Origin of the sequence: Nonomuraea sp. NPDC048882 (assembly GCF_040649755.1) — a bacterium.
GTDB classification, from domain to species: domain Bacteria; phylum Actinomycetota; class Actinomycetes; order Streptosporangiales; family Streptosporangiaceae; genus Nonomuraea; species Nonomuraea maheshkhaliensis.
The window spans coordinates 1,091,694-1,149,364 of the sequence record NZ_JBEZGB010000001.1; the positions used below are offsets into that span (position 1 = coordinate 1,091,694).

The 57,671-nt window shown below is 71.1% G+C and carries 49 protein-coding genes (2 of these 49 cut by a window edge); 32 read left to right on the forward strand and 17 right to left on the reverse strand.

Annotated features, from left to right (window positions below):
- Positions 1 to 149, forward strand: partial view of a MerR family transcriptional regulator gene (locus AB0C27_RS04740; protein ID WP_357837794.1) — the final stretch only. 472 nt of this gene lie to the left of the window's left edge; only the last 149 of its 621 coding nucleotides appear in the window; its start codon lies off the left edge, out of view; its stop codon occupies positions 147 to 149.
- Between the two features lie 87 nt (positions 150 to 236).
- Here AB0C27_RS04740 and AB0C27_RS04745 read toward each other — a convergent pair whose 3' ends face one another.
- Positions 237 to 1,124 (reverse strand): hypothetical protein, encoded by an 888-nt coding sequence (locus AB0C27_RS04745; protein ID WP_357837796.1) that lies wholly within the window; start codon positions 1,122 to 1,124, stop codon positions 237 to 239.
- A gap of 64 nt (positions 1,125 to 1,188) precedes the next feature.
- Here AB0C27_RS04745 and AB0C27_RS04750 point away from each other — a divergent pair, with 64 nt between their 5' ends.
- A complete protein-coding gene (locus tag AB0C27_RS04750) occupies positions 1,189 to 1,611 on the forward strand; it encodes a TIGR03668 family PPOX class F420-dependent oxidoreductase (protein ID WP_357837799.1) in 423 nt (140 codons plus the stop codon).
- Here AB0C27_RS04750 and AB0C27_RS04755 read toward each other — a convergent pair.
- Entirely contained in the window at positions 1,601 to 2,275 is a 675-nt protein-coding gene (locus tag AB0C27_RS04755; RefSeq protein ID WP_357837802.1) for a ThuA domain-containing protein, read from the reverse strand. The two genes, AB0C27_RS04750 and AB0C27_RS04755, sit on opposite strands and share 11 nt — an antisense overlap.
- Before the next feature lie 107 nt (positions 2,276 to 2,382).
- On the opposite strand from AB0C27_RS04755, the gene AB0C27_RS04760 reads away from it, so the two are divergent.
- Entirely contained in the window at positions 2,383 to 3,144 is a 762-nt protein-coding gene (locus tag AB0C27_RS04760) for an SDR family oxidoreductase (protein ID WP_346104288.1), read from the forward strand.
- A gap of 11 nt (positions 3,145 to 3,155) precedes the next feature.
- On the opposite strand, the gene AB0C27_RS04765 is transcribed toward AB0C27_RS04760, so the two are convergent.
- A complete protein-coding gene (locus tag AB0C27_RS04765; RefSeq protein WP_357837806.1) occupies positions 3,156 to 3,725 on the reverse strand; it encodes a helix-turn-helix domain-containing protein in 570 nt (189 codons plus the stop codon).
- Positions 3,726 to 3,812: 87 nt separating this feature from the next.
- Here AB0C27_RS04765 and AB0C27_RS04770 point away from each other — a divergent pair, with 87 nt between their 5' ends.
- From AB0C27_RS04770 to AB0C27_RS04815, 10 genes are all read left to right on the forward strand, one after another.
- Entirely contained in the window at positions 3,813 to 5,462 is a 1,650-nt protein-coding gene (locus AB0C27_RS04770; protein ID WP_357837809.1) for an FAD-dependent oxidoreductase, read from the forward strand.
- The gene (locus tag AB0C27_RS04775) at positions 5,459 to 6,952 is read left to right on the forward strand and encodes an ATP-binding protein (RefSeq protein WP_357837812.1); all 1,494 of its coding nucleotides are present in this window, start codon (positions 5,459 to 5,461) and stop codon (positions 6,950 to 6,952) included. Before AB0C27_RS04770 ends, AB0C27_RS04775 begins: the two co-directional genes overlap by 4 nt.
- 76 nt (positions 6,953 to 7,028) lie before the next feature.
- A complete protein-coding gene (locus AB0C27_RS04780; RefSeq protein ID WP_357837815.1) occupies positions 7,029 to 8,576 on the forward strand; it encodes an AbgT family transporter in 1,548 nt (515 codons plus the stop codon).
- Between the two features lie 19 nt (positions 8,577 to 8,595).
- On the forward strand, positions 8,596 to 9,729 hold the full coding sequence (locus tag AB0C27_RS04785) for a M20 family metallopeptidase (protein WP_357837818.1): 1,134 nt from the start codon (positions 8,596 to 8,598) through the stop codon (positions 9,727 to 9,729).
- A gap of 150 nt (positions 9,730 to 9,879) precedes the next feature.
- Positions 9,880 to 11,292 (forward strand): DUF3696 domain-containing protein, encoded by a 1,413-nt coding sequence (locus tag AB0C27_RS04790; protein WP_357837821.1) that lies wholly within the window; start codon positions 9,880 to 9,882, stop codon positions 11,290 to 11,292.
- Positions 11,289 to 11,783, forward strand: a complete 495-nt coding sequence (locus AB0C27_RS04795) for a hypothetical protein (RefSeq protein WP_357837824.1) — start codon at positions 11,289 to 11,291, stop codon at positions 11,781 to 11,783. The genes AB0C27_RS04790 and AB0C27_RS04795 overlap by 4 nt, the downstream gene beginning before the upstream one ends.
- 180 nt (positions 11,784 to 11,963) lie before the next feature.
- Complete coding sequence (locus tag AB0C27_RS04800) at positions 11,964 to 12,983, forward strand: hypothetical protein (RefSeq protein WP_357837828.1); 1,020 nt, start codon at positions 11,964 to 11,966, stop codon at positions 12,981 to 12,983.
- A gap of 60 nt (positions 12,984 to 13,043) precedes the next feature.
- A complete protein-coding gene (gene cpt, locus AB0C27_RS04805) occupies positions 13,044 to 13,577 on the forward strand; it encodes a chloramphenicol phosphotransferase CPT (RefSeq protein WP_357837831.1) in 534 nt (177 codons plus the stop codon).
- A gap of 138 nt (positions 13,578 to 13,715) precedes the next feature.
- Positions 13,716 to 14,777, forward strand: coding sequence for an LLM class flavin-dependent oxidoreductase (locus tag AB0C27_RS04810; protein WP_357837834.1), 1,062 nt, complete (start codon positions 13,716 to 13,718; stop codon positions 14,775 to 14,777).
- Complete coding sequence (locus AB0C27_RS04815) at positions 14,774 to 16,276, forward strand: AMP-binding protein (protein WP_357837837.1); 1,503 nt, start codon at positions 14,774 to 14,776, stop codon at positions 16,274 to 16,276. Before AB0C27_RS04810 ends, AB0C27_RS04815 begins: the two co-directional genes overlap by 4 nt.
- A 30-nt stretch (positions 16,277 to 16,306) precedes the next feature.
- Here AB0C27_RS04815 and AB0C27_RS04820 read toward each other — a convergent pair whose 3' ends face one another.
- Both AB0C27_RS04820 and AB0C27_RS04825 read right to left on the reverse strand, forming a co-directional pair.
- Positions 16,307 to 16,900, reverse strand: a complete 594-nt coding sequence (locus tag AB0C27_RS04820) for a TetR family transcriptional regulator (protein WP_357837840.1) — start codon at positions 16,898 to 16,900, stop codon at positions 16,307 to 16,309.
- A 50-nt stretch (positions 16,901 to 16,950) separates the two neighbouring features.
- Entirely contained in the window at positions 16,951 to 17,859 is a 909-nt protein-coding gene (locus AB0C27_RS04825) for a cyclase family protein (RefSeq protein ID WP_357837843.1), read from the reverse strand.
- Between the two features lie 29 nt (positions 17,860 to 17,888).
- Here AB0C27_RS04825 and AB0C27_RS04830 point away from each other — a divergent pair, with 29 nt between their 5' ends.
- Positions 17,889 to 19,160 carry a serine hydrolase domain-containing protein gene (locus tag AB0C27_RS04830; protein ID WP_357837846.1) on the forward strand — a complete coding sequence of 424 codons (1,272 nt, stop codon included), beginning with the start codon at positions 17,889 to 17,891 and terminating at the stop codon, positions 19,158 to 19,160.
- A gap of 24 nt (positions 19,161 to 19,184) precedes the next feature.
- Here the strand turns inward: AB0C27_RS04830 and AB0C27_RS04835 are convergent, their stop codons facing one another.
- Positions 19,185 to 19,922 (reverse strand): SDR family NAD(P)-dependent oxidoreductase, encoded by a 738-nt coding sequence (locus AB0C27_RS04835; RefSeq protein WP_357838022.1) that lies wholly within the window; start codon positions 19,920 to 19,922, stop codon positions 19,185 to 19,187.
- Positions 19,922 to 20,512: an isochorismatase family cysteine hydrolase gene (locus AB0C27_RS04840; protein ID WP_357837849.1), complete on the reverse strand. Its 591-nt coding sequence runs from the start codon at positions 20,510 to 20,512 to the stop codon at positions 19,922 to 19,924. The genes AB0C27_RS04835 and AB0C27_RS04840 overlap by 1 nt, the downstream gene beginning before the upstream one ends.
- Before the next feature lie 162 nt (positions 20,513 to 20,674).
- Here AB0C27_RS04840 and AB0C27_RS04845 point away from each other — a divergent pair, with 162 nt between their 5' ends.
- The 7 genes from AB0C27_RS04845 to AB0C27_RS04875 all read left to right on the forward strand — a co-directional run bounded on the left by AB0C27_RS04845 (position 20,675) and on the right by AB0C27_RS04875 (position 30,507).
- On the forward strand, positions 20,675 to 22,561 hold the full coding sequence (locus AB0C27_RS04845; protein WP_357837852.1) for a protein kinase: 1,887 nt from the start codon (positions 20,675 to 20,677) through the stop codon (positions 22,559 to 22,561).
- Between the two features lie 55 nt (positions 22,562 to 22,616).
- Positions 22,617 to 22,979 carry an OB-fold domain-containing protein gene (locus tag AB0C27_RS04850; RefSeq protein ID WP_346104313.1) on the forward strand — a complete coding sequence of 121 codons (363 nt, stop codon included), beginning with the start codon at positions 22,617 to 22,619 and terminating at the stop codon, positions 22,977 to 22,979.
- The gene (locus AB0C27_RS04855; RefSeq protein ID WP_357837856.1) at positions 22,976 to 23,299 is read left to right on the forward strand and encodes a VOC family protein; all 324 of its coding nucleotides are present in this window, start codon (positions 22,976 to 22,978) and stop codon (positions 23,297 to 23,299) included. Before AB0C27_RS04850 ends, AB0C27_RS04855 begins: the two co-directional genes overlap by 4 nt.
- A 16-nt stretch (positions 23,300 to 23,315) precedes the next feature.
- Positions 23,316 to 24,824, forward strand: coding sequence for a class I adenylate-forming enzyme family protein (locus AB0C27_RS04860; protein WP_357837859.1), 1,509 nt, complete (start codon positions 23,316 to 23,318; stop codon positions 24,822 to 24,824).
- Positions 24,821 to 27,013: an acetate--CoA ligase family protein gene (locus tag AB0C27_RS04865; RefSeq protein WP_357837862.1), complete on the forward strand. Its 2,193-nt coding sequence runs from the start codon at positions 24,821 to 24,823 to the stop codon at positions 27,011 to 27,013. Before AB0C27_RS04860 ends, AB0C27_RS04865 begins: the two co-directional genes overlap by 4 nt.
- Positions 27,000 to 27,749, forward strand: a complete 750-nt coding sequence (locus AB0C27_RS04870; RefSeq protein ID WP_357837865.1) for a glucose 1-dehydrogenase — start codon at positions 27,000 to 27,002, stop codon at positions 27,747 to 27,749. The genes AB0C27_RS04865 and AB0C27_RS04870 overlap by 14 nt, the downstream gene beginning before the upstream one ends.
- Before the next feature lie 262 nt (positions 27,750 to 28,011).
- Positions 28,012 to 30,507, forward strand: a complete 2,496-nt coding sequence (locus tag AB0C27_RS04875) for a CHAP domain-containing protein (protein WP_357837868.1) — start codon at positions 28,012 to 28,014, stop codon at positions 30,505 to 30,507.
- 154 nt (positions 30,508 to 30,661) lie between these two features.
- On the opposite strand, the gene AB0C27_RS04880 is transcribed toward AB0C27_RS04875, so the two are convergent.
- Genes AB0C27_RS04880 through AB0C27_RS04890 form a run of 3 tightly spaced genes read right to left on the reverse strand, consistent with a single transcriptional unit; the run spans position 30,662 to position 33,638 of the window.
- Positions 30,662 to 31,489: a TIGR03619 family F420-dependent LLM class oxidoreductase gene (locus tag AB0C27_RS04880; protein ID WP_357837871.1), complete on the reverse strand. Its 828-nt coding sequence runs from the start codon at positions 31,487 to 31,489 to the stop codon at positions 30,662 to 30,664.
- On the reverse strand, positions 31,486 to 32,544 hold the full coding sequence (locus AB0C27_RS04885) for an acyl-CoA dehydrogenase family protein (protein ID WP_357837874.1): 1,059 nt from the start codon (positions 32,542 to 32,544) through the stop codon (positions 31,486 to 31,488). The genes AB0C27_RS04880 and AB0C27_RS04885 overlap by 4 nt, the downstream gene beginning before the upstream one ends.
- Positions 32,541 to 33,638 carry an acyl-CoA dehydrogenase family protein gene (locus tag AB0C27_RS04890; RefSeq protein WP_357837877.1) on the reverse strand — a complete coding sequence of 366 codons (1,098 nt, stop codon included), beginning with the start codon at positions 33,636 to 33,638 and terminating at the stop codon, positions 32,541 to 32,543. Before AB0C27_RS04890 ends, AB0C27_RS04885 begins: the two co-directional genes overlap by 4 nt.
- A 442-nt stretch (positions 33,639 to 34,080) precedes the next feature.
- Here AB0C27_RS04890 and AB0C27_RS04895 point away from each other — a divergent pair, with 442 nt between their 5' ends.
- The 4 genes from AB0C27_RS04895 (at position 34,081) to fxsT (ending at position 42,448) form a co-directional block, all read left to right on the forward strand.
- Positions 34,081 to 36,228 carry an FxsB family cyclophane-forming radical SAM/SPASM peptide maturase gene (locus tag AB0C27_RS04895; protein ID WP_357837880.1) on the forward strand — a complete coding sequence of 716 codons (2,148 nt, stop codon included), beginning with the start codon at positions 34,081 to 34,083 and terminating at the stop codon, positions 36,226 to 36,228.
- Between the two features lie 12 nt (positions 36,229 to 36,240).
- Positions 36,241 to 37,170, forward strand: a complete 930-nt coding sequence (locus AB0C27_RS04900; RefSeq protein ID WP_357837883.1) for an AAC(3) family N-acetyltransferase — start codon at positions 36,241 to 36,243, stop codon at positions 37,168 to 37,170.
- 72 nt (positions 37,171 to 37,242) lie between these two features.
- The gene (locus AB0C27_RS04905) at positions 37,243 to 38,532 is read left to right on the forward strand and encodes a TIR-like protein FxsC (protein WP_357837886.1); all 1,290 of its coding nucleotides are present in this window, start codon (positions 37,243 to 37,245) and stop codon (positions 38,530 to 38,532) included.
- Entirely contained in the window at positions 38,516 to 42,448 is a 3,933-nt protein-coding gene (fxsT, locus tag AB0C27_RS04910; RefSeq protein ID WP_357837889.1) for an FxSxx-COOH system tetratricopeptide repeat protein, read from the forward strand. The genes AB0C27_RS04905 and fxsT overlap by 17 nt, the downstream gene beginning before the upstream one ends.
- A 48-nt stretch (positions 42,449 to 42,496) precedes the next feature.
- On the opposite strand, the gene AB0C27_RS04915 is transcribed toward fxsT, so the two are convergent.
- Genes AB0C27_RS04915 through AB0C27_RS04935 form a run of 5 tightly spaced genes read right to left on the reverse strand, consistent with a single transcriptional unit; the run spans position 42,497 to position 49,256 of the window.
- On the reverse strand, positions 42,497 to 43,483 hold the full coding sequence (locus AB0C27_RS04915; RefSeq protein ID WP_357837892.1) for an alpha/beta hydrolase: 987 nt from the start codon (positions 43,481 to 43,483) through the stop codon (positions 42,497 to 42,499).
- Between the two features lie 24 nt (positions 43,484 to 43,507).
- Positions 43,508 to 44,473, reverse strand: a complete 966-nt coding sequence (locus AB0C27_RS04920; RefSeq protein ID WP_357837895.1) for an alpha/beta hydrolase — start codon at positions 44,471 to 44,473, stop codon at positions 43,508 to 43,510.
- A 54-nt stretch (positions 44,474 to 44,527) separates the two neighbouring features.
- Complete coding sequence (locus AB0C27_RS04925; protein ID WP_357837898.1) at positions 44,528 to 45,301, reverse strand: ABC transporter ATP-binding protein; 774 nt, start codon at positions 45,299 to 45,301, stop codon at positions 44,528 to 44,530.
- Positions 45,298 to 48,009 carry an ATP-binding cassette domain-containing protein gene (locus tag AB0C27_RS04930; protein WP_357837901.1) on the reverse strand — a complete coding sequence of 904 codons (2,712 nt, stop codon included), beginning with the start codon at positions 48,007 to 48,009 and terminating at the stop codon, positions 45,298 to 45,300. The genes AB0C27_RS04925 and AB0C27_RS04930 overlap by 4 nt, the downstream gene beginning before the upstream one ends.
- A complete protein-coding gene (locus AB0C27_RS04935) occupies positions 48,006 to 49,256 on the reverse strand; it encodes an ABC transporter substrate-binding protein (RefSeq protein WP_357837904.1) in 1,251 nt (416 codons plus the stop codon). The genes AB0C27_RS04930 and AB0C27_RS04935 overlap by 4 nt, the downstream gene beginning before the upstream one ends.
- Positions 49,257 to 49,415: 159 nt before the next feature.
- On the opposite strand from AB0C27_RS04935, the gene AB0C27_RS04940 reads away from it, so the two are divergent.
- The 4 genes from AB0C27_RS04940 (at position 49,416) to AB0C27_RS04955 (ending at position 52,109) form a co-directional block, all read left to right on the forward strand.
- Positions 49,416 to 50,504 (forward strand): alcohol dehydrogenase catalytic domain-containing protein, encoded by a 1,089-nt coding sequence (locus AB0C27_RS04940; protein ID WP_357837907.1) that lies wholly within the window; start codon positions 49,416 to 49,418, stop codon positions 50,502 to 50,504.
- A 71-nt stretch (positions 50,505 to 50,575) separates the two neighbouring features.
- Positions 50,576 to 51,070, forward strand: a complete 495-nt coding sequence (locus tag AB0C27_RS04945) for a cupin domain-containing protein (protein ID WP_357837909.1) — start codon at positions 50,576 to 50,578, stop codon at positions 51,068 to 51,070.
- Positions 51,071 to 51,078: 8 nt separating this feature from the next.
- Complete coding sequence (locus tag AB0C27_RS04950) at positions 51,079 to 51,726, forward strand: metalloregulator ArsR/SmtB family transcription factor (protein ID WP_357837912.1); 648 nt, start codon at positions 51,079 to 51,081, stop codon at positions 51,724 to 51,726.
- 62 nt (positions 51,727 to 51,788) lie between these two features.
- A complete protein-coding gene (locus AB0C27_RS04955) occupies positions 51,789 to 52,109 on the forward strand; it encodes a hypothetical protein (protein ID WP_357837915.1) in 321 nt (106 codons plus the stop codon).
- Positions 52,110 to 52,146: 37 nt separating this feature from the next.
- Here the strand turns inward: AB0C27_RS04955 and AB0C27_RS04960 are convergent, their stop codons facing one another.
- Positions 52,147 to 54,381 carry an MMPL family transporter gene (locus AB0C27_RS04960; RefSeq protein ID WP_357837918.1) on the reverse strand — a complete coding sequence of 745 codons (2,235 nt, stop codon included), beginning with the start codon at positions 54,379 to 54,381 and terminating at the stop codon, positions 52,147 to 52,149.
- A 98-nt stretch (positions 54,382 to 54,479) separates the two neighbouring features.
- On the opposite strand from AB0C27_RS04960, the gene AB0C27_RS04965 reads away from it, so the two are divergent.
- Together AB0C27_RS04965 and AB0C27_RS04970 are read left to right on the forward strand one after the other, a co-directional pair.
- A complete protein-coding gene (locus AB0C27_RS04965) occupies positions 54,480 to 55,004 on the forward strand; it encodes a helix-turn-helix domain-containing protein (protein ID WP_357837921.1) in 525 nt (174 codons plus the stop codon).
- Between the two features lie 148 nt (positions 55,005 to 55,152).
- Positions 55,153 to 55,557: a hypothetical protein gene (locus AB0C27_RS04970; protein ID WP_357837924.1), complete on the forward strand. Its 405-nt coding sequence runs from the start codon at positions 55,153 to 55,155 to the stop codon at positions 55,555 to 55,557.
- Positions 55,558 to 55,606: 49 nt separating this feature from the next.
- Here AB0C27_RS04970 and AB0C27_RS04975 read toward each other — a convergent pair whose 3' ends face one another.
- Positions 55,607 to 56,704 (reverse strand): ROK family transcriptional regulator, encoded by a 1,098-nt coding sequence (locus tag AB0C27_RS04975; protein WP_357837927.1) that lies wholly within the window; start codon positions 56,702 to 56,704, stop codon positions 55,607 to 55,609.
- A 100-nt stretch (positions 56,705 to 56,804) separates the two neighbouring features.
- On the opposite strand from AB0C27_RS04975, the gene AB0C27_RS04980 reads away from it, so the two are divergent.
- Positions 56,805 to 57,671 carry the 5' portion of a Gfo/Idh/MocA family oxidoreductase gene (locus AB0C27_RS04980; protein WP_357837930.1) on the forward strand. The gene runs 348 nt beyond the window's last position, so only the first 867 of its 1,215 coding nucleotides appear in the window; the start codon lies at positions 56,805 to 56,807; its stop codon lies beyond the right edge, outside the window.

The window sequence follows — 57,671 nt, forward strand, 5'->3', positions numbered from 1 at the left end:
AGGTGGAGATGAAGACCATCCCGTTCGACGGCCCGCGCGACGCCGCCGTCGAGGCCCTGGTGCTCGGCACGGTCCTGTACGGCCGGGCCTTCGACGCGCTGCGCCGCATGGCCCAGGAGTCGGAGTCGGCCCGCCGCATGACCCGCTGAAGCCCGCCGACCTGACACTGAGCCCCGCCGAACCCGCCTGAGCCGCCTGACTCGCCTGACCCGCTTGAGGCCGGCTGCCCGGTCCGTTCAGAGCAGGCCGTTGGCGCGCAGGATCCGTACCGCGCCGACCGTGACGGCCCCGCGCCATTCGAGCGACCCGGCCGGTGAGAACCGTGCGTAGTCCACCGTCCACCCGCCGTCGTCCTGCTGCTCCCCCGCCAGCCGGACCAGATCGGCCGCGATCACGTCGGGCTCGAACAACTCGCGGACGGGCCGGCCGGGAAGAGGCGCGAAGTCCAGGGGCCGCAGGGACTCGTGCTCGGTGCCGCCCTCGACCGGCACCCTGCCGTCCTCGGGGATGAAGGCGCCGAGCCGCTTGAGCAGGTCGGCCGCGCGGGGCTGGGTGTCGTAGACGGAGTCGAGGAAGTGCAGGGCGAACGAGAGCACGTACGCGTGCGGCATGCCCTCCAGGTCCTGGATCGTGTCGAGGCAGTAGCGGGTGGCCTTCTCCAGCCACGGGTGCGCGGCCACGGCGGGGTCGTGGGCCGCGACGCGGTGCGCGGCAGCCGCCGACACCGCGGTGATCTGCAGCGAGGAGGTTCCGGGGTCGGCGCTCGCCCACCAGGTCGCGGTGGCGGTCGGCACCCTGACCGGCAGCGCGAACGGCAGCCCGCCGTCAGGAAGCGTCGTCTCCTCCAGCCAGTCGCACAGCGCCGCGGCGTGCGGCGAGGTGACCGGGGCGACCTCGGCGAACGCCTCGAAGGCGTGCAGGGCGGCGCCGGGCTGGCTCTCGGGGGTGCGCAGGTCGGGCTCCAGGCCCCAGCCGTAGCCGCCGTCCGGGTTGCGGTAGCCGTCCAGCGCCGCGAGGACGCCCTGCGCGCTGCCCTCCCCCATGAACAGGTCGTAGCGGCGGCGGTCGAGGACACGTGCGTGCCCGGCCATGAAGCCGGGGATCGCGGCAAGGTTCACATTCATGCCGTCATCGTGCCCAGATCGCCGCCGCCCGGTCTTGCACGTTCCGGACACGTACAGTGAGATCATGACCGAGCCGGACCCGGCGGCCTGGCGGGCCAGGTTCGGCGCGCAGCCGGTGGCCCGCCTGGCCAGGATCGCCCGCGACGGGACCCCGCGCGTGGTGCCCGTCACGTTCGCGCTGATGGGCGAGCACGTGGTGACGGCCGTCGACCACAAGCCGAAGACGACCACGAACCTCGCGCGGCTGCGCGACATCGCCGCGAACCCCGCCGTCAGCCTGCTCGCCGACCACTACGAGGACGACTGGACGCGCCTGTGGTGGGTGCGCGCCGACGGCCGCGCCTCGATCATGGCGGACGGCGAGCCCAGGGAGCGGGCGCTCGACGCGCTGGCGGCCAAGTACGCCCAGTACCGCGAGCGCCGCCCCGAGGGGCCCGTCATCCTCGTCGAGGTGAGCCGGTGGCGTGGCTGGTCGGCTAGTCCATGATCGTCACCGGCCGCTTCAGCAGCCACATCGCGGCCCGCTGCAACATCGTCCGGTGGATCTCGTTGTCGTACGACCTCGTGTCGTGCCCCAGCGCGTCGTAGAACACCCGGCCCCTGCGCACCGGCCGGGCCCAGACCAGCGGCTGGCCGTTGGCCGAGGCCAGCGGCTCGACGTCGGGCAGCACGTCGAGGTCGCTGTAGACCTCGTCCACCACGTCGAAGTCGCGCAGCCCCTCCACCACCGGATGCGTGCCGTGCACGCGTACACCCGTCCAGCCCAGCGGCGGATGGTGCGACTTCGGCCACGTCCATGAGCCGCCCAGCACGCGCGGCCAGCCCTGCCAGTCGTCGAAGCAGATCGACGCCGAGTGCATGCACAGCAGCCCGCCACCCCGGTCCAGGTGGTCGAGCAGGGTCGTGCGCGCCTGCGCGGGTAAGGCGAAGCGCCACTCGTCGCGCAGGTCGGCGAAGCGGTCCTGGTCCATCTGCCAGCGCAACGCGTTGACCGTGATGAGCTGGACCTCGGACGGCTCGCTCAGCGCGCCCGCGATGTCCTCGGTGATCTCCGACTCGATCCCCACCTCTGCCAGCACGTCGGCCAGCGCGGCCGAGGTGGCGGCGAAGTCGTGGAACAGGCCTCCTGACAGGATCAGATTTCTCGCCACTTGCCAAGCTCATCACGGTTACCGCGGCATTTCCACCCGTGGGCCGACAAGCGGGCACACGTGTGCCTGGCCCGGATCCGCGGCGCACACGATCTATAGTCGCCCCTATGGATCTCGGCATCTCGGGCAAGGTCGCCCTCGTCACCGGTGGCAGCGCGGGTCTCGGACTCGCCGCGGCCAAGAGCCTCGCGCGTGAGGGCTGCGACGTCTGTGTCAGCGCCCGTGACCCGGAGAAGCTCGCCGACGCGGTCGTGGAGCTGCAGGAGTTCGGCAAGGTCGTGCACGCCGTGCTGGCCGACGTGGAGGATCCGGCCGCCGCCAGGCGGGTGGTGGAGGAGACGCGCGAGGTGCTCGGCCCGATCGACATCCTCGTCGCCAACGCGGGCGGGCCGCCCGCAGGGCGCTTCGACGAGGTGGGGATGGACGGCTGGGACGTGGCCGTCCAGCGCAATCTGCTCGGCACCGTACGGCTGGCGCACGCGGTGCTGCCGGAGATGCGTTCGCGCGGCTGGGGGCGGATCGTCACGATCACCGGGCGGGCGGCCCGCGAGGCGCTCGATGGGCTGGCCCTGTCGAACGCTCTGCGCCCTGCCGTGGCCGGCCTCGTACGCACGCTGGCCCGTGAGGTGGGCCGCGACGGCGTGCTGGTCAACAACGTGATGCCAGGCCCCATCGAGACCGAGCGGCTGCGCGCCCTGGCCGGCGACGGCGACGCGCTGCGTCAGCGCGGCGAGCAGGTGCCGGTCGGGCGCGTCGGGCGGCCTGAGGAGATCGGGGACGTGGTGGCGTTCCTGGCCAGTGACAGGGCCTCGTTCGTGAACGGGGTCTCGCTCCTGGTGGACGGCGGCGAAGCCCACGTCATCGCCTGATGGCGAGGGAGTTACCTGACGAGCGTGGCGACGATCGTGGCCGCCCAGGTCTGGTCGTCGTCGGGCAGGTCCACGAAGTTCGCCAGGTTGGCCCGGTGGAAGCAGGCCCCCATCAGCATCGACGCGGCGGCCCCCGCGTCGACGGCCGCGTCGATCCGCCCGGCCCGCTGCTCGGCCCGCAGGATCTCGGCCAGCGCCTCGATCGGCACGTGCGGGCCCGAGCCGGCCTCGGCCAGCATCTTCCTGAACCCGGTCAGCAGCGGCGGATCGGCCAGCACGCCCCCGGCGATGGCCGCCGCCCTGGTGTAGAACTCCAGGGCCATCGCCGTGAACGCGGTCAGGTTGGCGCTCACGTCGCCCTCCCCCACGCTCAGCCGCAGCCGCGACAGGGCGGGGCCGAGCGCGGGCATCCGTTCCAGCAGCACGGCCAGGAAGAGCTCCTCTTTGCTGGCGAAGTGCTTGTAGAGCAGCGCCTCGGAGCAGCCGGCCTGGCCGGCGACGCGCCGGGTGGTGGCTCCCGCGATGCCGAACTCGTGAATCGCCTGCTCAGCGGCGTCGATGATGCGGTCGCGTGTGCCCATCCGCCCATGATATGAGCGCGTGCTCACCCATACCGGCGTACATGACATCCTTCAACTGAGGGAGACCACGGAAAGGGCGTACGGGAGATGGACAAGCCGGTCATCGTGACGGTGGACGACGACCCAGGCGTCTCGCGGGCGGTCGCCCGTGATCTGAGACGCCGCTACGGGCAGGAATACCGCATCGTCCGCGCGGAAACGGCCAGAGACGGTATCGACGCGGTGAAGGAGATGCGGCTGCGGGGTGACGAGGTGGCGGCGATCCTGGCCGACTACCGCATGCCGCAGATGAACGGGGTGCAGTTCCTGGAGGCCGCCATGGATCTGTACCCGTATGCGCGCCGGGTGCTGCTGACCGCCTATGCCGACACCGACGCGGCGATCCAGGCAATCAACGTGGTGGATTTGGACCATTATTTGCTCAAACCTTGGGACCCGCCCGAGGAGAAGTTCTATCCGGTGATCGACGGCCAGCTCGACGCCTGGTTGCGTACCGACCGGGTCGAGCGGACCGAACTGCGGGTGGTGGGCGACCGGTGGTCGGCGCAGTCGTACAAGGTGCGTGACTTCCTGGCCCGCAACCACGTCCCGTACCAGTGGCTGCTCGCCGAGGACCCGGACGGCGCGCAGCTGGTGAAGGCGGCCGGCGAGGGCTGTCACCTGCCGCTGGTGGTGACCTCCGACGGCGAGACGCTGGAGTCGCCCGACCAGGCCACGCTGGCCGCGGCGGTGGGGCTGTCCACGACGCCGGCCACCGACTTCTACGACCTGATCGTGGTGGGCGGCGGCCCTGCCGGGCTCGGCGCCGCCGTTTACGGAGCCTCGGAGGGGCTCAACACCGTGCTGGTGGAGGCGTACTCCTCGGGCGGGCAGGCAGGCCAGAGCTCCAGGATCGAGAACTACCTGGGCTTCCCCGACGGCGTCTCCGGCCAGCAGCTGGCCGACCGGGCCCGCAGGCAGGCGCAGAAGTTCGGGGCCGAGCTGCTGACCGCGCGCAAGGTGATCAGCCTGGAGCCGCGCGGGCAGGCGCGCGTGGTCGGGTTCAAGGACGGCGGCGAGATCGCGGCGCACGCGGTGATCCTGGCCACCGGCGTGACCTATCGGCGGCTGGAGGCGCCCGGCCTCGACGAGTTCGTCGGCCGGGGCGTCTTCTACGGCGCCGCGCTGACCGAGGCGCCCGCGTGCAAGGACACCGAGGTGTTCATCGTGGGGGCGGCCAACTCGGCGGGTCAGGCCGCGGTCTACCTGTCGGGATTCGCGAGCAAGGTTCATTTGTTGGTGAGGAGTGATGGATTGGAGAAGTCCATGTCTCACTACCTCATCGAGCAGATCGCCGCGATCCCCAACATCGAGGTGCACTGTGAGACCCAGGTCGCCGGCGGCGCCGGCGGCGGCCACCTGGAGCGGCTGACGCTGTCCACCAGGGGCGAGCAGCGCACGGTGGACGCGCAGTGGCTGTTCGTCTTCATCGGGGCCGAGCCGTACACGTCCTGGCTGGGCGAGACGGTCGAGCGCGACGCGCGCGGCTTCGTGCTGACGGGCCCCGACCTGGTGCAGGGAGGGCGGCGGCCGCGCAACTGGCCGCTGCGTCGTGAGCCGTACTACCTGGAGACCAACGTGCCAGGAGTGCTGGCCGCCGGCGACGTGCGCGCCGAGTCGATCAAGCGGGTGGCCTCCGCCGTCGGAGAAGGCGCGATGGCCGTCGCGCTCGTGCACCGTTATTTGGAGAAGCAGTGAGCGAGACCGAGTACGCCTGCGGCGCCGAGACCGGCCCCGGATCCAGCACCGTGCCCAACACCGTGCCCAACATCGACATCGACGAGCTGCGCAAGCTGTTCCTGTTCGAACGGCTGACCGACGACCAGCTCACCAAGCTCGCGATCAGCGGCCGGGTGCAGACCTACGCCCAGGACGAGGACGTGCTGCGGCAGGGCGAGCCGGCCGAGTGCTTCGCGGTGCTGCTCGACGGCGAGATCCAGATGATCAGCGAGACGGTCAGCGCCGGGACCGTCGCGATGCCGCGCACCTCCCAGCCGGGCGTCTACGGCGGCGCCACCGCGGCCTACCTGGGCGACCGGGCGCCGCAGACCTACCAGCACACGCTGCGCGCCACCGCTCCGTCGCGCATCTTCATGCTGCCGGCCAAGAAGTTCGCCTACATCGTGGCCGAGTGGTTCCCGATGGCGATGCACCTGCTCGACGGGCTGATGTCCGGCGGGCGGATGCAGCGGGAGATCATCGACCGGCGGCAGCGGCTGACCGCGCTCGGCACGATCACCGCCGGGCTCACGCACGAGCTGAACAACCCGGCCGCGGCGGCCGTGCGCGCGGTGAGCGAGCTGCGTACGCTGATCAAGAACTCGCGCATGCAACTGGCCGGGCTGGCCGAGGCCGGCATCGCGCCCGACAAGCTGCGCGCGCTGATCGAGGCGCAGGAGGCGTGCACGAGCAACCTGGGCAACCAGCCGCAGCGCTCGCCGATGGAGATCTCCGACGCCGAGGACGAGCTCGGCGAGGCGCTGGAGGAGCTGGGCGTCGAGGACGCGTGGGAGCTGACCCCGGCGCTCGTCACCGCCGGCTTCAGCAACGCCTATCTGCAGAAGATCCGCGCCAAGGTGGGCGAGGAGCACACCCCGTCCGCGCTGCACTGGCTGGCCGAGGCCATCGAGATCTCGCAGATGCTCAACGAGGTGACCGAGGCGACCGAGCGCATCACCACGCTCATCCGCTCGGCCAAGCAGTACTCCCAGATGGACCGGGCGCCGTTCCAGCAGGTGGACGTGCACGAGCTGCTCGACAGCACCATCGCGATCTTCCGCGGCAAGATCCCGCCCGGCATCAGCGTGGTTACCGACTACGACCGCACGCTGCCCGAGCTCCCCTGCTACGCGGGCGAGCTCAACCAGGTCTGGACCAACCTCATCCACAACGCCCTCGACGCGATGGGCGAGGAGGGCACGCTCACCATCCGCACCGCCCACGACGAGGACGAGGCGATCGTCGAGATCGGCGACACCGGTCACGGCGTCGAGGAGGCGATCAAGGACCGGATCTTCGAGCCGTTCTTCACCACCAAGACCGTGGGCGAGGGCACGGGGCTCGGCCTCGACATCTCCTACCGCATCGTGGCCGGTCGGCACGGCGGTGAGATCAAGGTCCGCTCGGTGCCGGGTGACACCTGGTTCGAGGTACGACTGCCGCTGCGGGAGGCCGCCAACACTGACTGATTCTCGACTCCGACTTGTCAGAACGCTTACTGACCGCATGTAATGGGTGACCGAAATGCGGGAAGGAGGCGGGCCGGTGGGCACGTCGGAGGCGGTCGCGGGTTCGCGTGGCCTGAGCTCGCTCCTCAAGGTGCTGGGCGGCATCGAACGCCTGGGCAACCGGTTGCCCCACCCGTTCTGGCTCTTCGTCATCCTGAGCGCGCTGCTCGCCCTGGTGAGCTGGGGGCTGGCGGCGGCCGGGGTCTCGGCCGTCAACCCGGCGTCGGGCAAGACCGTCGCGGCTCGCAACCTGCTGTCCGCCGAGGGCGTGCGGATGATGGTCGGCGACGCGATCGAGAACTACACCTCGTTCCCGCCGCTCGGCACGATCCTCGTCGTCATGCTCGGCGTCGCGGTGGCCGAGCGGTCGGGGCTGCTGGCGGCGGTGCTGCGCGGCGGGGTGTCGAAGGTGTCGCCGAAGTGGGTGACGTTCGCGCTGGCGTTCACCGGGATGGTCGCCCACGTGGCCACCGACGCCGCTTACGTGGTGCTCATCCCGCTCGGCGCGCTCGCCTTCCGCGCCGTGGGCCGCAGCCCGATCCTGGGCATCGTGGTGGCGTTCGTGTCGATCTCGGCGGGCTACGACGCGAGCCCGCTCGTCACGCCGGTGGACGCGATCCTGTCCGGGCTGACCACGGCCGCCGCCCACACCGTCGATCCGGCCTACCTGGTGACGCCGCTGGCCAACTACTACTTCTCCATCGCCTCGTCGCTGCTGCTGGCCGGAGCCATCACGGTGGTGACCGAGCGCATCCTGGCCCGCCGGGTCGAGTCGCTGCCGGTCGATCCCGACGCGGAGGAGGACGACCTCGGCTCGCTGACGCTCAGCCCCCGGGAACGCAAGGGGCTGCGCAACGCGCTGATCACGCTCGTGCTGTTCCTGGCCGCGACCGTGGCGGCCGTCCTGCCGGCCGGCTCACCGCTGCGCGGCGAGGGCGGCAGCATCGTGCAGTCGCCGCTGCTCACCTCGATCGCCGTCTTCCTCGGCCTGGCCTTCCTGGCCGTCGGCTGGGCCTACGGCCGGGCCGCGGGCACCGTCACCGGCAGCAGGGACATCCCGGGCTTCATGGCCCACGGGCTGCGCGAGATGGCGCCCATCCTGGTGCTGTTCTTCGCGATCTCGCAGTTCCTCGCGTACTTCAAGTGGACCGGCATCGGCGAGATCATCGCCGTCAACGGGGCCGGCCTGCTGCGTACGGCCGGGGTGAGCGGGCCGGTCGTCTTCCTCGGCATCCTGCTCGTGGTCACCCTGATCAACCTGGTGGTGACCAGCGGCTCGGCCCAGTGGGCGCTGGTCGGGCCGGTGTTCGTGCCGATGCTGATGCTGCTCGACATCCCGCCCGAGTACACCCAGGCCCTCTACCGCATCGCCGACTCGTGCACCAACGCGATCACGCCGATGAGCCCGTACTTCGTGATGGCGCTCGGCTTCCTGCAGCGTTACCGCCGCTCGGCCGGGATCGGCACGCTGGCCTCGATGACGATCCCGCTGGCGTTCACCCTGCTCGTCGTCTGGACGCTGCTGTTCTTCGTGTTCTGGTGGCTCGGCGTCCCGCTCGGCCCTGGAGCGCCCGTTCCCTCCTGACCCCCGCGAAAGGATTCTCGTGCTGATCATCGACTGGACCCGGCAGGCCCTGCCGGCCATGCTCGACGACCTCAGGGCCGTGGTCGAGCTGGAGACCCACAGCTACGACAAGGCCATGCTGGTCAAGGGGCTGCGGGAGATCCGCGCCAGGGCGGTCGGTCACCTCGGCACCCCGGACGACGAGATCCTGCACGAGGGCGGCCGGCACGGCGACATCCTGGAGCTGACCTACCAGGGCACCGCTCCTGGGACGGTGCTCATGCTCAGCCACTACGACACCGTCTGGCCGACCGGCACGCTGAGCGGCTGGCCGTTCGCGGTCGTGGACGGCAAGGCGACCGGTCCTGGCGTCTTCGACATGAAGACCGGGCTCGTGCAGTCCGTCTGGGCACTGCGCGGCCTGCGCGAGCTGGGGCTGCCGCATCCGAGCGTGCGGTTCCTGTTCAACGGCGACGAGGAGATCGGCAGCCCGTCCTCGCGCGAGCACATCGAGGCGGCCAGCGAGGACGCCCTGGCCACGCTGGTGTTCGAGGCGTCCATGGACGGCGCGCTCAAGACGGCGCGCAAGGGCGTGGGGTTGTTCAGCGTGAGCGTCACCGGGATCGAGGCGCACGCCGGGCTGGACCCGTACGCGGGAGCGAGCGCGATCCACGCGCTGGCCGAGATCGTCACCACCCTGGCCGGGGCCGGCTCCCGCGAGCGCGGCACCACCGTCAACGTCGGCCTGATCGGCGGCGGCACCGGCCGCAACGTCGCGGCCGGGCAGGCGACGTGCGGCGTGGACGTCCGGGTGACCGATCCGGCGGAGATGGGCCGCATCGACGACCTCTTCGCCGACCTGCGGGCCTCCGACCCCCGCGTCACCATCTCGGCCACCGGCGAGTGGAACCGCCCGCCGATGACCCCCAACCCCGCCTCGCAGCGGCTGTTCAAGGAGGCCCAGGAGGTGGCGGCCGGGTTCGGCCGGCTGGTGGACGAGGTCGCGGTCGGCGGGGCCAGCGACGGGAACTTCGTCTCGGCGCTCGGGCGCCCGGTGCTCGACGGCATGGGCGCCGTGGGCGACGGGGCGCACGCGCGGCACGAGCATGTGCTGGTGGAGCACATCCCGGAACGTACGGCGCTGACCATGGGGCTGATCACAGCGCTGGCGTAGGTTCTCGCGCGGACGAGCGGGCGTCACCGCCGAGGTGATCGTGCCAAACTATGCCTTGATGGAGTCGAATGCGCGCCATAAAGCTGCCAGGGCACAAGTGGAAGCCCACTGACCGAGGCAGGCCGCATGGCCACAAGATAGGACATCAGGGTGATAACCCACCTTAGCCTGAAAAACTTTAAAGCATGGGAGGACAGCGGACCCATCAAGCTGGGCTCCATAACCGCGTTCTTCGGCAGTAATTCATCAGGCAAGACCAGCTTTCTCCAGAGTCTGCTTCTCATGAAACAGACGATCGAGTCCGCCGACCGGGGCAGAGTGCTTGACCTCGGCGGCACTCCATCCGCTCTCGTCAACCTGGGCACCTTCGAAGACGTGATCTTCCAGCACGACAGGTCGCGAGCCATGGAGATGGCGCTGAGCTGGGCTGAGGGCAAGGACATCGAGGTCCGCGACCCCGAGGAGACGTCCCGCCGGGCTCCCATCGTGTCCAGTCGTGACCTGAGCCTGTCTGTACGCATCTCCGAGGTCGGTTCGTTCCCCGCGGTCGAGGAGGTGCGGTACGGCCTCGGCGATCTGAGTTTTTCGCTGAGCAGAATGCAGACAACACGAGAGCGCTATGAACTGACCTCGGCTGGATTTCGTTTCAAGCGGGCCACCGGCCGCGCCTGGCCACTTCCTCCCCCGGGAAAGTTCTACAGTTTTCCCGACGAGGTGCGCGCGTACTTCCGCAACGCCTCTTTCCTCTCCGACCTGGAACTGCGCTTCGAGAATCTCTTCAGCCGGGTCTTCTATCTCGGCCCCATGCGCCAAGACCCTGAACGGCAGTACATCTGGTCCGGCGGCAGGCCCGTGGACGTCGGCCGGCGCGGAGAGTTCACCGTGGACGCCCTCATCGCCTCGCAGACCGACGGCAAGGTCAACTCGCGCGGTTTCGTCACCCGCAAGGACGGCGGCCGCCGCCGCACGCCCCGGATCAGCATGGAGCAGCACGTCGCCGAATGGCTGACCGAGCTGGGCCTGATCTCGGCTTTCGAGGTCAGGGCCGTCGACGAACGCAAGACTCTCTACCGAGTCAACGTACGCCGCGGGCCCGGCAGCCCGTCCGTGCTCCTGACCGACGTCGGCTTCGGGGTCAGCCAGGTCCTGCCGGTGCTGGTACTCCTCGCCTACGCCCCCGAAGGATCGACCGTCCTGCTGGAGCAGCCCGAGATCCATCTCCATCCCGCCGTACAGGCCGCCCTGGCCGACATCATCATCGAGGCGGCCAAGGCTCGCGGGATCCAGATCATCATGGAGAGCCATTCCGAGCATCTCCTCATGCGCCTGCAGCGGAGAATCGCCGAGCAGGATCTCGACCGCGGCATCCAGCTGCTGCCCGAGGACTGCGAACTCTATTTCTGCGACTTCGTGGACGGCTCGTCCAGGGTCGAGCGACTGAGGATGGACAAGTACGGCAACATCGCCAACTGGCCCAAAGACTTCTTCGGCGACTCCCTGGGTGAAGCCGCGGCGACCACTCGTGCGGCTCGGAAGCGCGCTATTCGTGAGAGGTCTGCTTGAACCATCCCGAGCGCGTCATCATCGACACGAACGTTCTCATCGTGGCAAACGAGAGGTCCCCTCAAGCAACCGACGAATGCGTCATCGCGGCCGTCGACTTCCTGGAGCGGGTCCGCAACGAATCGGTTCTCTTACTCGACTCCGAGAACGAGATATACGACGAATACCGAAGGTACTGCTCGCACAGCGGACAGCCCGGGATGGGCGACGCGTTCTTCCTCCACCTCCACCGTTCGCAGGCCAATCCTGAGCATGTGGCGATCGCTGAGATAACGCCTGTCGAGCATTCCTACGCGGAGGTGCCGGCCACGCTGAGCGGGTTCGACAAGTCCGACCACAAATTCATCGCGGTGGCGAAGACCTGCGAAGACGAGACTCCCATCGTCAACTGCGTGGATTCCGACTGGAGCGAATCGGCCGCCCTGCTGGCCGACGAAGGCGTTCGCGTACTCGAGCTCTGTCCCACCTGTCTGAAGGCGTGCAGATCGTGATCCTCTCAGCGCGGCGGCAGCAGTCGAACATGTGATCTAAAAAACTCTGGATCATGAAGCCCGCCCGGGTTACGATCTTGCCGTCCGCCGGGGCCCTGACCTGAGGCCCCCGGGGCGCGAACGCGTCCCATGAACCCGACGGGAGATCCGACTTTGAGGCGTGCACTGATCGCGTTAGGCATGGTCACACTGAGTAGCGTCCTTGTCACGCTGCCGGCGCAGGCGGCCGTGGAGGTGGCGACGGTGAAGCTGGCCGACAGCTCCGCGGTGGCGCGGGAGGTCGCGGAGTTCTGGCTGGCCGACGACGGCGCCAACCTGCGGGCCGCCACCCCGTACACCGTCCACACGGAGATGACCGCGGAGCGCTCGACCGCGGAGATCGTCCCCGACGGCACGGCGGGATCCTTCGGGCCGGTGGCCCCGGGCGTGCCCGCGGCTCCCGACGGGACCCTGCCCACGCCCTCGGGCAAGGTGTACTTCATCGGCGACGACAACCAGCCCCACTGGTGCACCGGCACGGCCGTGCAGGGCCAGTACCACAACCTGGTCGCGACCGCGGGGCACTGCGTGTTCGACGTCGAGGCTCCGATGGGCGCGCTCGGCAAGTGGGTCTTCGTTCCCGGCCAGGCCGCCGGCACGGCGCCCTTCGGTCTGTACGTGGGCAAGGTGGGCACCGCCCCCTACCCCTTCGACGACGTGCGCGACTACGACCATGACTACGCCTTCGTCAACGTGTGGCGGGGCGTCACCTCCCCCGCGCCCGGCACGTTCACGAACATCGGCCGGTTGGTCGATGTCGTCGGCGGGCAGGGCTTCGCCTACAACCAGCCGGTCGGGCCGCCGGTCGACGTGCTCGGCTTCCCCGCCGGGGCCCATCCCGACGGCAGCCGTCCGTACACCGGTGCGACGCTCGAACGGTCGGCGGGGGCGACGTTCGCGGCGTCGGTGGGCCTTCCGCGCATGGACCAGCCGGTCGGCGCGGAGTCCCCGTTCACCGGCGAGGGGTCGATCGGGTCGGCGTGGGTGAGCGGCTACGCGGCGGACAGCGGCCTCGGCGTCCTGAACGGCATCACGATCAGCGCCTCCGACACCGACGGCGACGGCCGCTACGACACCGGGGTGTCGCCGTACTTCGGCAGCGAGGCGGCCCAGGTCTGGAGACGCGCGATGAAGAACTGGACCGGCATCATCACCCGATAACACCCCTCAGCAACGAAAAGGGGTTGCCTGCGGCACGGGCCCGGCTTCTAGGGTGGTGCGGTGACTGTTCAGGTGATCGTGCTCAACGGTGGCTCCAGTTCCGGTAAGTCGGGCATCACCCGCTGCCTCCAGGCGATCCTGCCGGAGCCGTGGCTGGCCGCCGGCGTCGACTCCTTCGTCGAGTCGATGCCGGCGTCCATGGAGGGCTCGGCGGCGGGCATCGAGTTCGGCCCTGACGGCGAGGTGAGCGTCGGGCCCGAGTTCATGCGGCTGGAGGCGGCCTGGCGGGAGGGCGTCGCCGCGATGGCCCGCGCGGGCGCCCGGATCGTCATCGACGACGTCTTCCTCGGCGGGCCGTCCTCCCAGCAGCGCTGGGAGAAGGTCCTCACCGGGCTGGAGGTGCTGTGGGTCGGCGTCCGGTGCGACGTCGCGGTGGCGGAGGGCCGCGAGGTCGCCCGCGGCGACCGGGTCCGCGGGATGGCCGCCCAGCAGGCGGAGGTGGTGCACGAGGGCGTGCACTACGACCTGGAGGTGGACACCACCCGCACCGAGGCCATGGAGTGCGCACGGGCCATCGCTGCCCGCGCCCGGTAAGAGCCACCTGGTAGCAACCACCCGGCAAGAGCCGCCCGGCCCCGGCGAGCGGTCCGCGTCGCGCGCCGGGCCCATGCCGCCGGACCTCTCGCGTGGTACGCTCCCAAGCGAGCGCTTGGTTTAGCGAGAGGCCGCCGCATGAAGTTCTCGACCTTCCACCTCTTCCACCGCTTCGACGGACAGAGCTTCAAGGACGTCTACGACTACCACCTGGAGCTCATCGAGCTGGCCGAGGAGCTGGGGTTCGACGGGGTACGGCTGGCCGAGCACCACTTCCGCGACTACGGCGTCGTCCCCAACCTGTTCACCATGCTCGCGCACGCCGCCGCCCGCACCACCGACCTGCGGCTCGGCACCGGCATCGTGGTGCTGCCGCTGCACGATCCCCTCCACGTCGCGGAGGAGGCGGCGCTGGTGGACGTGCTGTCCGGGGGGCGGCTGGACCTGGGGATCGGGCGGGGGTACCAGAGCTTCGAGTTCGAGGGGTTCGGCATCGACCTGGCCGAGGCGCGCGACCGGTTCAACGAGGCGCTGGAGGTGATCGTCGGGCTCTGGACGCAGGACTCGTACCAGCACGAGGGCAAGTTCTACAAGACCGGGACCGAGGTGTCGCTGGTGCCCAGGCCGCTGCAGAGCCCGCATCCGCCGCTGCACGTCGCGTCCGTCTCGCCGGAAACGGTCACCATGTACGCCGAGCGCGGCCTGCCCATCCTGGCCGATCCGGCGGCGCCGTTCAGGAAGGTCGTCAAGGCGGCCGAGACCTGGCGGGAGACGGCCGCGCGGGCGGGGCACCAGGAGCGGGCCGATCTCGTGGTGGCCCGCAGCGTGTACGTCGCCCCCACCCTCGAACAGGCCCGCGCCGACCAGGAGCGGTTCGAGGCGTCGTTCGACCGCTCGCGCATCTTCAACGAGCGCAGCGCCCCCATCGACCCGAAGACCGGCCGCGCGGCGCAGGGCTTCGAGTACTACCAGGACCGCTACCTCAAGGGCGGCTCGGTCTCGACCGAGTTCCGGTGGGAGCAACTGGAGGTGATCGGCGACCCGGCCCGGGTGATCGAGCAGATCTCGCTGCTCAGGGACGCCGGGTTCGGCAACCTGCTGTGCGACTTCGGCAGCACCAGGCCGATGCCGCTGGAGGACATGAAGCGGGTCATGCGCTTCTTCGCGACCGAAGTCATGCCGGCCTTTGGAGACCGATGATGATCCACAGCCTGTCGCTGTCCGACGTACTCGCCGACCACGCCCGCAGCCGCCCCGGCGTGACCGCCACGGTGGACGGCGAGGCCCGCCACACCTACGCCGAGCTGGACCTGCGGGTGACCAGGCTGGCGGCGGCGCTGTCCGGCTCCGGCGTCGCCACCGGGGACCGGGTGGTGTGGCTGGGGCAGAACTCGCACGCCGTGCTGGAGCTGCTGCTGGCCTGCTCGCGGCTGGGCGCCGTGTTCTGCCCGGCCAACTGGCGGCAGTCGCCGGACGAGCTGCGTTTCGTGCTCGACGACCTGACCCCGTCCGTGGTCGTCTACGAGCCGTCGGAGGCCACCACGGCCCTGCGCGCCGCCGGCGCGGGGACGTGGCTCCAGGCCGGCGAGGAGTACGAGCGGGCCGTCGCGGAGGCGCCGGTGCGCGAGTTCGCCCAGGTGGACGACGCCGAACCCGTCCTCGCCCTCTACACCGCGGCCTTCGCCGGGCGGCCCAGCGCCGCCCTGCTGAGCAGCGCCGCGCTCGTCGCGCACGCCACGTCCCTGCTCGTCGTACGGCAGATGGAGCCCGGCTTCACCTTCCTCAGCGACGGCCCGCTCTTCCACGTCGGCACCATGATGTTCTGCCTGGCCACGTTCCAGATCGGCGGCACGAACGTCTTCACCCCCGCCTTCGACCCCGAGGAGGTCTGCCGGCTGATCGACGCCGAGCGGGTGACGCAGGCGTTCCTGTTCGGGCCGATGATCGACGCGGTGGCCAAGGCGAACGCGGGCGGCAAGTACGACCTGTCCTCGCTGCGCTTCGTCTCCCACTCCGCCGAGTGGGACGACATGATCACCGTGGACGACTCGCCGTGGTGCCGCTCCAAGATGGGCGGGTACGGGCAGACCGAGGTGGGCGGCATGCTCACCTTCCTCGGGCTGGCGGAGGGCGGGGCCGGGTTCGCGGGGCGGCCGTCGCCGCTGGTGCAGGTGCGGTTGCTGGCTCCGGACGGCACGGAGGTTCCGGCGGGTGAGGTCGGGGAGATCTGCGCCCGCGGCAAGACCCTCTTTTCCGGATATTTCGCCCGGCCCGACTTAAATGCGGAAAAGACGGCGTACGGCTGGCATCACACCGGCGACCTCGGCCGCCGCGAGTCCGACGGCACCCTCACCTTCATCGGCCCCAAGCTGCGCATGATCAAGTCGGGCGCCGAGAACGTCTACCCGGCCGAAGTGGAACGGGCGCTCAAGACGCACCCGGCCGTCGCGGACGCCGCCGTCATCGGCGTCCCCGACCCCGACTGGCAGCAGGCGGTCAAGGCCGTCGTCGCCCTGCGGCCCGAGGCCGAGGAGGTTACCGCCGACGATCTGATCGAGCACGTACGCACGCTGCTGGCGTCGTACAAGAAGCCCAAGCACGTGGTGTTCGTGGACGCCATCCCCAAACGCGGCTTCACCCCCGACTACGACGCCCTGGACGCGGCGCACGGCGGCGGTGGCTACCCGGGCAGCGCCTGATCAGCCCCGGAGCAGCGGCGGCCCCGGGGATCAGCCCCGGGGCAGCGGCAGCCCGGCCTCCAGGTGCCGCAGTGCCCGGTCGAGCTGGGCGGGCGCGTCCATCTCCGGGTCCTTCACCCACTCGAACCAGAGGGCGAGCATCACCCCGATGATCGCCCCGGTGACGTTGCGCAGCTCTGGATCGTCCGGTTCGCGCCCTTCGCGGGCCGCCAGCCGTTCCCGCAGCGTGGTGATCACGCCGGTGACGTTCTCCATGCTCGACGCCCACAGCTCGGGCACCGAGAACATCAGCCGCTCCCGTTCCAGGCTGTCGGCGCGCTCCTCCGGCGTCTGCGCCTCGATCACCGCCGCCATCGCCATCCGTACGGCCGCGACGGGACCGGCGTCAGGCGGCACCGCGTCGAGCGCCTCCATGAGCGGCGGGAACTGGTCGACCATCACCAGGTCCTCTTTGGTCGCGAAATAGCGGAAGACGGTGCTGGGCGCCACCTCCGCCGCGTCCGCGATCTGCTCGACCGTCGTGGCGGAGTATCCCTGCTCGCGGAAGAGCCGCAGCGCCTCCTTCTGGATCAACGCCCTGGTCTTGGCCTTCTTGCGTTCGCGCAGGCCCGGTCGGTCGCTCATGATCCACATTCTCCGGGGGCGGGGCCCCGCACGTCCACTTCCGCAGGCGATCAGAGGATGGCCAGCGGGGTGAGCGGGCTGCCCGTGCCGCCCTCGATCCGCAGCGGCGCCGCCACGAACACGAACGTGCCGCGCCCCGCCGCCGCCAGCTCCTCCAGCCAGAGCATCTCGATCAGGTGGATGCCGTGCCGGTGCAGCAGGATCAGGTGCAGGTCGTCCTCGATCGGCTCGTCGGCCATGCCGCGCGCGTTCAGCCCGCCGATGGCGGCGTTGTCGGAGGCGACCGCCGCCACGTCGTGCGCCGCCAGCCAGCGGCCCGCCTCGGCCGACAGGCCGGGCTGGCCCGACCAGTACTCCTCGCGCGAGCGCTGCCACACCACCGGCCATCCGGTACGGACGACCGCCACGTCCCCCGGCGCCGGCGTGGCGATCTCCTCCAGCAGGCCCGCCTCGACGCGGTAGTCCGCCGGCAGGTGGTCGAGGCCGAGCCTGCCGGGCAGGTCGTACAGCACTCCCCTGGCCACCACCCCGCCCACGTGCTCGATGCCGCACCGGGTGGCGCCGTAGGAGCGGACCCTGGCCGCCGGGTGGCCGTTGTAGAGCTCGTCGCCCGACCACATGTGGCACAGCGCGTCCATGTGGGTCGTCGTGCCGTGCCCGGTGACGACCAGGGCGTCGTCGGCCACCCGCAGGCCCGCCCCGATCGGCCGGGCCCCGGCCGCGTAGTCGCCGCCGTCCACGGACATGAAGTGCTGCGGCAGCGGGCGGCCCGGCAGGTGCGGGACGGTCTGCGGGGCCGGCGAGGAGGTGGCGCCCCTGATCGGCATGGCCAGGCTCAGCACCTCGCCGGTGGTGGCGCTGCGCAGGGCGTCGAGGACGACGGCGGGGGTGAGGAGGTTGAGGGTCCCCCGCTGATCGTCTGGGCCGAATCGTCCCCAGTTGTTAGGCTCGGCAGCCAAGTGAGCACTTCCTTCCTGGCGGAGGTCTGATGCACTGCGATCCTCGGTTCTCCCGCGTACGCGAGGTCTTCGAACGAAACTTCGCCGTCGGCGAGGAACTGGGGGCGGCCTTCGCCGTCTACCTGGACGGCGAACCTGTCGTGGACCTGTGGGACGGCGTGGCCGACCGGCACACCGGCCGGGCCTGGGAGCGCGACACCCCTGCCTTCGCCTACTCCTGCACCAAGGCGATCACCGCCGCCGTCCTGCTGCGGCTGGTGGAGCGGGGGCTGGTGGACGTCAGGGCGCCGGTCGCGGCGTACTGGCCGGAGTTCGCGGCGGGCGGCAAGGAGACGGTCACCGTCGAGCACCTGCTCAGCCACCAGGCCGGGCTGCCGGTGGTGGCGGAGCCGGTGCCGGTCGAGGAGTTCGAGGACCAGCCGGCCATCGCGGCCCGGCTGGCCGGCCAGGAGCCCCTGTGGGAGCCGGGCTCGGCGCACGGGTATCACGCGCTGACGTACGGGTTCCTGGTGGGCGAGGTGATCAGGCGGGTGACGGGCAAGTCGGTGGGCGAGCTGGTGGCCGCCGAGATCGCCGGCCCGCTGGGGCTGGAGCTGTGGGTGGGCGCGCCGGACGCGGTGATCGCCCGCACGGCGCGGCTCAAGGCCGGCGAACGCGCCCGCCCCGAGGTCACGGAGACCCCGGCAGGCGAACGGGCCGGCGCTGCGGGAACCCCGGCGGGCGGGCGGCCCGGCACCACGGGAGCCCCGTCTGACCCGGGATCTGGCAGCACGGACACCGGCGCCACGGAGGCTCCGGCCGGCGGGCGGGCTGACGACGTGCTGGCGCGGATGGCGCGGGCGGCGCTCGACCCGCACAGTCTGATGAACCGGGCGCTCGGCAACCCCGGCATGCACCTGCTCAAGGGCGGCGCGAACCACCCGGTGATCCTGCGCGCCGGCTGGCCCGCGGCCGGAGTCGTGACCACCGCCAGAGGGCTGGCCGGGTTCTACCGCGCGCTGCTCTCCGGCGACCTGCTGCGCCAGGAGACGCTGACCGAGGCCCTGCGGCCACGGGTGAACGGCCCCGACCGGGTGCTGCTGCTCGACACCTCGTTCGGGCTCGGCTTCATGCGGCCGTCGCTCACGTTCCCGACACCGTCGCCGACCGCGTTCGGGCATTCGGGGATGGGCGGCTCCATCGGCTGGGGCGATCCCGGGCACGGCCTGGCCATCGGGTACGTGATGAACCAGATGTCCGACGCGGTCTCCGGCAACCTGCGCGCCCTGCGCCTGGTGCAGGCGGTCTACGACTCCCTGTGAGCGTGTCTGTGAGCGCATGACGGTTCAGTGCATGGTCACGCCGCCGCTCACCGACAGGGTCTGCCCGGTGATGTACGCGGCGCGTTCCGTACAGAGGTAGGCGACCAGACCCGCCACGTCGGCGGGAGCGCCGAGGCGGCGCAGCGGGATGCCCCGGGCGATCTTGTCGACCAGCCCGGGCTCGGCCTCCGACACCCTGCGCAGCATGGGGGTGTCGGTCGGGCCCGGGCAGACCACGTTGGCGGTGACGTGCGCCCTGGCGGCCTCGCGAGCCAGCGTCTTGGCCAGGCCGAAGAGCCCGGCCTTGGTCGCCGCGTACGCGCCTTCCCCGCCCGAGCCGGCCCTGGCCCCGTCGGAGGAGATGAACACCAGCCGCCCCCAGCCCCGCTCCAGCATGCCGGGCAGCAGCAGTTTGGTCAGCAGCATCGGCCCGCGCAGGTTGACCTGCCACATGAGGTCCCAGTCCGCCGGATCGCTCTCGACGAACGGCCGCACGATCGACACCCCGGCGTTGTGCACCAGGATGTCCGCCCGCCCCACCGCGCCCGCGAACTCCGCCACGGCCACCGGCGACGCCAGGTCCACGGGCAGCGCCTCGGCGTCCTGGAGGGTGGCCGCGACCTTCGCGGCGCCGGGCAGGTCCACGTCCGCCACGACGACCTTCGCCCCGAGCGCGGCCAGGTCGGCGGCGATGGCCGCGCCGATCGCGCCCGCCGCCCCGGTCACCACCGCCGTGCGCCCGTCCAGGCGCATCCCTTCCATCATCGCCACGTCTCCACCAGGCCGGCGGCGGTGGTGCGGGTGGCGAGCAGGCTGACCGTGTGCTTCAGCACGGCCCGCGCGTAGTCGTCGGGGATGCCCGCGACCGCGTCGGTGACCACCGTGACCCGATAGCCCAGATTGACCGCCTCCAGCGCCAGCCCGGGGATGCCCAGGTTGAGCGAGACGCCGAGCGCGACCACGGACGAGACGCCGAGTGAGCGCAGCGTCATGTCGAGCGAGGTGCCGGTGAACGGGGAGAAGCCGTGGTGCCGGCGGCTCTCCAGGTCGTCGTCCGCGCGCAGCTCGGGCAGGACCTCGACGGCGCCCGTGCCCTCCAGCATGTGCTCGGGGTCCTTCAGGAGAGCGACGATGAACGGGCAGTTGTCGCTGTGGGAGCCGGCCCGGTCGGGCCGGAAGGCGGCCGTGCAGTGGATCACCGGGATCTCGGCCCGCCTGGCCGCCCGGAGGACGAGGGCCGTGTTGGCGATCACGTCGCGCCGCGCGCACACCGCCACCAGATCCGGAAATTTCGTCAGATCGCCGACGACGCCTCGTTGCATCTCCATCACCAGCACCGCCACGCGCCCCACCGGCGACCTCCACCTGTTCTTAGCCGAGCGCTTGCTTGGGAAGCATAACACCGGCACACAGCGTCATCTCCCATCCACACGGGGCGAAATATCTCCGGTCGTGACAACCCGCACCCCGGGTGAGACCGTCGAATCGATGACGGCTGCCTATGGGGGTAGGACTTGGTTCCTGGTTACCGTGAAGTACGCCAGCTCGGCTCCGGCCGCACCGGCCGCGTGTTCCTCGCCACCTACCAGGCCACGGGCGCGTACGTGGCGATCAAGTACCTGAACGCCACCCTGCGCAGGGACGCCGAGTTCATGGACCGCTTCCGGTCGGACACCCACCAGCTCGTCGAGATCGACGACCCCAACGTGGTGCGCCTGTACGAATACGTCGAGACCCCCACCAGGGCGGCCGTGGTCATGGAACTGGTGGACGGCGTCTCCCTGCGCACGCTGCTGGCCGAGCACGGCAGGACCGGGCCCGAGGCGGCGCTGGCCGTGCTCAAGAGCACGCTGCTGGCCCTGGCCGCCGCGCACGAGAAGGGCGTGCCCCACCGGGACGTCAGCCCGGACAACGTCCTGGTCCAGGCCGACGGCACCAGCAAGCTGAGCGACTTCGGCGTCGTGGTGCACGCCGAGGAGCCGGGCGTGCCGGCGGGGACTCCCGCTTACATGGCGCCCGAGCTGTGGACGCAGGAACGGGCGGGGCCGCCGGCCGACGTGTACGCGGCGGCATGCGTGCTGTTCGAGGCGGTCAGGGGGCGGCCGCCGTACCGGGCGTTCAAGGAAGGGGAGGAGGGGGCGCAGGACGTCCCGGCGCTGCGGGACAAGCACCTGGTGGAGCCGGTGCCGCTGGAGGTGGTGCCGGACGCGCTGCGCGACCTGCTCAGGCGGGGGCTGGCCAAGGACCCTGCGGTCAGGTACGCCTCCGCCAGGCAGTTCGCGGCCGAGCTCGAACAGGACGCGGTCGCGAACTACGGCCCCGACTGGGAGAAGCGCGGGCGGCGGCATCTGGCGGAACTGGCCACACTGCTCGCGCTGCGTTTCCCGCTGGCCAGGACCGACCGCACCGCCCCCGCCGCGACCGGCCTGCGCGACCGGCTGCTGAGCCTGCCCAGGCTGCCACCCCAGCTGTGGGTGGCGGGCGCGGCCGTGATGACGACGGTGATCGCGATCATGCTGTCCGGCAGCGGGCTGCCCGCTGGGCCCGGGACGATCCTCATGCCGCCGCCCAAGGCCAGGACCGAGGCCGCCCCCGCCACCCCTGCCCTCACCCGGAGCCGCGCCCCCACCCCGCCCGTCCCCACCTCGTCCGCAGCCACCTCGTCCGCGGCCACCCCGGCCCGAACGCGCACCGCCTCTGCTCCCCCACTTCCCACCGGTGTCACGTCCCCGCCCGCGCCGCCGCGCCGCGACCCGGGGACCGGCGGCTCGGGGTCGGCCGCCACGGTGCGCGCCGCGACCATCCTCAACTGGAGCGGTACGACGGGCTCGATCTCGGTCGCGGCGGCCGGGACGGGGACGGTGCGGCTGCGGATCTCGTACACGCGGCGCGACGGGGACGGGGAGGCGGCCAGGACCGTCCGGCAGGAGACCCGCACGCTGCGCGGCAGCACCGCCTACACCAGCACGGTCCGGCACGATCCCGGCGAGGTCGTGTGTGGCGGGCGGGCGTACCTGGGCATTCTGGTCATGACGGAGCCGGCTGCGGGGAACGGGCCGCAGGTGAGCGAGGTGGCGGTGAACGGTCCCGCCTGCCCGGTCCCGACCACCAGCGCCTCCGCGAGCGCCTCCCCGTCCGCGAGCCGCCCGCCCGCCTCCACGCCCGGCCTGACATCCTCCTCCACTCCCACATCCGGCCTCAGCACGCGGGGCACCAGCGTGCCCGACGTCGGGACGCGCGCCACCGACGCGCCCAACCCGTCCGGCTCGTCCAGTTCATCCGGCTCGTCGCTTTCTGAGGCTCCGGGCGAGCCGCCCGAGGAGATGTCCGAGGAGGCGTCCGGTCCGGAGGCGGGGGCGTCGATCGGGGATGCGGCGCGGGAGTCGTTCCAGGGGGAGTGACCGGCCCGGGCGGGTCTTGTCGGTCAACCAAGCGTGCGCTAGCTTGGCTAGCACGATGAGCGGTGACACCTCTGCCTTCTGGGCCGCCTGCGTGCGCGGCGAGCTGGTCATCCAGCGCTGTACGGCCTGTGATCGCCGCATCCACCTCCCCGAGCCCGCCTGCCCCTGGTGCGGCGGCGGAAGCCTGGTGTTCGAGCCGGCCTCGGGCGAAGGCGTGGTGCACACGTACACGGTCGTGCACCGCTCGTTCGCCCCCGGCTACCAGGGCCGCGAGCCGTACGTCATGGCCTGGGTGGACCTGCCGGAAGGGGTGCGGGCGTTCGGCCACGTGGTGGAGTGCCCGCCCGAGCGGGTGCGCGTCGGGCTCCCGGTACGCGTGACGTTCCTCGACGACCTGCCCCATTGGAGGCCAGCGTGAAGCTCGGCAACGTCCTGATCCCCGTGGCCGACCTCGACGAGGCGATCGCCTTCTACGGGCTGCCGGTGAAGTTCCGCGACGGCGACCGGTTCGCCGCGCTCGACGGCGGCGGGGTCACCGTGGCGCTGGCCGGGCCGGAGGAGCACGTGACCGCTTCCGCGGCGCCGTCGTACAAGGTGGACGACGTCGCCGCGACGGTGAAGGAGCTGGCGGCGCGCGGGGCCGAGGTGGTGCGGGCTCCCGAGGCGGGGTCGCACGAGACGCGGGCCGTGCTGCGCGATCCCTCGGGCAACGTCTTCGTGCTTTATTCGCCCCTCTGATGTGGAGGCTCCCCCCATGGCGCGATCACCCTACGGCAACTACGGCCACGCGATCCTGACCGCCGGAGCGATGCGCACGCCCGACCGGGTGGCGCTGACGTACTGCGGCGAGCAGCGCTACACCTACGACGAGCTCAACCGCAACGTCAACCGCCGCGCCAACGCCCTGCTCGCCGCCGGGATCACGCCGGGCAGGCGGGTCGCGGCGCTGCTCAACGAGACGCTGCTGGTGGCCGAGAGCTACCTGGCGCACGCCAAGATCGGCGCGGTCACGGCGGCGCTGAACCCGTTCTGGCCGGAGGAGACGCTGCGTGACGTGGTGGCGGCGTCGGGCTGCACGGCCTTCGTGTACGACGCGACCGTGGAGTCGGTCGTGGCCCGGATCAGGCCGTCGCTGCCCGACGTGACCACCTGGATCGACGTACGGGAGCTGGCCGGCGGCTCGGACGAGGAGCCCCCGCTGGCTGGGTTCGGCGACGACCCCCTCGCGCTCTACTACACCTCGGGGACGACCGGGCTGCCCAAGGCCGTCGTGCACACGCACGCGTCCTCGCTGGCCACGGCGCAGATCTGGCTCGACGTGCCGCGCGGCCCCGACTCGGTGTTCGGGACGGGCGCGATCATCTGGGGCATCGGCTTCCCCGCCATCGTGGGGCCCGCGTTGTACGCGGGGATGCGGCTGGTGCTGGAGCAGGACTGGGGTCCGGCGAACTTCCTGCGGGTCGTCCCGCGCGAACGGGTCACGCACGTGTCGCAGATCCCCTCGTTCTACTCGGCGCTGCTGGCCTCGCCCGAGCACGAGGACGTGGACCTGTCCTCGATCGAGGTGATCATGCTGGGCGGCGAGCCGCTGACCGCGACCATGCTGGACCGGATCAAGGACCGGCTGCCGGGGGCCGGGGTGTACTCCTACTACGGGCAGACCGAGGCCCCGTACACGTGCATGGGCCGGGTGGACGACGGCTCCACGCCGCTGGGCTCCTCGGGGCGGGCCCGTACGGGCAACGCGGTGCGCGTCACCGACCACCGGGGGAACCGGGTGATCGACGAGGTCGGCGAGATCAACCTGGCCGGGCCGCACCGGATGGCCGGCTACGACGGCCTGCCCGACAGGACGGCGGAGGTGCTGCGCGGCGAGTGGTACGTGGGCGGCGACCTCGGCTCCGTCTCCGCCGACGGCGTCCTGCGCGTGCTCGGGCGCAAGGAGGACGCCATCATCAAGGGCGGCGTCTGGACCCAGCCGGCCGCGATCGAGGAGGCCGCCTCGGCGCTGGACGGGGTGGCCGAGGCCGGGGCGGTCGGGGTGCCGGAGGGGGCGCAGGAGCAGCAGGTGCTGCTGGCCGTCGTACCGCGCGCCGGGCACACCCTCGACCCGTCCAAGCTGGCGCTGGCCCTGGCCGACACGCTGCCCGCGCACCAGCGGCCCGATCACATCGTGGTCGCCGACGAGCTGCCGCACTCCCAGGACGCCTCGGGCGGGCCGGGCAAGCTGGTGCGCAGGAAGATCCGCGAGCTGCTCGGGTGAGCGCGTACGAGCACGAGGTCAAGGCGCTGATCGGCGAGGCGGGGGTGCCGGTGCCGCGCGGCGTCGTGGTTCCCCTCAGCCCCGCCGTCACGTCCGGCTCCGACACGGGCTCCGATGGCGGCTTCGCGGCGGCGGCCGGGCTGGCCGAGCCGCTGGTGCTGAAGGCGTTCGGGCCTGGGCTGCTGCACAAGTCGGAGGCCGGCGCGGTCCGGCTGGACCTGCGCTTCGACGAGCTGGGGCCGGCGGCGGCGGAGATGGCGGCCCGGCTGCGACCGGCCGGCTTTCTGGTGGAGGAGCAGGCCGAGCCGGGGGTCGAGCTGATCGTCGGTCTGGTACGGGATCCCGCGTTCGGCCCGGTGCTGCTGGCCGGCCTGGGCGGGGTGTGGACGGAGGCGCTGCGCGACACGGCGCTACGGCTGTGCCCGATCACGGAGCAGGACGCGCGGCGCATGCTGGCCTCACTGCGCGGGGCCGAACTGCTGCGCGGCTGGCGCGGCGGCCCGCCCGTGGACGTGGACGCGGTGGTCAAGCTGCTCATGACGGTCGGCGGGCCCGGCGGGCTGTGGGAACGGCTGGAGCTGGGCGAGTTCGAGCTGAACCCGGTCATCGCCGGCCCATCGGGCGTGATCGCGGTCGACGCCAGGTACGTGCCGGGCACGCCCGCGCAAAGCCTCGCAGGCGACGCCATGCCGAACACACCCGGCACAGCCCCCGAAAGCCCCGCACGCGACGCCATGCCGAACGCATCCGGCACGACGCCCGGAAACCCGCCGGACTTCCCCGGCCCCGCGACCAGGAGCCCGGCGGACGTGCCGGTCACGGACTTCCTACCCCTGTTCGAGCCCGGCGCGGTGGGCGTGGTCGGCGCGTCCACGTCGCGGCCGAACTTCGGGAACATGTTCCTCGGCTTCTACCGGGCCGCCGGTGTGCCGCTGGTGGCCGTGCATCCCACGGCCGCCGAGGTGAGCGGGGTGCCGGCCGTGCCCTCGCTGGCCGCGGCCGAGGTGGACTACGCGCTGGTGGCCGTACCCGCAGACCGTTGTGCCGAGGTGGTGCGGCAGGCGGGCGGAGTGCCGTTCGTGCAGGTGATGAGCGGCGGCTTCGGCGAGGCCGGGCGGCCGGAGCTGGAGTCGGAGCTGGTCGCGGCGGCGCGGGAGGCGGGCACGCGCCTGCTCGGGCCGAACTGCATGGGCGTCTACTGCCCGCGCGGCCGGCAGACGTTCGTCGGCGGCGGCCTGGGACCGGCGGGAACGGTCGCGCTGATCTCGCAGAGCGGCGGGCTGGCCGGCGAGGTGATCAAGGTCGGCGAGCGGCGCGGGCTGGCGTTCAGCCGGGTCGCCACCGTCGGGAACGCGGCCGACGTCACCCCCGCCGAGCTGCTGCGCTGGCTGGCGCGCGACCCCGAGACACGCGCCGTCGGCCTGTACCTGGAGGACCCGAGGAACGGAAGCGAGCTGTACGCGGCCCTGCGTGACGCGCCCGTGCCCGTGGTGCTGCTGGTCGGCGGGCGCAGCGGGCAGGGACGGCGGGCGGCGGCCTCCCACACGGGCGGGCTGGTGAGCGACCTGCGGATCTGGGAGGCGGTGGCCGAGCAGTCGGGGGTGGCGCTGGTGACGAGCCAGGACGACCTGATCGGCGTGCTCGCCTACTTCCAGGCCCACGGGACGCGCACGGTGCACGGGGACGAGGTCCTGGTGGTGGGGCCGAGCGGCGGCGCGAGCGTGCTGGCGGCGGACGCGTTCGACCGGGCCGGAGTGCGGCTCGCCCCGCTGCCCGGCGACCGCCTCGACGCGCTGCGCGGGCTCGGCGTGGTGGCGACCGGCAACCCGCTGGAGGTCCCCGTGGGCCCGATGGGCCGGGCCGGGCTGGTGGCCGAGGTGATCGACGCGCTCGGGGTCCCGTACGCGGACGTGGTGGCGCACGTGAACGTTCAGGCCTTCTTCACGTACGCGAGCGCGCACGGAGACCCGGGCGAGCCCCTGTACGCCTACACGCGGGCCCTGGCCGCGGCGCAGGCCGACCGGCCCGGCACCAGGATCAGCCTGGTCACCAGGAACGGCGACTGCGCGCCTCCGGGCGTCGAGGACGAGGTCGGGCGGATCGCGGCGGCGGCGGGGATCCCCGTCTACCGCACCATGGAGGCGGCCGCCGTGGCCGTCGCGGCAGGAGGATGTCATGGGGTTGCTTGACGGCAAGGTGGCGCTGATCACCGGCGGGGCGCGCGGCATGGGGGCGGCGCACGTGCGGCTGTTCCTGGAGGAGGGCGCGCGGGTGGTGTTCGGGGACGTGCTGGAGGAGGAGGGCAAGGCCCTGGCGGAGGAGACGGGGGCCACGTACGTGCGTCATGACGTGACGAGCGCTGTGGAGTGGGAGCGGGCGGTGGGGACGGCGGTGGAGGTGTACGGGCGCCTCGACGTGCTGGTCAACAACGCCGGGATCCTGAAATTTCGGCGTATCGCCGATATGTCGCCCGAGGACTTCGACCGGGTGATCGGCGTCAACCTCAAGGGCACCTGGCTGGGCGTCAAGTCCGTCATCGAGCCCATGAAGGCGGCCGGACGCGGCTCCATCGTGAACGTCTCCTCGATCGAGGGCTACGTCGGGGCCGAGGGGCTGTCGGCGTACTCGGCGTCGAAGTTCGGCATCAGGGGCGTCACCAAGTCGGCGGCGCGGGAGCTGGCCAGGTTCAAGATCCGGGTGAACTCGGTGCACCCCGGCGCGATCAACACCCCGATGGCCCTGGACCCGGAGATCATGGCCGAGGTGGACGGCGAGGCGTTCCTCAAGTCGATGGTGATGAAACGCTTCGCCAAGCCCGTCGAGGTGTCGCACGTGGTGGCGTTCCTGGCCTCCGACAAGGCCAGCTACTGCACAGGCACCGAGGTCACGGTGGACGGCGGGCTGCTGACGGGCGCAGGATACTAAGATCTCACCCCAAGGTAGATCTTTTACCGTTAAACCACCTAGGCAAGGACAATTCTGGCAGCATCGCTGACCTGCGGTTCCACCTTGGGAGAGACATGGGTCTCTCTTGGAACGTGCTTGACCTGGGGTTACAACACGATAACCTCACACAGCACGGAAGACGACAGGTCTCCGGTTTCGTCACACCAGTCACTGGGCCCTCCCCCTACCCAGTGCTGCGTGGCCGAATCCGGACTTGCCCGGAAGGTTTCCCCACACTTCCATGACGCCAGAGATCCAGAAGTACATCGAACTGCTCGAAAGCCAGCTCGGATACTCCGAGAAGTCGGGCTCTTACACCAAGTTCGGCCATTGGTACGGCAAGAACGTCGAGTTCGACGCCGACTACACCTCAGCGCCGTGGTGCGACATGTACCTCTCCTGGGCCGCGCACAAGCTCGGCTACGAGGACTGGATGGGGCAGTTCGCATGGACGGTCGCGCACGCGGAGTGGTTCAAGGAGCAAGGGGCGTGGGGCAAGAAACCCCAGGTCGGCGCGTTCGTCTTCTACGACTGGAGCGGCAGTAACAGCATCGACCACATCGACCACGTCGGCGTCGTGACGAAGGTCAGGGGCGATCGCATCTCCACCATCGAGGGCAACATCGACGGGGGCGTCGCCAAGCGCAAGGAACGTGACACGAGCAAGGTGGTCGGGTACGGCTACCCCCAGCGCGTCAAGGCCCGCCTCGACCGGGCCGAGGCCAGGAGGAAGAAGGCCGAGCAGCAGGCGTCCGAACCGGGTGAGAAGACCGGCACGCTGGCCCCGGACGAGCTGACCGCCATGATCCCCCGCTCCAACGCGGCCCACGCCGGACAGACTCCGCTGGACCGGCTCCGGTCCCAGACGCCCACGGGCGACGAGGCGCAGGCCAAGGGTCAGACGGAGGGCCAGACCGAGGGCCAGACGCCGGAGGAGGCGCAGGGCCGCGTCCAGCCCGCCACGCCTAACTCCGACGCGGCCTCGCCCTCGACCTCGCGCAAGACGCCCGACTCGCCCTCCGCCGACGCCTCTCCCGGCCCCTCTGACGCCTCTTCCGGCACCGATGCCACGTCCGGCACCGGCACCGTCTCCGACTCCGCCACTGCGAAGACGAGCCCGCAGAGCGGTGCGGCTCCGTCCCCCACGATGGTCAAGAAGGGCAAGCACGCCAAACCCACCACGGCGGACACGGAGGCGGCCACCTCGGACCCGCTCCCCTCCCACACGGACGCCTCCGCCACCGGGCCGCTGCCCGCCATCGACTCCCCGACGCTGATCGGCTCGGCACTGGTGGCCGCGCTGGCCCTGCTGGCCGTGGCCAAGACCCGCCGCCTGCGCCTCGGGGCCGCTGCCGCCTCCAGGACCGCCTCTGCGACCGCTGCCGCTGCCGCCTCCGGGACCGCTCCGGTCACCGCCAAGGCCGGCGCCGCCGCTGCTTCCACCGCTGCCGGTGCCGACAAGCCGGCGCGCCCGTCCCGCGTGAAGGGCCGGCGCCGCCGTCGCCGCACGACCCTGCTGCCGGTGACCGCGACGCGACGCGTGGAGACGGCGGACAGCCTGCTCGCGGCAGAGCTCAAGGAGAACGCCGACCGCCTCGCCACGTCGGCCGCCCTCGCCTCGCTGAAGGCGTCGGACGCCCTCCAGCCCACCGCATCGGACGTCTTCGCCGCGTTCCAGGACGAAACCCTCCAGCCCACCGCATCGGACGTCTTCGCCGCGTTCCAGGACGAAACCCTTCAACCCACCGCATCGGACGTCTTCGCCGCTTACCGGGGCGCCACCTTCCAGCCCGCCGCCTCCGACCTGTTCGCCGCGTTCCAAGACGACACCCTCCAGCCCACGGCCTCGGACGTCTTCGCCGCCTACCAGGACGACACCCGCCGACCCACCGCCGCCGACATCTTCGCCGCCCACGACGGCGCCTTGGACTCCGGCTCCGCCTTCCAGGACGGCACCGGCCGGCCCACCACCGCCGCCTCCCACCGGGCCGGCTCCCGGAACGACGCCTTCCACCCCCACACCGTCGAGTCCGGCATGGCCGACTCCAGTGCCGTCATCCGAGCCACCGGCCGGGGCGCCAGGCACCGGAAGCTGCCCCTGGAGACCAGGCCGTTCGACCTGTCCACGGACGCGGCCTCCCGCCAGCCGTCCGCCTCCCATCACTCCCCCGGGTCCCACCACGCCTCCGGCTCCCAGCGCCACGCCGCCCACCGCCACGGCTCCGGTCCGGGCTCGCACCGCCACGGCTCCCAGCACCACGGCACCGGCCCGTCCCCGTACACGCCGGCCTTCGACGCCGACCCGTACGAGCCGGACTTCGATCGCGACCGCTTCACCTTCACCGACGACACCGGCCCGATGGAGGTCGTCCTCGACACGGGCCCGCTGCAGCGCGTGGTCGACACCGGCTCGTTCGACCGCATCGTCATCCCCGGCGCGACCAGCACGTTCGACGCCTTCGCGCCGCCGACGGGCAGGCGCGGAGACGCCGTCGCTCCGGCCCTGGGCAGGCGCGGCAGTGACTCCCCCGACGTGCCCGGCGCGACGTACCGGGGCCGGCGGCGACGCCACGCCGCCGACGAGCCGCTCACCTTCTCCCCCGACCTCCCGCCCAGAGGCCGCCGCCACCGCCGCTCACCGGACCACCACCGGCCCGCCGACGCACCGCCGAGAAGCCGCCGCCGCCCCCTCGACGACGACCGCCAACTGACCGGCGGAGGCCGCCACCGCGCCTGAGCAGCCCGAGCAGGCTCGCCCACCCTGCGAGCAGCCTCAACGCCCACATCCATCACCCATGCCCAGAGGCGAGCGGAGACCTGCAAGGCCGGGCGGAGACCTGCGAGACCGGACCGCGGCCTGCGAGGCGAGTCAGCAGACCTGCCCGGCCCGATCAGGCGAGGCCGTCTCCCCCAACCCCGTACTCCTCGGCGAAGGCGGACAACCGGGACACCGCGTCCCTGCTGCGCGTCCACGGCCGTACGATCAGCCGTTCCACCCCGAGCGCCGCCCAGCCGGCCACCTCGTCCGGCCCGGCCAGCTCGTACGCGTGCGCCGTCACCGGCACCCCGGCCCCCAGCCGTTCGATCTGCGGTGTGATCGACTCCAGCGTGTGCGGCATGCTGATCCACCCGTCGCACAGCCGCGCCGCCCTGCGCAGCGCGGCGGGCGATTCGCCGCCCGCCAGCACGGGCAGCCGCGCCTGCACCGGCTTGGGCTCGAAGGCGACCTCGGCGAAGGAGTAGAACCGCCCGCTGTGGGCGACGACGGGCTCGCTCCAGAGCCGCCTGACCACCTCGATCGCCTCGTCCAGTCGCGCTCCTCTGGTAGTGAACGGCACTCCGGCCGCGTCCCACTCCCCCCGGTACCAACCGGCCCCGACCCCGCAGATGGCCCGTCCCGAGGAGAGCACGTCCAGGGTGGCGAACGCGCGGGCCGACACGAACGGATGCCGCAGCGCGAGGAGCTGCACGGCCGTGCCGAGCCGGACGCGGGAGGTGTGGGCGGCCAGCCAGCACAGGTACGCGGGCGCGTCGAACAGCGGCGTCTGTGGTTTGATCCCCGGGTCGGACGTGCCCGGGTAGACGGCGAGGGACAGGTCGGTGGCGAAGACGAGGTGCTCGGGCAGCCACACCGACTCGAACCCCAGCTCGTCGGCCGCCACCGCCACGTCCTTCCAGGCGGCGGGATGCAGCAGGCCGAGGGGGACGCCGAACTTCACGGGTACCTCCAGGGGTCGCCGCCGATGATCGCGGTACGCAGGCGTTCGCGATGGACGGCGGTGGTGCCGTACGCGGCCGACAGGGACCAGGCACGGGCGAGCCAGAAGCGCAGATCCAGCTCCTCCGTGTACCCGATCGCCCCGTGTACCTGCAACGCCACCCGCGCCGCCAACGTCGCGGCCTCTCCAGCAGCAGCCTTGGCCGCACTGGCGTCCCGTCCCCAGGCCAACCCGCCCCTGCCACTACCGCCGTCCCCGCCTCCACCGCTGCCCCCGCCACTGCCCCCGTCCTCGCCGCTGCCGCTGCTGGTGCCGCTGCCGCTGTCCACGGACAGCGCCGCCCGCCACACCAGCGGCGCCGCGAACTCCACCGCCACGGCCACATCGGCGAGCTGATGCTTGACCGCCTGAAACGACCCGATCGCCGCCCCGAACTGGGCCCGCACCCGCGCATACCGGACACTCTCGTCGAGCAGCTGCCGAGCCACCCCGACAAGCTGCGCCGCGGTCGCCACCGCACCCCTGGCCAGCAGGTGCTCGGCGGAACCGTCCAGTGTCTCGGACTCCTCCTCGGACTCCTCCGCGTCCACCTCGAACAACGGCCGGGCCGGATCCACGCCGTCCCTGCGTACCAGGCGGGCCGACTTCCCCCGCACCAGCCGCAACCCCTCGGGACCGGCCAGCACCAGCAGATCGGCCAGGTCGGCATCGGCGACATAAGCCTGCCCCGGAGGCAGCACCGCCACCCGAACCTCCCCCGAGGCCAGCCCGGGAATGTCAGCCAGCAGCGGCCCGGCCACCACCGCCGTGTCGGCGAACGGGCCCGGCAGGCAGGCGCGCCCGGTCTCCTCCAGCGCGGGCAGCACGTCGGCCAGCCCGAGGCCCAGCCCGTCGGCCTCGGACGGCAGCATCAACCCGAAGAACCCCAGCTCGGCGAGCTGCTCCCAGGCGGGCCGCCGCTCGGAGCGCAGCGCGGCGGGCGGGCAGTGGGCGCGCAGCACGTCGCGTACGGTCGCGCCCAGGGCGAGCTGTTCGCCGGTGAATCCGAAGTTCATCGTGGCAGCCCCAGGACCCGCTCGGCGACGATGTTGCGCTGGATCTCGTTCGTGCCCGCGTAGATGGGCCCGGCCAGCGAGAACAGGAACCCGTCCAGCCACCCCTCGGCCCGGTCCCCCAGCAGGTCGAGGGCCAGGGCGTGCATGCGCAGGTCCAGCTCGGACCAGAAGATCTTGCCCATGCTGGCCGCGGGCCCGAGCTCCTGTCCCGCCATGATCCGCCGCGCCGTCCCGAACGTGTGCAGCCGGTACGCCTCCGCCTCCACCCAGCACCTGGCGGCCCGGTCTGCCAGCACGGGATCGGCGTCACGCGCCAGCGCGACGAGCCGATCGGCGGTGGCCAGGAACCGGCCGGGGCTGCGCAGGGTCAGACCGCGCTCCGACGAGGTGGTCGCCATCGCGATCCGCCACCCCTCGCCCACCTCCCCCAGCACCATCGAGTCAGGGACGTACACGCCGTCGAACCGCAGCTCGGCGAAGCCCGGCAGACCGTCGAGCTGCGCGATCGGCCGCACCTCCACCTCGTCCATGGGAAACAGGATGTACGTCAGCCCGCGGTGCCGCGTCCCGGAGGTGCGAAAGAGCCCGAACCCGTGGCCGGCGTAGGCGGCGCGCGAGCTCCACGTCTTGTGCCCGTACAACCGCCAGCCACCGCCCGGCGCCGGCTCGGCCCGCGAGGTCAGCGCGGCCAGATCACTCCCGGCCTCCGGCTCCGACCACGCCTGCGCCCACACATCGTCCCCCCTGGCCATCCTGGGCAACCAGCGCGCCCGCTGCTCGGGCGTCCCGAACCTCATCAGGGAGGGTGCCAGCAGAAAGATCCCGTTCTGGGTAACACGCGCGGGCGCACCGGCGGCCCAGTACTCCTCCTCAAAGATCAGCCACTCGACGAGCGAGGCACCGCGCCCGCCATACTCCTCGGGCCAGGAAACAACGGACAACCGCGCCTCGGCCAGCCGCGCCTCCCAGTCCCGATGCGCCGCGAAGCCTTCTGGGGTGTCCATGGACGGCAGCGCCTCAGGCACGTGCTCCCGGAGCCATCCGCGAACCTCATCACGAAAGCCCTGTTCAGCCGGGGAGAAGTCGAGATCCACACCATCCAACCTAGCGCACGCTTGGTACGCTGGCCAGGCCACTTAGCTTGCCGTAAAAAGGCACACTCATGCCCATTGTGGAACAAAGAGCCAGCTTGTAACCATGGAGCCCTGGGCAAGGGTTCGACACAACCGTGTTTCTATCCGAATGCGGTGGCAAGGCGCCCTGGGTAGGGGACTATGCTGTGCGCAGGTGTCGCTGCGCACAGAGCCACCAACCCACCTGATCATCAGAGGGTGTTACTCCGTGCGTCAGCCTCTTCATCCAGACTGACACATCCACATCTCCGCGAATAGGTCAAGCCATGGACAACTCTGTCTTTCGGTCGAACGTCATCGACTGCACCACCATGACGCTAGCCCATCTTGCTGAGCCCACCGAGGAGGCAGAGCGCTTCGAGGTCTCATTCAACTCTTCCATATGAGTTGAACCAATTCCAGCATGAGTGCCTCCATTGTTCCGTTCCGACAATTCGTGCTGAAGATCGCGAGCAGATGCGATCTGGCGTGCGACCATTGCTATGTCTTTGAAGCCGCGGACCAATCGTGGCGATCAAAGCCGGTGGTGATGTCGGACGAGACGATCGGCCAGGTCGCGCGGCGCATCGCCGAGCACGCGCGCACGCATGCTATAGAACGTCTGCACGTGATTCTGCACGGCGGCGAGCCTTTGCTCGCCGGTGTGCCCAGAATAGAGCGGATCGCCGCGGAGTTGCGTCGGCAACTCGACGAGGTGACCGATCTCGATCTGCGGATCCACACCAACGGCGTTCTCCTCACCGATACATTCTGTCGTCTTTTTCGACGTTATGACATCAAAGTCGGCGTCTCGCTCGATGGTGACAAAGCAGCGAACGACCGGCATCGGAAATATCTGAATGGGCGCAGCAGCCACGACAAGGTGGTCAAAGCGATCAACCTGCTGCGGCGCTCATATCCGGAAATCTATGCGGGAATCCTCTGCACGATCGACGTTCGCAATGATCCGCAGGCGGTGTATCGCGCTCTGAAAGAGCTCGATCCGCCCCGCATAGACTTTCTCCTACCGCATGCGACCTGGGACGATCCCCCTTTGCGGACCCCTGGGCAGGAAACCGAATATGCCGATTGGCTGCGCGTCGTCCATGATATTTGGCGGGCGGACGACCGGCCGTTCTCGATCAGGATGTTCGACTCCATCGCGCTCATGGCCGCCGGTGGATCGAGCGGGACCGAGTCCCTGGGGCTGACACCGAGCGACCTCGTCACCATCGAGACCGACGGCTCCTACGAGCAGGCCGACTCGCTCAAGATCGCCTTCGACGGCGCTCCGGCGACCGGCCTCGACGCCGCCGGGCACTCCCTCGACGACGTGGCCGAGCATCAAGGGGTGCAGGCCAGGCAGCAGGGACTGCACTCGCTGAGCGCCACGTGCCGGAGCTGCTCGATCGTCGAAAGTTGCGGCGGTGGCCTCTTCGCCCACCGCTACCGCGCCGGCAACGGATTCGACAATCCCTCGGTCTTCTGCTCCGACCTGCGCGTCCTCATCCCCCACATTCAGAACTGGGCCCGGCCGACCCACGAGCTGACGCGGGCGACGTTCGAACGCTTCGCCGCCGCGACCGCCGGTCCGGCCGACCTGTCCCAGTTGTCCGCCGCCCAGCGGAGTCTGACCCGGATGCGGGTGTCCAAGATCGGCGCCGGCCGCGCGGGCAGCGCCGAATGGAAACTGCTGAGCCGGCTGGACCAGGAGCACCGCGCCGCCGTCGACCGGGTCTTCGACTACCCCTACGTACGCTCCTGGGCGCGCCAGGCCGTCGGCGACGACCAGCACCGGCCCTACCTCGCCTCGGTCGCGATGGCGGCGGCCCTGTTCGCCGGTGTCGCGGCCGAAGTGGCCGTTCCGGCCCGTGACGGTTTCGTGCAGCTGCCCGGCGTGGGCAGGATGAGAGTGGCCGCCGACGGCCCGATCACGGTCGTCACCGCGGGCGAGAAGTCACTGGCGATGCGCGGGGTAGACGGCCGCTGGCTCGACACCGAGGCGCCCGAATGGGAGCCGGTGCGCTCGATCGCGATGCCGGACACCGAGCTCGTGTTCGACGACGTGGACCCCTATCGTGACTGCTTCGGCGTGCCGCCCCGGCAGCGGTTGCGGCAGGAGGAGTTCCTCTCCTGGCGGTGGACGTTCGAGCTGACGGACGAGCTGCTGCGGGCGCACCCGCGGCAGTCCTCCATGCTCACGGCGGGAGTGCAGGTCATCACGCCGTTGTCGGGCGCGCGGGACGCGTCGCACTTCAGCCGTCAGGCCTTCGGCGCGGTGGGAGTCTCCGACCCCGCCGACCCTGCCACGCTCGCCGCGACGGTGACCCGAAGCTTCTACGGCGCCCAGCTCGGCGCCCTCTTCGACATGTTCGGCGTCACCATCGACGACCCGGGCGTGGAGAGCCGCCTGTACGAGGTCTACGGTGAGCTGGCGACACTCGGCTGGCAGGGCCCATCCTCCGGCCCGGGCGAGCTGATCACCGCATTCGACGCCTTGAGCGCCCGCGACCTACCGGAGCTGGCGAAGCTGCTGGTCGAGACGGCGCGAGACAGCCTGGTCGCGCGGTGACGGGGGCCGCCCATGACCACCCGATCGCTGCCACGCGAGCGCACACCGCGAACTGAAGGCCGCCGGTTCGGGCTCGCCCTTCCCACGGCGGCCCGAACGGTTTTTCGGCCGTTCCTCGTCGGCACGAACCGCCGCGCGCCCTCCCACACCGCCGCCTCTCTGGCCGCCCAGCTTCGCGAACTAGGGCTGGAGGAGGGGCAGACGATCCTGGTCCACACCTCGCTCAAGGCGATCGGCCGGATGAAGGCGGGGCCGGCCACGCTGATGGACGCGCTCCTCACCGTTCTCAAGCCGCGCAAGGGCACGGTGGTGGTGCCCACGTTCACGTCCAGCAACTCGACCACCTCCCACGCCTACCGGGAGGCGATCCGCGACCTGTCGGGCGAGGACGTCGATCGTCACCACGACAACATGCCCGCGTTCGACGCTCGCACCACCCCGTCCGTCGAATGCGGTCGGTTCTCCGAAGAGGTGCGGACCCACCGCGGTTCGGTGCGCAGCGACCATCCGCAGACGTCGTTCGCCGCGGTGGGCTCCCATGCCCGCCGACTGATGGCGGATCATCCCCGGGATCACCATCTGGGCATGCTCTCTCCCCTCGGGAAGATGGTCGAGAGCAAGGCCATGGTCCTGCTCCTCGGCGTCGGCTACGACCGGTGCTCCGCCTTCCACCTGGCCGAGTACACCTACACGGAGCAGCCGCTGACAATGCTCTACCGATGCAAGGTGACTGACGCCGGAAAAGCGTCGTGGTTTCAGTACAGCGACGTGCTTCTTGACGATTCGGACTTCGCCCTGTGCGGCACCGATATGGAGCGCTACGTAAAGGTGGTTTCGGGCATGGTGGGTGACGCGGACAGCCGGATCTTCCCCATGGCCGATGCAGTCCAATTCGCGGAGCAATGGTTTCGCGAGAAGCGCCCCCGGATAGAGAAGGGTTAGACTCAACCGCCTAGGGAGCAACTCGATTCGTACGGCCCGGCGTGCCGGCGCAATGTGCGTGTGGAGGCGCGGGTGGCCAGTATCTCCAGCTCGGGCGAGCACCATCAGCCATACTTCTTCCTCAGCTACGCGCGCACTCCGCGGATCTCCGCGAACGACCCCGACCCCAACTTGTGGGTCACCAAGTTCTACCGGGCTCTGTGCCAGGAGATCATGCAGATCAGCCGCCTGCCGGCCGGGGCCTCGCCTGGATTCATGGACCAGGAGCTGCACGTCGGGGCGGCCTGGAACGAGCGGCTGGCCAAGGAGCTGGCCATCTGCCGCGTTTTCGTCCCGCTTTACTCGCCGCGCTATTTCGACAGCGAACCGTGCGGCAAGGAATGGGCTGCATTCGACCTGCGCCGCAAGCGCCATATGGGTCAGGGACCGGATCTGCCTGAGGTCGTGGTACCCGCCTTCTGGATTCCCGTCAGGCAGGACGAGTTACCCAGGATGGCTCATCCGATACAGTTTCACGACTCCGCCCTGGGGACGCATTACGAGGAACGCGGCATCTACGGCCTGATCAAGTTGAACAGATATCGCGATCATTATAAATCCGTCGTCGACACCCTGGCCCACCGTATCGTCAATCTGGCGAAGAAGACGCCGTTGCCACCGGGGAAACCGTGTGATTTCGCCTCGCTGAAAAGTGCTTTCGTGCCCGACCGGGGCCGCAGATTCCAGATCGTGGTGCTGGCGCCGACCCGCGACGCGCTTCCGCCGCACCGCAGTCAGCGGCAGTACGGCGCCGCCGCGACCGACTGGAATCCGTACTATCCGCAGTGCGACCAGCCGATCGCCTCCCTGGCGGCGGACATCGTCCGCGATCTCGGCTTCGAGCCGGAGCTGTGGTCGTACGCCGAGCAGGGCGAGGACCTGCTGAGGCAAGACGGGCCCGCGTCACCGGGCGTCGTTCTTCTCGATCCCTGGGTCGTTCTCATGCCCGGGTACCAGGCGGCTCTGTCGTACCTGCGCCGCAGTAGCCATCCCTGGGTGGGGCTGGTGATCCCGTGGCACGAGGACGACGAGCAGCTCGCTGCGGCCACGGACCAGATCAGAGCCGGCCTGCGCGCCCTGGCCCCCACGCGGATCGAGCGGGGGCGGCTGCTGGCCAGAGAGGCGGCCAAGGGGACGCTGGCGTTCGGTCAGTTCGCGGCTGCCCTGCGGCAGGTGGTCTTCACGGTCTCCAAGCCCTACCTGCGTGACACCCCGGCCTTTCCGCCGCGACCGGAGCCGGGAGACCCGCCACCCAGACGCAGGGACCGAATCACATGGCAGCCACCAGAGAATCCGGGGGAACGTGATGACGGAAGCGCGTAACGGGCGGATCATCACCTTCTACTCCTACAAGGGCGGCACGGGACGCACGATGGCCCTGTCGAACGTGGCCTGGATCCTCGCCGCGAACGGGCACCGGGTGCTGACCGTGGACTGGGACCTGGAGTCGCCGGGGCTGCACAAGTTCTTCCGCCCGTTCCTCGACAGCGACAAGATCGTCAGCACGCCCGGTGTCATCGAGCTGATCACCGAGTACGCCTGGGCCGCCCGCAGGAACGAGTCGCGCCCGGACGACTGGCACCGCGACTACGCGCGGGTCCGGCAGCACGTGGTGTCGATCGACTGGGACGACTTCCCCGGCGACGGCTCCATCGACTTCCTGTCGGCCGGGCGGCAGAATCGCGACTACTCGTCCCTGGTGGCCCGGTTCGACTGGGACACCTTCTACGACAGCTACGGTGGCGGGCAGTTCCTCGACGCCATGCGCGACGACATGAGCGCCGAGTACGACTACGTGCTCATCGACAGCAGGACCGGCGTGAGCGACATCTCCGACATCACCACGGAGCATTTCCCCCACGTCCTCGTCACCTGCTTCACCCTGTCCGACCAGAGCATCGAGGGCGCGTCCGACGTGGCTACGCAGGTCGCCGACCGGTTCCCGGCCAGGGGGATCCGCATCCTGCCGGTGCCGATGCGGGTGGATGACGCGGAGAAGGAGAAGCTGGACGCCGGGCGCGCGTTCGCCAGGAGCAAGTTCGCGCGTTTCCCGACGGGCATGAGCCGCGACGAGGCGATCACGTACTGGGGCGCGGTGGAGATCCCGTACAAGCCGTTCTACGCGTACGAGGAGACGCTGGCGACCTTCGGCGACGCGCCCGGTTCGCCCGCCTCACTGCTGGCCGCCTACGAGCGGCTCGCGGACGTGATCACCAACGGTGAGGTGCGCGGCCTGCCCGCCATGAAGGAAGAGACCAGGAAGCACTACCGCGACCTGTTCCGGCGCCGGCGCCCGGCGACCTTCATGGACGTCTACATCAGTTACGTGCCGGAGGACCGGCTCTGGTACGACTGGATCAAGGCGATCCTCGTCGGCGTCGGCCTGCGGGTCCATCCGCACCCCCTGACCAGCCAGGACGAGGAGGGCGCCCAGAGCCCGATCGACGACTCCGCCCGCATCCTGGCGCTCCTGTCGCCCGCCTACCTCCGTTCGGCGCAGGCCCGTGAGATCTGGCAGTCCATGTCGGGCATCCAGCTCACGGAGTCGCGCGGGCAGCTCATCCCCGTCCGCATCGCCGACGTCCGGCTGCCCATGCCGTACGCCGACCCGACGCCGCTGGACCTGGTCAGCCTGGAGGAGGAGCAGGCCATGACCGCGCTCCTGCGCACCCTCGACCGGCCAGGGCAACCGACGGAGACCACCGGCACCGTGAGCAGCCCCCGCTACCCCGGGCGTCAGCCGACGGTGCTCGACCTGCCGACCAGGAACGCGACGTTCACCGGGCGCGGCGAGGTGCTGCAACGCCTGCGCGAGCAACTCGTCGGCGAAGGCGGCGGCTCCCAGACGGTCGTGACGCAGGCCGCCCTGTACGGCCTCGGCGGCGTCGGGAAGACACAGCTCGCCATCGAGTACGCCCACCGCTACATGGCCGACTACGACGTTGTCTGGTGGATCTCCGCCGAGCAGTCCGAGCTGCTGAACGGCGCCATGGCGAACCTGGCGGTCAGACTGGGCCTGCGCGTCGGTGACAACGTGGCCGAGGCCGCCCAGGCCGCCCGCGACGCACTGCGCCGGGGCGAGCCCTACAAGCGCTGGCTGCTGATCTTCGACAACGCCGACAACCCGGTCGAGCTGCGGGACTACCTTCCGGGAGGGCCGTCCGGCCATGTGCTGATCACGTCCCGGCACCAGGCATGGGAGCAGGCCGCGCTTCCGCTCCAGATCGACGTCTTCACCCGCGAGGAGAGCCTGGAGCACCTGCGGCGGCGGGTCCCGAGCATGACCGACGACGAGGCGGGCCGGGTCGCCGAGGCTCTGGGAGACCTGCCGCTGGCCATCGAGCAGGCCGGCGCGTGGTTGCAGGAGACGGGGATGGACGTCGACGAGTACGTCGAGACCCTGCACCGCCAGCCCGCGGCGACGCTGGCGCTCGGCGAGACGCTGAACTACCCGAAACCGGTGGTTTTGACGTGGAACGTCTCGTTCGACCGGCTCAGGGAGCGCTCCCCCGCCGCGGTCCGCCTGCTCGAACTGCTGTCCTATTTCGCACCGGAGCCGGTGTCCCTGTCCATGTTGTACGGCGACGAGACGGTCAAGTGCCTGCTCAAGTACGACGACACCTTACGCGACAAGATCATGATCGGCCGGCTCGTCCGTGAGCTGAGCCGGTTCGCCCTGGCCAAGGTCGACCAGCGCGACAACTCCGTCCAGGTGCACCGGCTCGTCCAGGCCGTGCTCCGTGACCGCATGACGGCAGACGAGCAGGAGGACACCATGCACGACGTGCACCGGATCCTGCTCGGAGCCCGGCCGCGCGAGGGCGACACCGACGACCCCGAGAACTGGAGCAGGTTCGACGAGATCTGGCCGCACCTCGCACCGTCCCAGGCGGACGACTGCGACGAGGAGGAGACGCGCCAGCTCCTCATCGACCGGGTTCGCTACTGGTGGAAGCGCGGCGAGTTCGACCGCGCCTTGGACATGGGGCGGCGTCTTGAGGAACGGTGGATCAACAAACTGGGCAACGTGGACCGGCAGACCCTGTTCCTGCGCTTCCAGATGGCGAACGTCATGCGTCAGCAGGGCAATTACCAGGAGGCCTGCGACCTCGACCGGGCCATCATGCAGGACCAGCTCGACGTGCTGCCGAAGCCGCACCCGCACACGCTGATGACGGCCGCGGGGCTGGCGGCGGACCTGCGGGCGCTCGGGCAGTTGCAGGAGTCGCTGCAGATGGAGCAGGAGTCCTACGACCAGACCAGGGAACTCTTCGTGGACGACCATCCACGGACCCTGACCGCGGCCAACAACCTCGCGGTCGCGTTGCGGCACGTGGGCCAGATCAACGAGGCCAGACGGCTCGACCAGGAGACGCTCGACCGCCGGCGGGCCGTCATCGGGCCCGATCACCCGTACACGTTGTCGTCCCAGCTGAGCCTCGCCCTGGACATCCGCGAGGCTGGCGAATACCTGAAGGCGGCGGAGCTCTTGCGGGACGTCCTGAACCGGTACCAGCGGGTCCTCGGCAACGACTTCGTCGACACCCTGCGCGCCGCACGCAACCTGGCGGTCGCGCTGCGCAAGGCGGGCGCTCTGACGGAGGCCAGACAGCTCACCGAGGCGACGCTCGAACGGTACGTCCAGCATTACGGGACGGACTATCCCGACACGGTGATCTGCCGGCTCAACCTCGCGGGCGACCTGGGCGACGCCGGCGACTGGGAGGGCGCGCGCCGGCTCGCAGAAGAGGTCCTGGACACCTTCGAGACCACGCTCGGGCCGACGAAGCCCTACACCCTCATCGCGGCCAACAACCTGCTCATCTACCAGCGCGAGATCGGCGACGTCGCGAGCGCCTACTCACTCGGGACACAGACCCTGAACCGGTTCACCGAGACGCTGGGCAAGGAGCACCCCTTCCGGCTCGTCTGCGCCATCAACGTGGCGAACTGCCTGGCCGACCTCGGCAAGTACGACCAGGCGGAGACCATGGAACGCGAGTTTCTGGCGGCGCTGCGCGGTGCCCCGGGACGAGGCCTGCTCCATCCGGACACCCTCGCGTGCGAGGCGAACCTGGCGATCACCCTGCGCGACCTGCGCCGCGCCGACGAGGCACGTGAGCTGCGCGAAGCGGTGCTGGTCCACCTGCGCCGAGTGCTCGGCGAGGCCCATCCGCTGATCAACGCGGTCCTCGACTGGCGGCGGGTGAGCCGCGACCTGGACCCGCTGCCGTGGTGACGAACGCCCCCTGCCCACGCTGAGCCGCCCGTGCCGAGCCGCCCGTGCTCAGCCGCCGGCGGGGGCCAGGCCCGCCAGCCACGGAAGCAGGTCGGGCAGCACCTGCAAGGCGTGGAAGTGCGCGACGCCGCGCTGAATGGCGACACTGGCGGTCGGGATGCGCTCGGCCAGCCAGCGTGAATGGCTGGCGGGCGAGAACACGTCCTCGGCGCCGTGCCACAGCAGCGTCGGCACGGTGATGTCGGCCGGGTCGAAGCCCCAGGGCGAGCAGAACGCGATGGCGTCGTCGATCCAGCCGTCCGGCGACTTGCGCAGCGCCTCGGCGTAGTTCTGCACCAGCATCAGCCGGATGGCCGTGTCGGCCACCACCTCCCTGTCGGCCTCCGTCAGGTCGTCGTAGATGGCGTTCACCAGCTGCACGGGGTCTTTCCTGATCGTCTCCGCGGCCACGACGAGCCGCGGCGTCAGCTGCGCCAGGCCCTCCATCGCCGTGAGGTATTCCTCGATGTTGCCCTTGGCCATGCCGTCGAACCAGTCGAGCCCCTCGGCGCCGTGCGGGGCCAGGCCCACCAGCACGGCCGCCCTGGTCACCCGGTCGCCCAGCAGCGCCGCGCAGGCCAGTGCGTGCGGCCCGCCGCCCGAGCGGCCGACGACGGCGAAGCGGTCGAGGCCGAGCCGGTCGGCGATGGTGGCCACGTCGGACGCGACGTCGCCCACCTGACGCCCGACCTGCCGGTCGGAATCCCCATATCCCGGGCGGTCGTAGGTGATGAGGCGAATGCCGAGGCGGTACAGCAGCCCGTTTCTCGGCAGTGGCCCTACCCTGCTGCCCGGAGTGCCGTGAAGATAGAAGACCGGGATGCCGCCCCGAATGAGACCCCGTTGCGCGACCGCGAGCCTACGACTGCCGTCGGCAGAATGCACGACGATCAAGATGCGCCCCTCCAGCCGAGGCTCCCCTGCCCCTGCCTTCAGTATGAGGAGTCGCCGACGCCCTGCAAGAGGGAACCACACCCGGTGACGCCGGGTGGTCACCCACCCGGCATCACCGGCTCCAAATCAGAGGCCGAGTGCCCGCTTGAGCGCCGCCTCGCGGGTCCGGCGGGTGCGTACGCTGAGAGTGGCGTCCGGCACCATCATCTCCGAGCCGTGGAACGCTCCCGGGTAGAGGTGGAACTCGGTGGAGACCCCCGCCTGCACCAGACGCTGCGCATAGCCGAGGCACTCGTCCCTGAACACCTCCAGCTCCCCCACGTCCACGAACGCCGGCGGGAGGCCGGACAGGTCGGTGGCGCGGGCCGGGGCCGCGTACGGCGGGACGTCGTCGGTGCCCATGCGGTCCCCGAGCAGCGCCGTCCAGCCGAAGAGGTTGGCCCCCCTGTCCCAGACCACGGCCTCGGTGAACTCGTGGCTGGAGGGCGTGGTGTTGCGGTCGTCCAGCATGGGGTAGACGAGCAGCTGGAACGCGATCTCGGGCCCGCCCCTGTCCCTGGCCAGCAGGACGGTGGCGGCCGCGAGGCCGCCGCCCGCGCTGGCGCCGCCCACCGCGAGCCGCGCGGGGTCGATGCCGAGTTCGGCCGCGTTCTTGGCGGTCCAGGCGAGGCCGGCGTAGCAGTCCTCGACGGGGGCGGGGTGCGGGTGGTCGGGGGCGAGGCGGTAGTCCACGGAGACGCCGACGACGCCGAGCCGTTCGACGTAGCCGATCATCAGGGCGTCGTCCATCTCGGGCGCACCGATGATCATGCCGCCGCCGTGGATCCAGTAGAGGGCCGGTCTGTCCTCCCCGGGCTCCGGCGGCTGGTAGATCCGCAGCCGTACGTCCGGCTGCCCTTCGGGCCCTGGGACGGTGCGGTCCTCGATCGTGACGCGCGTGTCGGGCGGGGGCGCCGCGGCCAGCATCGTGGTGATCTGGGCTCGCTGGTCAGCGAGCTCCTGGTACGACATCGTGGACCAGTCGAACGAGACCAGCGGCGTCTGCTCGATCGCGGCACGGAGCTCCGGATCGAGGTTCGGGTGGAATGCCATGCGGTTTCCCTTCCACGCGGTTGCTCCCCCGATGGTAGGCCCGCGACGTACGCCTCACCCCAGGTAAGCGGCCCTGACGACCGGATCCGCCCGGATCTCGGCGGGGGTGCCGGTGGCGATGACCTTGCCGAGGTCCAGCACCACGATGCGGTCGCAGGTGCCCATGACGAACCCCATGTCGTGCTCGACCAGCAGCACGGTCGTGTCCAGGCCGGCGACCACCTCGGCCAGGCGCTCACTCTGGCCGGCGTCCAGCCCCGAGGTGGGCTCGTCGAGCAGCAGCACCCGGGGCCGGTCGGCCAGGGCCCTGGCCAGCTCGACCAGGCGGCGCCGGCCGACGGGGAGCGCGGCGGCGTACGCGTCGCGCAGCGGGGTGAGCCCGCACAGCTCCAGCACCTCGGCCACCCGCTCCTGGCGTTCGCGTTCGAGCCGCCGCCTGGCGGGCAGGCCGACCAGGTCGGCGGCGAGCCCGCCACCGCCGCCGTGCCAGTCGAGCGCCGCGAGCACGTTGCCGGCCACGGTGAGCCGGCCGAAGACCTGGGTGCGCTGAAACGTACGACGCAGCCCCGCCCTGGCCCGCCTGACCGGCGACACCCCGGTCAGGTCGCGCCCGTCGAGCAGCACCCGTCCCTCTCCCGGCCTGCGCAGCCCCGACACCACGTCGAACAGCGTGGTCTTGCCGGCGCCGTTCGGGCCGATCACGCCGCAGACCTGCCCCTCGCCGACCTGGAACGAGACCTGGTCCAGCGCTCTGATCCCGCCGAAGGCCACCGACACGCCCCGTACGTCGAGCACCACGTCACCGCCAGGCACGCCCTGCACGTTCATCTCACCTCCAGGTAGGCGGCGGTCAGCCGCTCGCTGTCCACCTCGGAGCGCGGCCCCGTCCAGGTGACGCGGCCGAGCCGCATGAACACCACCCGGTCGGCGATGGCCAGCGCCTCCGTGGCCTTCTCCTCGACCAGCAGCAGCGCGACGCCGCGGGCGCGCAGTTCGGCGAAGACGTCGAACACCTGCCGCACCACCATCGGCGCGAGCCCGAGCGACGGCTCGTCGGCGATCAGCACCCGGGGCGGGCGCACGAGGGCGGGGGCGAGGGTGAGCAGTTGCTGCTCGCCGCCGGACAGGGCGCCGGCCAGGATGGTACGGCGGTCGGCGAGCTGGGGCAGGCGCTCGTAGACCGGCCCCGGGTCGGGCAGCCAGGTGCGCAGGTTCTCCTCGACGGTGAGGCCGGGGAAGACGCCCCTGCCCTCGGGGGCCAGCAGGATGCCGGCGCGGGCCCTGCGGTGGGCGGGCCAGGTGGTGACGTCCTGGCCGTCCAGCAGGATCCGGCCGGACTCGACCGGCAGGTGTCCGGCGGCGACGGCGCAGGCGGTGGACTTGCCGGCGCCGTTCGCGCCGAGCAGGGCGACGACCTCGCCGGGGTTGACGGTCAGGTCCACCCCGCGCAGAACGGTGCAGTCCTCGTATCCGGCGACGACTCCTTCCATGGTGAAGAGGTCTCCGGCCCGTGCCGGCCGCTCCTCCCGAAAGGCGGGCGCCTCCTGAACGGCGGCCGTCTCCCGGACGACCGCGGCTTCCCGGACGACTGGGGCCTCCCGGACGCCACCTGTCTCCCGGATGCCGACCGCCTCCCGGACGCGGGGAAGCGGGGCCGGCGGATGGCGGCGACGGTGGCGTAGTTCGGCGAGCTGGGTGAGCACCCCGTCGGGATGCTTGGCCAGGATCATCCCCCCGGCCCCGAACAGAATGGCCCCGACGTGCGCGGACACGTCCCACGTGGCCAGCAGCTCGGGCACGGCCACCGCGACGAGCCCGCCCAGCACGGCCCCGCCGACCCGCCGCACCCCCTGCAGCACCACCACGGCCAGCCAGACGAACCCGGCGAAGGCCGGCAGGTCGGTCGCGGTGATCGAGCCCTTGGAGATGGCGAACAGCACCCCGCCCAGCCCGGCGATGGCCGACGCCAGCGCGAACAGCACGATCTTGGTCCGCGGCGCGGACAGCCCGGACGTGGTGGCCGCCGCCGGAGCGGAGCGCACGGCCAGGATCGCCCGGCCCGAAGCAGAGCGTTCCAGGTTGCGGATCAGCAGCGCCACCAGGCCGATCAGGGCGAGCAGCACGATCACCCGCACCCGCGGGTCGGAGGTGTCGGCGAAGCCGAACCCGAGCGCGGGCAGCGGCCAGCCGATGGTCCCGTTGCTGAACGCGTCCACCTGGAACAGCACCTGGTCGGCCAGCAGCGCCATGGCCAGCGTGGCCAGGGTCAGCACCCGCCCGCCCAGCCGCAGCGCGGGCAGCGCCACCAGCATCCCCACGGCCGCCGCGGCCAGCACGCCGAGCAAGATCGCCACCACGAACGGCAGCCCGGACGCGAACGCCCACCCGCAGGTCAGCGCGGCCATCGAGGCGAAGGCGGCCTGGGCCAGGTTCACCATGCCGCCGATGCCGGTCACGACGACGAACGAGCAGAAGATCAACGCCAGGACGAGCCCCTGCGCCGCGACGCCCACGTAGTAGTCGGAGCCGGCGAAGGCGAAGGCCACCAGCGCGGCCACGCCCAGGGCCCACGGCAGCCGCCGGCGCCACGGCGGCAGCCCCGCGAGGTGGTCGGGCGGCGGCGCGTCCTCGGCCGCGCTGCCGGCGACCCGCTCGCGCGACCTGTTCAGCAGCACGAGCCCGGCGAACAGCAGGATCACCGGGACGGCCGTGCGCAGCCCGGTCACCTCTTCGAGGAAGTCGGTGTATCCGGCGACCAGGTTCTGCACGACGCCGAGCGCCAGCCCGGCCGCGAACGTCCAGGGGATCGAGCGCAGCCGCCCGAACACCGCCGCCGTGGCCGAGGCGAACAGCAGCACCGTGTACGCGGTCGCGTCCAGCCCCAGCACCGACACGGCCAGCACCCCCGCAAGGCCGGCCAGGCCCGAGCCGAGCATCCAGGCCAGGGCGGAGGTGGCGTCGGCATCGATGCCGCGCAGCGTGGCCAGCCGGCGTCGGTCGACGGAGGCACGCATGCGCAGCCCGTACGGCGTGTGCCGCATGAACGCCCACAACCCGGCCGCCGCCACCGCCGAGACGGCGAACGTGATCACCTGGTCGCTGTCCAGCCGCACCCCGAGCACGTCGAACGGCTGCGCCGGATGCGGGCCGACGCCGCGCGGCAGCGCGGTCGCGTCCGCGGGCGGCAGCCCCGCCACGTCCACGACGAGCAGGCCGAGCGCGGGCAGCGCGATCGTGAGCCCGATGGTGGCCACGATCTGCGCGGTCTCGCCCGCCTGGGAGAGCCCCCTGAACATGGCCTTGTGCAGCAGGTAGCCGAGGGCGGGGGCGAACAGGGTGACGGAGGCGAGCGCCGAGAGCCAGGCGGGCAGGCCGGCCTCGTTCAGCTGGTGGAAGAGCAGGGCGGTGAGGAAGCCGATGGCGCCGTGGGCGAAGTTGAACACCCCGGTGGCCGCGTACGAGAGCGTCAGGCCCGATCCCATGACCGCGAAGACGGCGCCGGTGACCAGGCCGCTGAGCACGTAGTCCAGGATCATTTCAGCGGCACGTTGTCGAAGCACTTCATGCTCTTGGCCACCTGGAAGGCGCCGTCGACCAGCTCGACCAGGGCGCCGCAGCCGTTCGGCTCGGTGTGGTCCTTCGGATACTCGATCCGGCCGAAGCCGGCGTTCTCGTAGACGTAGGAGCCGTTGGCCGTCTGGAGGAACTTCTCCCTGGTCAGGTCCCTGCCGGTGCGGTTCAGCAGGTCGAGGAAGATGTCGGCGGCCCAGTAGCCGATGGCCAGGTGCTGGGTGAGCGCGGTGCCGGGGGCGACCCGCTCGACGTCCTGCTTGAGCTGGGCGATCTCGGGGGCGGTGGACTCGAACGGCTCGAACATCGGCGCCGCGATCACGCCTTCGAGCGCCTGTGCGCTGGCCCGGTCCTTGAGGATGGCGGCGTCGTAGCTGGTGGCGTCGGTGAGCACGCCCCGGTAACCGGCCCGCTTGAGTGCCGCGTACAGGCCGACGTTGAACTTCGTGCCGGCGATCACGGAGACGACGACGTCGGGCGGCTGGCCGCCGTCCGAGGTCATGATCTTGCTGACGTACGGGAGCCAGTCGGGTGGTGGCGCGGCGGCGGGCAGCCCGGAGTTCACCCCGGCCAGGGTGAAGCCGGCGGCGGTGAACGACTGGGAGATGGTGGTGCCGCCGTACTTGCTGCCGCTGGAGTCGGTGGTCTGGACGTAGACGCTCTTGCCCTCGGCGCCGCCGAGCAGGTCGGCCATCTGCCGGCCCCACCACGTCTGGGAGCCCGCGCCCTGCTTGGGCGCCAGGCAGCCGTTGTAGCCGAAGCCGGTCTTCGTGCCGCACCACTGGGGTCCCGTCGCCCAGCCGAACCAGGGCACGCCCTGCTGTTCGAGGAAGGCGGCGCCGCCGAAGTTGGGGGCGTGCACGGGCAGGAGCGCGAAGACGCCGTCCTTCTGCACGAGCTTCTTGGCCGCCGCGTCGCCCTTGGCCGCGTCCTGGCCGTCGTCCTCGGCGCCCAAGAACTCGATCTTCCTGCCGTGCACGCCGCCCGCGGCGTTGGCCCGCTCGAACCTGGCCTTGGCCCCGATCTCGGCGTCCTTGGTGGAGTAGCCGCTGGCGCTGGTCTTGGTCAGCACGCCCCCGACCTTGATCGTGGTGTCGGTGACGCCGGCCGTGTCCTGGCCGGTCGTACCCTGTTGCTGGGCCGCGCATCCGGCGGCGGCCAGCGTGATCACCAGCGCCATCATCTGGGCCGCCACCGACATACCCCGCACCATGACGGCCTCCCGCACATTTGGCCTAGCGCTCGCTTGGTTTCGTCCGAGCGTAAATTCGCCCGCGAGGGCCGTCAACGGTCATTCGCACTCCAGCACGAACCGCCCTCGCTCCCGAGCAACCGCTTGCTCGCACCAGGCGCCCCGGCTAGCGTGTGGCACATGCTCATGCGCGCGGCCGTGCTCACCGCCTTCCACGCTCCCCTGGAAATTCGCGAGGTCGAGATCGCGGACCCGGCCGCCGGCGAGGTCCGTGTCCAGATCAAGGCGTCGGGCGTGTGCGGCTCCGACCTCAAGGCCATCGACGGCAAGAGCCCCGTGGTGAGCAAACCGCCGTTCATCCTCGGCCACGAGAGCGCCGGGGTGGTGGAGAGCGTCGGTACGGGCATCACCTCCGTCAAGCCCGGCGACCACGTCATCATCGCCATGAACGGCCCCTGCGGCCGCTGCCGCTCCTGCGGCGCCGGCCGGTTCCACCTCTGCACGGGCCCGTCCCGGCTGCCCACGATCATGGGCGGCGCCCCCAGGGTCACGCTGGACGGTGAGGAGACGCGGCGCTTCATCGGCATCGGCTCGTTCGCCGAGTACGCCGTCGTCCCCGAGCCCATGTGCGTAAAAATCGGGAAATCGGCGCCGTTCGATGCCATGTGCCTCCTGGCCTGCGGCGTCGTCACCGGCGTGGGCGCCGTACTCAACGTCGCCCAGGTCCCGCCGGGCGCCACGGTCCTCGTGGTCGGCTGCGGCGGCGTCGGGCTCAACGTGATCCAGGGCGCCGTGCTGGCGGGCGCGACCACGATCGTCGCCGCCGACGTGGCCGAGCGCAAGCTCAAGCTGGCCGAGCAGTTCGGCGCGACCCACGCGGTGCTCGCCTCCGACCTGCCACAGCAGGTGAACGAGCTGGTCAGGGGCGGCGTGGACTACGCCTTCGACGTGACCGGCGTCCCCGGCGTGCTGGCCCAGGCGTTCGCCGCCACCCAGCCGGGCGGCACCACCGTCATGGTCGGCAGCCCGCCGAAGGGCCACCCCATGGAGCTGGACACCGGCCTGCTGTTCGCCTCCCGCCGCCTGATGGGCACCCAGGGCGGTGACGCGGCCCCGCACCGCGACCTGCCGATGCTGGCCGCCCAGTACGCGCGGGGCCACCTCGACCTCAACGCCCTGATCACGGAACGCCTCCCCCTGGACCAGATCAACGACGCCGTCGCCCACGTCCGTCAGGGCACGGTCGCCCGTACGGTCATCACGTTCTGAAACCCGGGCCTTTCGCACCAGTCTCCTCCTCGTTATTCTAAAATTCCTTAGAACCATAGAGGAGACGAACGATGTCCTACCCCGACGCCCGCTACTTCGGTGAGCAAGGCGAGCACAGCGGCACCTTCACGATGGCCGACCGGACGCCCGACCTCTCGATCGGGGAGGGCGGCACGCAGGTGCACTACCTCGCCACGGGCGGCTCGACGAACGGCGCGTTCGGCCTGTACCGCTGGGAGATGGGCCCACGCCCGTCCGGCCCCGGGCCCCACTTCCACCGCACCATGACCGAGTCGTTCTACGTGCTGTCCGGCACGATCCGGCTCTTCAACGGCGCGAAGTGGGCCGACGGCAGGCCGGGCGACTTCCTGTTCCTGCCGGAGGGCGGCGTGCACGCCTTCCGCAACGAGTCGGGCGAGCCGGCCACGATGCTGATCCTGTTCACGCCGGGGGCGCCGCGCGAGGCGTACTTCGAGGAGCTCGCCGAGATCGCCAACACCGGCCGTCAGCTCTCCCCCGAGGAGTGGACCGAGCTGTACCTGCGCCACGACCAGTACATGGTCTGAGGGCGACGATGGCGACGTTCCCCGAGGAGCCGATCTACGCCCAGCTCGCCCGCATCGGCAAGGCTCTGGCCAGCCCGGTGCGGCTGCGCCTGCTGGACGTGCTCGACCAGCGCGAGCGCACGGTCGAGGAGCTGGCGCAGGCGGCGGGGATCCCGCTGAAGAACACCTCCGCCCAGCTCCAGCAGCTGCGCGCGGCCCACCTGGTGATCGGCAGGCGCGACGGCGCGCACGTCCGCTACCGGCTGGCCGGCGAGGAAGTGTCGCGCTTCCTCGGCGACTTCCAGTCGTTCGCGGACGGGCGGCTGGCGGACCTGCGCGACGCCGTACGGAGCCGGCTGGGCTCGCTGGAGGGCGTGAGCGCCGACGAGCTGGCGGCCCGGCTGGAGGATCCCGGCACGGTGGTGATCGACGTGCGATCGGCGGACGAGTACGCCGCCGGGCACGTGCCGGGGGCGGTCTCCGCGCCCATGGCGGAGCTGCCCGGCCGGCTGCGCGACCTGGCGGGGGCGGCGGAGATCGTGGCGTACTGCGGGGGGCCGTACTGCGTGGTCTCCCCCGAGGCGGTACGCCTGCTGCGCGCGCACGGCCAGGACGCCCGCCCGCTCGACGGCGGCTTCCTCGGCTGGCGCCGCGCCGGGAAACCGCTGGAACACTGAGTAACCTAATCCCTACGCTGTGCATCACGGATCGACGCGGCAGGAGGGCGGCGGGAGGAACGGTGCACGTCAGACAGGTCATCTCGCTCGGCCTGCTCGCGGCCCTGGCGCTGGGCGGCACGGCCCACGCCGGCAGCGGGCGGGGCAGGATGTTGTACGACTTCGGCGACGACGACGTGATCGTCTGGAGCCTGCCCGAGCCCGGCGCCGACCGGGTCGGGTTCGGCCGGCTGGGACAGCAGTTCGAGGCCGACCGGTCGGAGCAGCACGGGCTCTATCAGTGCGACGAGAACTTCGCCAGCACCCTGTGGCATCACGGCCGCAACACGACCACGGGCGACGTCGGCTGGGTCGCCGCCTGCGACGTCACCGACCCGGACTGACCGGCCCCGACTGATGACGCCGTTTATGGCCTGATCGCTACACCCCGGCCGTGACCGGCTGCTCCCGCCGCTCCACCACGGGCTCGTCGTCCTCCTCGTGCCCCTCCACCGACAGGTTCGGCAGGATCCGGTCCAGCCAGCGCGGGCACCACCAGTTGAGCCGGCCCAGCAGCACCATCGTGGCCGGCACCAGGAACCCCCTGATGATCGTGGCGTCCACCGCGATGGCCACCGCCAGCCCCACCCCGAACGTCTTCACCATGGCGTCCGGATAGGCGATGAACGCCACGAAGACGGCCACCATGATCAGCGCGGCCGAGGTGATGACCCGCCCGGTGGACCCCAGTCCCTCGGCCACCGCCCGCGCGTTGCCGCCGTGCCGCTGGTACGACTGCCGCACCGCGGTCAGCAGGAACACCTCGTAGTCCATCGACAGCCCGAACAGCACCGCGAACAACATCAGCGGCACGTAACTCTCGATGGGCACGGAGAAGAAGACCTCCTGCACGTACGACGAGCTGACCGGCGGGTCCATGCCCACCAGCCTGCTGCCGAGCCCGACCGAGAACACCATCGCCAGCGCCCCGAAGGCGGCGCCCAGCGAGACCAGGTTCATCACCGCCGCCTTGATCGCCACGATCGGCGCGCGGAAGGCCAGCAACAGCAGCAACGCGCTCAGCAGCACGACGACCCCGATGACCAGCGGGGTGCGCTCGGCCATCCGGTCGCCGGCGTCGGTCAGCCCGGCGACCTTGCCGCCCACATGCAGCTGGACACCCGGCACGGAGATGTCCCTGACGTCCCTGACCACCTGGGCGGAGCGGCTGTCGCTGGGGGCGTACTCGGGGATGGCCTGCAGCAGCACCGACCGGCCCGAGGTGTTGACCTTGGGCTCGCTCACGTGCGCCACGCCGTCCACGTCCTTCACCTCGCGGACGAGGTTGTCCACGATGGGGTCGCCGGCGTCGGCCACCTTCGCGGGCAGCTCGGCGACCACGATCAGCGGGCCGTTAGCGCCGGGGCCGAAGCCGGTGGCCATGAGCTCGTACGCGCGCCGCGGCTCGGAGCCCCGCGCCCCGTACCCCTCGTCGAGTGCCCCGAGCTGGAGCGCCAGGGCGGGCGCCGCGAGGGCGCCGAGGACGACGGCGCTGGCCAGCAGCACCCGCCACGGGCGGCGGGCCACCCACGAGCCGAGCCCCGCCCAGCCGGTGCCGCCGGTGGTGTGCGCGCCCGAGGCGGCGCCGCGCAGGAGGGGCACCTTGAGCGCGTTGATGCGGTGGCCGAGCAGGCCGAGCAGGGCCGGGACGAGCGTGACGGAGGTGAGCACGGCGGCCACGACCGAGATGCCGGTCACCCAGCCGAGCGTGGCCAGCAGCGGGAACCCGGCCAGCATCAGCGCGCTCAGGGCGATGATCACCGTGCCGCCCGCGAACACGACCGCTCCGCCGGAGCTCGCCACGGTCCGCCGTACGGACTCCACCACCGGCACCCCGCCCGCCAGCAGCCGGCGGTGGCGCGACAGCAGGAAGAGCGCGTAGTCGATGCCGACGCCGAGCCCGATCATCGTGGCCATGATGCCGGCCTGCTTGGGCATGTCCACGACCCAGCCGAGCAGGCCGATCACGCCGAGCCCCGAGGCGACGCTGACGAGCGCGACGAAGATCGGGATCATCGCCGCCACCAGCGTCCCGAACGCGAACACCAGCACCAGCAGCGCGCAGACCACGCCGATGATCTCGCTCGGCCCGGTCTTGATCTCCTTGTCGGCAGGCGTGGAGCTGTCGGCCGGCACCACTTCGAGCCCGGCCGCGCGGGCCGGATCCGCCGCCTTCGACAGCGTCTGCGTGGTCTCGCCGATCTTCTGGGGGTCGTTGCCCTCCAGGCGGACGGTGATGAGGCCGATCTGCAGGTTGGAGGAGATGCCGCCCCTGCGGAAGGGGGTGTCCACGTCCTTGACGTGCGGCAGGTCGCGCAGCCGGTCGATGGACTGCTCCACGGCCTCCTTGCGCTTCTTCTCGATGAGGGGGCCGTCGGCGGAGTAGAGCAGGAGTTGTACCGTTCCGCCGGTGGCGTAGCCGGAGCCGAAGCCCGTCTTCATCAGGTCGTGCGCGCGCTGCGCGTCGGTGCCGGGGATGCTGGCGTCACTGGTGGTCGGGGCGGCGAACACCAGGCTGGAGCCCATGAGGGCGGCGGCCGCGATCACCCACGACACCAGCACGATCCAGCCGTGCCGCGCGCACCAGCCGCCCAGCCGTCCCAGCAACCGCGTCATCGCTCTGCCCCCACTCGACGGCCGTCCTGTACGGTCGTACAGGACATACGATAAAACGGGATATATCCGGAAGGCCGTCTCCCATAGGAAATGAGACGATGACCACACCCGACGACACCCGCAGCCGGATCCTGGCCGCCGCCAGGGAGCTGTTCGCCGAGCGCGGTTACGCGGCCACCTCCCTCGCCGACATCGCCGCCGCCGTCGGCCTGACCAAGACCGCGGTCGCCTACCACTTCCACCCGAAGGACCGGCTGGCGCTCGAACTGCTGTCGCCGGTGGCGGGCGACATGCTCGCGCTGCTGGACGCCACGTACGACAGCCGCGCCGACTTCATCGAGGCCCTGGTCGGCTTCGCCGTGCGCTACCGGTCGGTGATCCGGCTGTTCATGGAGGACCTGGCGGCCGACGACTCGACCGCGGAGCCCGGCTCGGAGCGCGCCACGATCAAGTCCTTCAGGGACGAGATCTACGCCAGGCTGGCCGGCGACGACCCCACCCCGGAGGCCAGACTCCGCAGCTGGGCCCTGCTCGGGGCGCTGCAGTGGGGCGCGGTCAAGACCATGGACCTACCGGAGGCCCAGGTCCACGCGGCCCTCCTCAAAACAGCCCGCGCCTACTGACCCTCCCACGGCACCACGACCCGCCGCGACCCACCGCGACCCACCGCAGCACCCCGCCCCTTTCAGCACCGCTCAACGCGGACTCAACACAGGCTCAACAGCCGTGCGGCCACGATGCTCTCATCGATCCGATCTTCGGGAGGGTGGCATGCGGCACACGATCAGGACGGTCACGGCCATCGCGGCGGCCGGGGCGGTGGCGGGCGCGGTTCTCGTGGCCGGGCCGGCCGAGGCGGCCACAGAGGCGGCCACAGAGGCGGCCTCAGTGGCGGCCTCAGTGGCGGGCGCCTGCCCGCCGATCGCGGTCTCCAACCTGGATCCCGGTCACGGGGTGATGAAGGGGACGTACGCCCTCAAGGCCGGGCCGTACGCCGGAAGCAGGTGCAAGAAGGTCGGCACCGCCCGCAAGGGACAGATTCTCTACCTCCACTGCTGGAAGGAGAACCTGTACGGCACCATGTGGGTCTTCGCCCGGGTGAAGGGCGCCAACAGGTACGGGTGGATGTCGCAGGACAACTTCAAGTACGTCGTCACCGAGTTCAGGATGTGCTGACGGGACGGGAGACGCGCCCCAGGCGGAACAGGGGGCCGTCCGGGGCGCGTCAGAGACCCAGCATCTCGCGTTCCACGTGATCCAGCGCCAGCCGCACGGCCCCCATCGCCACCCCTTCGTCCCCGAACGCCGACGCCACCACCTCCGGCGCGTTCACGCACAGCTCGGCCAGGTGCCGGCGCAGGGGGTCGAGCAGCACGTCCCCCGCCCGCGCGTGAGCGCCGCCCAGCACCAGCAGGTCGGGATCGACCGTCAGGGCGAGGGCCGAGGCGCCGACGGCGAGGTGCTCGGCGTAGCGGTCGACCCGGCGCACGGCGGCGCGGTCGCCGGCCAGGGCGGCCTCGAAGACCTCGGCCGCCGAGGCGTCCTCGGCCAGTTCGCGGACGGCCCGCTCCCAGCCGACCTGCCGCAGCGTGCCGATCTCGCCGGCCGCGCCGCGGCGCCCCTGGTGCAGCCGGCCGCCGATCAGGATGCCCGCGCCCGCCCGGTGGCCGAGCAGGACGTACACGAGGTCGGAGACGTGGCGCGCGCTGCCGCGCCAGTGCTCGGCGAGCGCGGCGAGGTTGGCGTCGTTGGCGGCCAGCGCGGTGCAGCCGAACCAGCCTCCGGCCAGCCCGGCCAGGTCCACGCCCGTCCAGCCGGGCAGCGTGAGCGACAGCGAGACCCGCCCGGTGCGATCGACGATGCCGGGCGTCCCCGCCGCCACGGCCCAGATCCGCCTGCGCGCCAGGCCCGCCCCGTCGACGCACTTCAGCGCCGTACGCCCGGCCGCCTCCAGCCGCTCGTGAGCCGCCGCGCCGCCGGGGACCGGAGCCCGTTCCCAGGCGATCACCTCTCCGTCGAGATCGGCCAGCGCCGCGACGACGGCGTCTCCCCCGACCTCCACGCCCACCACGTGACCGGCGTCCGCCCTGAAGGCGAAGCGCCGCGCCGGCCGTCCCATCGCGCCCTCGTCCGGCGGCAGCTCGCGGACGTAGCCGCGCTCGCCCAGCTCGTCGAGCACGGCCTCCACGGTCTGCCTGGACAGCCCGGTGACGCGGCCGAGCCGGGTCAGCGTGGTCACGCCCTCGCGGCGCAGGGCCCGCAGCGTGACCTGGGTGTTCACCTTGCGCAGCAGGGACGCGTCACCCGGCCGGAGCTCAGTCACTTATGAGACCCTTTCCCGTAAGTCCCCTATTGACGGCTACCAGCCCGGATCCTAGCATCGATCGACATACGTAAGCTGGTGTCATAAGTGGAGGATTGCCATGGTCACGCTCGCTGTCGTCGGCGCGGGCTCGCGGGGGACCGCCTACGCCCGTCACGCCACGGAGTCCGGCCGGGCGCGGGTGGTGGCGGTGGCCGATCCGCTGGACTCCCGGCGTGACCGCTTCCCCGGCGCCGAGCAGTACGCGGACTGGCGCGAGCTGGCGGCGCTCCCCCGCCGCGCGGACGCGGTGATCATCTCCACCCAGGACCGTGACCACGTCGAACCCGCGGTGCGCTTCGCCGAGCTGGGCTACGACATCCTGCTGGAGAAGCCGATGGCGGTCTCCGAGGACGACTGCCGGGCGATCGTGGCCGCCTCGGAACGTTCCGGGGCGGTGTTCGCGGTGTGCCACGTGCTGCGCTACACCCCGTACACGCGGGCGTTGAAGACGCTGCTCGACTCCGGCCGGATCGGCGAGATCGTCAGCATCCAGCACCTGGAGCCGGTGGGCTGGTGGCACCAGGCGCACTCGTTCGTCCGGGGCAACTGGCGGCGCACCGACGAGTCCACGTTCATGCTGCTCGCGAAGTCCTGCCACGACCTCGACTGGCTGGTCCACCTCACCGGCAAGCGGGTCACGCGCGTGTCGTCGTTCGGCGGGCTCGCCCACTTCCGTCCCGAGAACCGCCCCGACGGGGCGGCCGATCGCTGCCTGGACTGCGCGGTCGAGGACACCTGCCCGTACTCCGCCAAGCGCATCTACCTGCCCCTCGCCGGCCAGGACACCTGGCCGGTCTCGGTGCTCACCGACGACGTCTCCGAGCAGGGCCTGCTGGAGGCGCTGCGCACCGGCCCTTACGGCAGATGCGTGTACGCCTGCGACAACGACGTCGTCGACCACCAGGTGGTGAACCTGGAGTTCGAG

Bases quoted from the DNA above. Each gene is read 5' to 3' on its own strand.
- AB0C27_RS04770 (WP_357837809.1), top strand. From the start codon at position 3,813: ATGGACAAGCCGGTCATCGTGACGGTGGACGACGACCCAGGCGTCTCG.
- AB0C27_RS04945 (WP_357837909.1), top strand. From the start codon at position 50,576: ATGTCCTACCCCGACGCCCGCTACTTCGGTGAGCAAGGCGAGCACAGC.
- AB0C27_RS04820 (WP_357837840.1), bottom strand. From the start codon at position 16,900: ATGAGCGACCGACCGGGCCTGCGCGAACGCAAGAAGGCCAAGACCAGG.
- AB0C27_RS04800 (WP_357837828.1), top strand. From the start codon at position 11,964: ATGGTCACACTGAGTAGCGTCCTTGTCACGCTGCCGGCGCAGGCGGCC.
- AB0C27_RS04940 (WP_357837907.1), top strand. From the start codon at position 49,416: ATGCTCATGCGCGCGGCCGTGCTCACCGCCTTCCACGCTCCCCTGGAA.
- AB0C27_RS04815 (WP_357837837.1), top strand. From the start codon at position 14,774: ATGATGATCCACAGCCTGTCGCTGTCCGACGTACTCGCCGACCACGCC.
- AB0C27_RS04870 (WP_357837865.1), top strand. From the start codon at position 27,000: ATGGGGTTGCTTGACGGCAAGGTGGCGCTGATCACCGGCGGGGCGCGC.
- AB0C27_RS04965 (WP_357837921.1), top strand. From the start codon at position 54,480: ATGACCACACCCGACGACACCCGCAGCCGGATCCTGGCCGCCGCCAGG.
- AB0C27_RS04885 (WP_357837874.1), bottom strand. From the start codon at position 32,544: ATGAACTTCGGATTCACCGGCGAACAGCTCGCCCTGGGCGCGACCGTA.
- AB0C27_RS04925 (WP_357837898.1), bottom strand. From the start codon at position 45,301: ATGAACGTGCAGGGCGTGCCTGGCGGTGACGTGGTGCTCGACGTACGG.
- AB0C27_RS04895 (WP_357837880.1), top strand. From the start codon at position 34,081: ATGAGTGCCTCCATTGTTCCGTTCCGACAATTCGTGCTGAAGATCGCG.
- AB0C27_RS04745 (WP_357837796.1), bottom strand. From the start codon at position 1,124: ATGAATGTGAACCTTGCCGCGATCCCCGGCTTCATGGCCGGGCACGCA.
- AB0C27_RS04835 (WP_357838022.1), bottom strand. From the start codon at position 19,922: ATGGAAGGGATGCGCCTGGACGGGCGCACGGCGGTGGTGACCGGGGCG.
- AB0C27_RS04930 (WP_357837901.1), bottom strand. From the start codon at position 48,009: ATGATCCTGGACTACGTGCTCAGCGGCCTGGTCACCGGCGCCGTCTTC.
- AB0C27_RS04970 (WP_357837924.1), top strand. From the start codon at position 55,153: ATGCGGCACACGATCAGGACGGTCACGGCCATCGCGGCGGCCGGGGCG.
- AB0C27_RS04920 (WP_357837895.1), bottom strand. From the start codon at position 44,473: ATGGCATTCCACCCGAACCTCGATCCGGAGCTCCGTGCCGCGATCGAG.
- AB0C27_RS04950 (WP_357837912.1), top strand. From the start codon at position 51,079: ATGGCGACGTTCCCCGAGGAGCCGATCTACGCCCAGCTCGCCCGCATC.
- AB0C27_RS04900 (WP_357837883.1), top strand. From the start codon at position 36,241: ATGACCACCCGATCGCTGCCACGCGAGCGCACACCGCGAACTGAAGGC.
- AB0C27_RS04875 (WP_357837868.1), top strand. From the start codon at position 28,012: ATGACGCCAGAGATCCAGAAGTACATCGAACTGCTCGAAAGCCAGCTC.
- AB0C27_RS04935 (WP_357837904.1), bottom strand. From the start codon at position 49,256: ATGGTGCGGGGTATGTCGGTGGCGGCCCAGATGATGGCGCTGGTGATC.
- fxsT (WP_357837889.1), top strand. From the start codon at position 38,516: ATGACGGAAGCGCGTAACGGGCGGATCATCACCTTCTACTCCTACAAG.
- AB0C27_RS04850 (WP_346104313.1), top strand. From the start codon at position 22,617: ATGAGCGGTGACACCTCTGCCTTCTGGGCCGCCTGCGTGCGCGGCGAG.
- AB0C27_RS04760 (WP_346104288.1), top strand. From the start codon at position 2,383: ATGGATCTCGGCATCTCGGGCAAGGTCGCCCTCGTCACCGGTGGCAGC.
- AB0C27_RS04830 (WP_357837846.1), top strand. From the start codon at position 17,889: ATGCACTGCGATCCTCGGTTCTCCCGCGTACGCGAGGTCTTCGAACGA.
- AB0C27_RS04750 (WP_357837799.1), top strand. From the start codon at position 1,189: ATGACCGAGCCGGACCCGGCGGCCTGGCGGGCCAGGTTCGGCGCGCAG.
- AB0C27_RS04810 (WP_357837834.1), top strand. From the start codon at position 13,716: ATGAAGTTCTCGACCTTCCACCTCTTCCACCGCTTCGACGGACAGAGC.
- AB0C27_RS04765 (WP_357837806.1), bottom strand. From the start codon at position 3,725: ATGGGCACACGCGACCGCATCATCGACGCCGCTGAGCAGGCGATTCAC.
- AB0C27_RS04860 (WP_357837859.1), top strand. From the start codon at position 23,316: ATGGCGCGATCACCCTACGGCAACTACGGCCACGCGATCCTGACCGCC.
- AB0C27_RS04960 (WP_357837918.1), bottom strand. From the start codon at position 54,381: ATGACGCGGTTGCTGGGACGGCTGGGCGGCTGGTGCGCGCGGCACGGC.